Raw genomic sequence first — 57,671 nt, forward strand, 5'->3', positions numbered from 1 at the left:
CCGTCGTTGGCCCGTCCCTGTTTTCCCAGGATCCGCTGTTCTACCTTTTGATCGGATTGGCAATAGCAGCCTGGTTCTGGCTGATGAAATCCCACAAGGGTCTGGACCTGCGCGCCGTTGGCGAAAACCCGAAGGCTGCGGACTTGGCCGGAGTTCCTGTCTTTCGCATGCAATATCTCGCAATTGCAGTCAGCGGAGCCCTCGCGGCGCTGGCCGGGGTGCATCTGGTCTTGTCGCAAGTCTATGTGTTTGCGGAAGGCATGAGCGCGGGTAAAGGCTTCATAGCGCTTGCGGCAATCATCTTGGGACGTTGGTCGCCCATTGGCGCGATCTGCGCGGCGCTTTTCTTCGGCTTCTGTGATGCGGTGCAGTTCAAACTGCAATTCACCTCGCCAGAGATTCCCTATCAGCTCTTCCTGATCTTGCCTTACCTCGCATCGCTCATCGCACTCGTGGTCCTCGGCGCCAAGGCCAGCGCACCTGCATGCGTCGGACTGCCCTACGACCGGGAGCATCGATAAATCTCAGCCGTGACGTGAGAAACCATCGTTTTTCACGCCGCGATCCTCCCGTCACCCTGACAACACATATCCAATATGGGAGAACAACAATGCAATTGATTTCCAAACTATTGGCGGGGCTTGCGGCACTGATGTTGGCCGGGCCTGCGGCCGCTGACGGGATCGAACGCGCCGCGATCGTTATGCCCGGATCGATTTCTGATAATGGCTGGAACCAAGCCGGATTCGAAGGTCTCACCAAGGCAGGTGAAGCGCTCGGCTTTGAAGCCGCCTTTTCTGAAAGCGTGCATCAGCCGGAACAAATCGAAGTCCTGAGTGACTACGCACGCCGGGGATATGACCTCGTGATCGGTCACGGCGGAGAATTCCAGGACGCAGTGGAACGTGTCGCAGCCCGCTTCCCGGAAACCATGTTCATTGTGAACAACGGACTGGGCACCAAAGACAACATTGCCAACGCGGATTTCTATTTCAGCCAAATCGCTTATCTGATGGGCTACGTTGCTGGCTCCATGTCAGACACAGGCACCATCGGCATCATCGCGGCGCAGCAGTTCAAGTTCACGACCGACACGGTTGCTGGCTACGAAGCGGGCGCCAAAGCGGCCAATCCGGACGTCAGAGTTCTGGTTACCTGGACCGGCGACTGGGATGACATCGCCAAGGGCAAAGAAGCTGCCTTGAACCAAATTTCCCAAGGCGCTGATGTCGTCTGGCCGACAATGGACAGTGCGACGCTGGGCTCGATGCAAGCCGTTCAGGAAAAAGGCGTCTATGGCATCGGTATCTATCGTGATGCGATCAACGAATGGCCGGAAATCCTGCAGTCCGCTATTCTGGATGTCCGAGGCAACATGCGGTCCTACCTGGAACTGGCAGCTGCTGGAAAATTGGAAGGTGCACTCTACCGGGCGGATATGGGCAATGAACTGGCCATGCGGATCGGGTCGTTCCACCCAGATATCCCGGTGGACGTTGTGGATGAAGTCAACAAACTGATCGACGCCATGAAGTCCGGCAATTTGGTTGTAAGTCCACAATAATGCATCCCTGATAATCGCTCCTCCTTTTACTCTCGCCCCCAAGTCTGGGGGCTTTTTTATGGCTAGAGAAATCAATGATTGAAGCCTTTCGCTTGTACCGCGTGGGACTTTGTTACCCCCGATTTCGCCGGAGTCGCTAGACTTTCTATTGCTGGTTTTCAGTGGGACAATACCCGCCAATGAAAAAATCCAGGACTGCCTAAGATCCAACCATGCAAACGCTCAATGAACACCATCCGTGCAAAATTTTTCACCAGACATCCATGCACATTGCAGCATCTGTCAAACTGGGCTCGAAGCCCCATTTCGCCGCGCGCGGCACGAATGTCTGCTTCAGCCAGTGGAAAACCTAGGAGTCGCAAAAGGTAACTTTGCTGAGTCGGCTGAAAATATTTCGCTTTAAAATCAAGCAACCAAGCTCCCCAAAAAGGCAAAACCTTTCCTTTTTCGTGTCTCCAACATCCCCGATCGCGCCTCCTGTTCCGCCAGTGGCGAAGCCTTCCCTGATTTTCACTTCGGAAGACCTCGTGTCTTCCGGAGGGCAAAGCAGGGTGGGCGCAGCCCGGACTGCGGCCGGACGGTGATCTGACACACGGGGCCGGAGCGGTGAAATTGGGAGGGGCCCGCGCCTGGCGCGGGAGGAACCGGATTTCTCCGTGGAGGCTGACGCGCAGCGGCATCAGAACCCGTGTTCAGATTGCCGGCCGGATGGCAGGCGGACCAATCAAACGGAAGATGCCAGGCGCGCTAGAGCGGAGCGGAGGCGCGGCTGACTTCTGTGCAAGCGATCGCGGTCTCGTCCGCGATCACATTTTAACTTAGCCCGGAAGGTTAGGGGGAAGCAGCCGGGGAGATCTTTAGCTGTCCCTCGCCCCGCAGTTCACGAACTAACACACAGCCGGACGCAGCGGACTTTGGCCTTACTAGTGTTCGCAATGTCCGCCCACAGCCCGAAGCGGAAGCACAACTTGTGGTGCGAATCTGCGATAGCTGACCTTCACTACACTGGCAGTGAACTGGAAGATAGCGAAGTCGCGGCTGTCAGCAGTGGTTCAGTCAACGGGAGTTTCAGGGGAACGTAGCAACGGTTTCATAGCTTCTGGATTCGCTGTGGTATTCTGCCTAACCTGTTCTGAACTCATGGAGCTAGGAAAGTGGAACGCCGCCTCGCCGCGATACTTGCCGCCGATGTCGTTGGCTACAGCCGTCTCATCCGCGATAATGAAGCCGGTACTCTGGAGACAGTCAAAACGCATCGTGAACGTCTATTCGAGCCAATTGTATCGGCTAGGGGCGGACGCATTGTAAAACTGATGGGTGACGGGCTGCTAATTGAATTTGCCAGCGCCGTCGAGGCCGTTTGTTGTGCCGTCGAAATGCAGCATTTTATCGGAATCGAGAACAAGAACTTGCCGGAAGACGCTCAGGTCCGATATCGAATCGGGCTCAACGTCGGCGATATCGTAGTTGATCAGGGCGACATCCAAGGCGATGGCGTTAACATCGCCGCTCGGATGGAAAGCCTGGCCGATCCTGCGGGCATCTGCATGTCTGGCAGTGTCTTCGATCAGGTTAAGGACAAAATCGACCTCACATTTGAAGATGCGGGCATGCATCAGGTCAAGAACATGGCGGACCCGTTGCACGTATTCAGGCTGGCGCTTGATGCAAAGGCCACGGCCTTGGTATCGCCCGTTGTGCGAAGTGCAGCAAAGCCTGCAAAACGTAGGTTCGCAGTTGCCATCGTCGTCGTGCTCGCCTTGGCCCTGGGCGTGGCGGCATGGTGGCAGCCTTGGAGCCCTGCCGTGATATCGTCCGCCAATGGCGGCAAAAATCTGCCTGCGTCCGGCAAGCCGTCTATCGCGGTCATGGCTTTCGAAAATTTGAACAATGACCCGAGCCAGGATTACCTGAGTGATGGTCTGAGTGAGAACATCCTGACGGCGCTGTCGCGGTTCTCCGACTTCTTTGTAATCGCGCGCAATTCAACCTTTTCGTACAAGGATATGCCCGCAGAGCCGCAGCAGATCGCGCAGGAGCTCGGCGTGAGGTACATCGTCGACGGCAGTGTTCAGATCGCAGGTGAGCGCTTGCGCGCAAATGCGCAACTAATTGATGCCACGACCGGCAAGCATCTCTGGGCGGAACAATACGATCGTAATCTGCAGGACATTTTTCAGGTTCAGGATGAAATTACCCGCACCGTCGCTTCTACGTTGAGTACGAGCATCAACCTCGCCGAGTATGACCGGTTGAAGCATCAGCCCACTGAAAGCCTCGGGGCCTATGAACTCTCCACACGCGCTCAGGAACACTCGCTTAGATTCAACAAGACTGACAACATTCAAGCCCAGCAACTGAGCGAGCAGGCGATTGCGCTCGATCCAGACTTCGCGGGCGCATATGCCGAACTTGCCTGGGCTCATGCCTTTGGCTACCGCTTTGGCTGGAGCAAAGACCTTTCACGCGAAGAATCGCTCGGTCTTGCTCTTGAAATGGCCAGAAAGGCGATTGATCTCGAACCACTCAATTTTGCCGGCTACGCCGTTCTGGCTTATGTCACGATGTATAGCGGTGATCTCGACCGGGCTGTCACGCTCTATGACAAGGCTCTCTCGCTGAACCCGAATTCTGCAGGCACCCTCGTGGATTCAACCGACCCTCTGGTCTACAGCGGACTCGCCGAAGAAGCCGTTGAACGGATGCGGTCGGCCATTCGCCTCAACCCCCATCATCCGGATTGGTATCTGTGGAACCTGGGGTGGGCACAGTACTTTGCGGAAGATTATGCGGGCGCCCTTGCTTCGATAGAAAAGATGAACGAGGTTCCGGATCGCCTAAGACGCACGCTTGCGCCAATTCTCTTGCGGTTGGGGCGAGAAGGTGAAGCAAAATCGATGATCGACGAATTTTTGGAAGACAACCCCAGCTACAGCATCGAAGAGGCTAAGAAAGCGCCGTTTGAGAGCGAAGAGTACCTCAACCGATGGTTGGATGACTTGCGCAAATTGGGGGTTCCGGAAACCACGCGTTGAATGGTTGAGTCGGTATAGCTGTGGGCAGCAAGACTGCGAAGATCAGGCTGTGGCGGCAGTATGCAATTTCGCAGCTCTGAGCATCCGGCCTGCTGTCCGCTGCAATCAGCGTAAGATATCTGCAGGCGGGAAACCGTCAAAATGTATCCGGCGTCTGGAGGGCACCGGGTTTTCAACTTGACGGCTGGAAGTTCCAGGGGAGGAGTTCGTCGAGCCGACTGGCAGGGTGATCTGCAGCGATGGCTTCGAGCGTGGCCTGGAGGCAGGCGAAGGGCTCGGCGCCGTTGGTCTTCGCCGTGGCAATGAGCGAAGCGATGCGGTCCCAGGCCTTTGTCGACCTCCCGAAGCGCATCCCCTTGCATGAAGCCCTTTTTACCTTAACTCCTTGTCGATGAGCCCAAGAACTTCGTAATTGAGGAGAGCAAATTGACAGTTTCACGCTCTCCAGAGCAGTTGCTCAACCCTCGCCCGGAGGGGCTGTATTGCCCGGCAGGTGATTTCTTCATTGATCCGGTGCGGCCAGTGCCGCGCGCAATGATTACGCACGGCCATGCCGACCATGCGCGCGCAGGCCACGGCACTGTCTGGGCAAGCCCGCAAACGCTGGACATCATGGCGATCCGCTACGGCGAGGCGTTTTGCGAAACCCGCGTTCCGGTGGAAGACAGAATAGAGATGGACGGCATCCGCGTGGCGTTTACGCCAGCCGGGCACGTTCTTGGGTCCTGTCAGATCACAGTGGAGGATGGCAGCACAGCTATCACCGTCTCCGGCGATTATGCCCGGGCCGGCAACCCGGCCTGTGCGCCATTCCAGCTGGCTCCCTGCGATATCTTCGTGACCGAGGCAACCTTTGGCCTGCCAGTGTTCAATCATCCCGCGCCCCTTTCCGAGATCGAAAAACTGCTGCGGTCAGTGACCGCGCAGCCAGACCGCTGCCATCTCGTCGGGGCCTACGCGTTGGGCAAGGCACAGCGGATCATAGCGCTCCTGAGACAGGCAGGCTGGGAGCAGCCAATCTATATTCACGGAGCGTTGCAGCGGCTGTGCGACTACCACATCGAGCAGGGCGTTGATCTGGGTGATCTGCGGCCTGCGACAACCGATGAGGGCAAGGCAGCTTTCAAAGGGCAGATCATCCTTGGCCCGCCGTCGGCGTTTGCTGCGACCTGGGCGCAGCGCTTTCCTGATCCGGTAATCTGTTTCGCGAGCGGCTGGATGCAGGTGCGCGCCCGGGCCCGCCAGCGCGGTGTTGAGCTTCCGCTGATCCTCAGCGATCACGCAGATTGGCAGGACCTGACCCGGACTATCCTGGAATTGGCCCCGCAACAGGTCTGGGTCACGCATGGCAGGGAGGATGCGCTGGTGCGCTGGTGTCAACTGAACCAGATCGCCGCCCGCCCGCTGCGGCTGGTCGGTTATGAAGAGGAAGCGGACTGATGCAGTCTTTCGCCACCCTTCTGGAGCAGCTCGCCTTTACGCCGTCGCGAAATGGCAAGATCGCTCATCTGGTGTCCGCTTTCCGCACGATGCCGGATCCGGAACGCGGCTACGCGCTGGCAGCAATTACCGGAGACCTTGCGCTCCGCAATGTGACGCCATCGCTTTTGCGGGGGCTGGTTGCAGAGGAAACCGATGCCGAACTGTTCCGCTTGTCTTATGATTTTGTCGGCGATCTGGCAGAAACCGTAGCTTTGATCTGGCCCCATTCCGGCACGGTGACAGACATGCCCCTGGCCGATGCGGTCGAGGAGCTGGCCGTCACCACCAAGGCAGAGCTGCCTGCCCTGATTGCCCGCCGTTTAACGCATATGACGCCTTCGCAGCGCTATGCCTATCTGAAGCTTGCCACAGGAGGTTTGCGGGTTGGTGTGTCGGCGCAGCTTGCCAGGAGCGCGCTGGCGCAATTTGGCGGTGTGGAGGTCACTGAGATCGAAGAGCTTTGGCACGGGCTGACCCCGCCCTACCTGCCACTGTTTGCCTGGCTCGAAGGCGGTGAGAAGCCGGTAAGCCTCGCGGCCGCCCCATTTCGGCCGGTGATGCTCTCGACGGCCATCAATCTGGAGGATCTGGCAGAGTTCGCACCAGCCGATTTCACGGCGGAATGGAAATGGGACGGCATTCGCGTTCAGGCGGTGAATGATGGCGGCACGAGGCGTCTTTATTCGCGGACGGGAGAAGATATTTCGCGATCGTTCCCCGATGTAATCAGCACCCTGAACTTCGATGGCACGCTGGACGGCGAGTTACTGGTAAAGCGGGCCGGTGAAGTCGCACCCTTTGGCGACCTGCAAAAACGTCTGGGCCGCAAGAAGCCAGGCAAGGCCATATTGGCGAGCCATCCCGCAGCGCTTCGGGTCTACGATCTGCTGTTTCTGAATGGCGAAGACTGGCGCAGGCGGCCGCTGGATCAGCGTCAGGCCGGCCTGCGTGAGATCGTGGCTGACCTCAGCGATCCGCGTATCGACCTTTCGCCCCCCCTTGCCTTTAACCGCTGGGAAGATCTGGCAGAGCTGCGCGCGAACCCGCCCGAAAGTGTGGTCGAGGGCGTCATGATCAAGCGCCTAGACAGTGCCTATATCGCTGGCCGCAAACGCGGGCACTGGTTCAAATGGAAGCGCGACCCGATGCTGGTGGACGCCGTCATGCTTTACGCGCAGCGCGGACACGGCAAACGCTCAGGCTATTATTCTGATTTCACATTCGGTGTGTGGCAGGGCGATCAGCTGGTGCCCGTGGGCAAGGCGTACTTTGGCTTTACCGATGCGGAACTGAAGGAACTGGACCGATTCGTGCGCGGCAACACCATCGACCGGTTCGGGCCGGTGCGTGCAGTCAAGCCTGAGCTGGTGCTGGAGGTGGCCTTTGAGGGTTTGAGTGAGTCCACCCGCCATAAAAGCGGCCTGGCAATGCGGTTTCCAAGAATCAACCGGATCAGGACCGACAAGCCGGCATCAGAAGCGGGGACGGTGGAGGAGCTGAGACAGCTACTTTGAGGCTTTGTTCTGGGTTGAGGCGGCTTCCGTCCTTCGAGCTGTGCCGCCTTGTCTGGCAGGGGTTCCGGCCCGGATCAGTGGACAATATCAGGTCGATCAGTCATCCATGTGCCGCACCAGCAGGCGGGAAACATAAATGTAACCGCCGACAGTGAACACACTCAAAACACTCGCACCCGCGGGACGGTCTTCCCTTCAGCAAATTCGCGCATTTGGGTTTGCCACCCCATGGAGCAAAAGTGAGCCCGCCCACACATACTGTCGTCAAAGAGAGCTACCCTATCCGGCGTGAGCCGGCCCTGTCGCCGCAACCTGCCTTGGGCTCTGATAGGCTGCAAAACGGCATAATTGCGGATGTGCTGAGTGTTTCAATCCTTTGCAGCCGTTGCCGGGACGTAAAATTGCGCAAAGCTGTCGCAATAAGCAACCCTTAAGATTCTCTATCTACCCTGCTTGCATCAACACTCGCAGGAGCAGAATAACAATGAAGACCCGTTTTGCCGCGCTTCTCTGCGCGGCTGCAGCCCTCATGTCAACACAAGCAATCGCCGCAGAGGTGGAAGTCCTTGTCGGGGACCTGCCGCCAATGGTCAACAAAGATGGCTCTGGCCGGGAGGCGGAGATCATCTCAACCACACTGGAACGTTGCGGCCATACTGCCAAGTTCACCATTCAGCCGTTCACGCGCCACTGGCAGTCGTTCGAGTCAGGAAAAGGAGACGCAGTCGCCACCGTGCCTGTCGGCATGCCAACCGCCGGCACGCAGACTGAACCCTACGTGTCCTATCAGAACGGGATCTCGTTTCTCAAATCCTCGGGTGCGCAGGTCAGCACGCTTGGAGATCTGAACGGTATGAAGATTGTCGCCTTCGAAGGCGCCGCCAGCATCATCCCCGGGCTTTCGGACGCGACCGGCGGCTTCAAGTCCTACCGCGAGATGGCCGATCAGGAAACACAGAGCAAGCTGCTGTATGGCAAGCGCGTGGATGGGATCGTCGGCGATGGCATGCTGTTTGCCGAATTCGCCCGCCACCTGCAGGAAGCCGGCGCCGCGTCGGGGGTGGATGCCAGTCAGCCGATTGAATTCCGTGCAATCTTCGAACCGACACCCTATGGCATGAGTTTCCGCGATCCAGCCATCGCCGAGGAGTTCAACCGCTGTTTTGCCGAGCTCGAAGAAGAAGGCAAAATCGCTGAGATCAATACCCGTTGGGCCGACAAATACCGCGACGCGCTGTCGGACAACTACATGTCCTATTGATCCCGGATTCAAGAACACAGCACCAGGAGGCAGAGGCGAAACCGGCTTTGCACAGCCTGTAAACGCAGGCTGTGCAATAGCAGGCCGTCATTGCCTGAATTTCGCGTTCGGCACCGGTAATGGCCTGGTGCCGGACGCCGCACGGGATCGTGCTCTTCAACTAAGTGGAGTGTCGGATGAGACGCCTGAAGAAACAAATTTTTGCGATGTCGATCAAGAAGCGGCTGCTGTTGCCGATCCTCGCATGCATCGTCCTTTCGAACGCTGCATACACAGCGTTTTGGGCGTCGAAACACTCCAGTGCGCTGCTTGAAGCCTTTGATAGCGAAGTTAACTTGGCGCAGACTTTTATGGCACCACCGGTGGCGGCTGCGGTTTGGGATTTCAACAGCGACGCGGCGCTTGGAGCGGTCCAAGGCGTGACGGAGATGCAGGATGCGCTGTTTGCCCAGGTCCTGGTGGACGGCGACCCGTTTGCCGAAATTTTCGTGGATGAAAGCCGCCGGGAAGACTGGACTGCCGCGGTGCCTGATCTTTTGGCCGCGACCGACGGCACGACGAGCCTGCAGGCGGGCGCGCTTGCCTACATCACCTTTCCTGTTATGCACCCCGAAGGCGGGCAGGTTGCCCAAATGGTTCTGGGCTTCAACAATGGCCGGGTGCAGGCGACGATCCAGCAGCTCTATCTGCAATCGGCTGTCATCAGCCTTGCGGTCTGCCTGATTGTCGGCCTTATCGTGTTCTTCTCGGCAGCCTCGGTGACCAAACCGCTGCATCGGATCATCAGTAGAATTACCGCTTTGAGAGAGGGCGATACTGTAAGCCCGGTGCCAGAGGAAGGGCGCAGCGACGAACTGGGGCACCTGGCCGGCGCCGTTGGCCAATTCATCGAAGCGATGCGGGCTAACGCAGAGCTTGAAGAGCAGTCGCACCGCGCCGCGGAGGAGCAGGCGGGCGTGGTGCGGGAACTGGCTGCCGGTTTGAACAATCTGGCCAAGGGATTGCTGTCGCACCGCATCACGCAGGAGATGAGCGGCGAATACACCACTCTTCGTGCGGACTTTAACCAGACGGCTGAGTCGCTGGACGGGCTGATTGGACGTGTGCTGCACACCATCACCGAAATCGAAGAGCAAACCAATCGCATGGCCCAAGGGTCCGACGACCTGTCGCGCCGCACTGAAACTCAGGCGGCGACCCTGGAACAAACAGCTGCAGCGCTGGACCAGATTACGACCAATGTGCGCGACGCTACCGAGCAGACAAGCTCGGTCGAGCATACGGTATCGGACACGCGCGCGGAAGCCTTGCGCTGCGGCGAGATAGTCCAGCGGGCCGTTGAAGCCATGCGCGAGATCGACGACTCAGCGGCCAAGATTTCCGAAATCAACGGTGTGATCGAAGGCATTTCTTTCCAGACGAACCTGCTGGCGCTCAATGCCGGGGTCGAGGCGGCCCGCGCGGGTGAAGCGGGCCGAGGTTTTGCTGTTGTCGCCTCTGAAGTGCGCGCCCTGGCGCAAGCTTCTTCCAATTCGGCGAACGAAATCAAAGACCTGATCGACGTCAGCTCGGAAAAGGTGAAAGCGGGTGTAGGGCTGGTCGATGAAGCGGGCCAAGCAATTACCCTGATCATCGAGAAAATTCAGAGAGTGTCAGAATTGGCGGTTCAAATAGCGGTATCCTCCCGTGACCAGGCAGCGACCATTAGCGAGATCAATTCGGGAGTGACTGAGCTGGATCGCGTTACCCAGGAAAATGCCAGCATGGTCGAGAGATCCAGCGAGCAAGGGCAGATGTTGAAGCAGGCTGCCGCCGAACTTGCGGAGCTTGCGGCGAGCTTTAAGCCCTCGCAGGAAATCTCCATCTCGGCGGTACAGAGCACAGCAACCGGAGCGTGGGACAACCAGGGTTTCAGTCAAACGCGAATGGCAAGTTGAACTGGGCTGCAACAATCTGGAACGGCGGGGCGTTCGCGCCCCTGAACCGCGCCGGGTTTGCCGGAGGCTGATTTCAGCTAGTAACGCGGCTTGATGCCAAGATTGCCTAGGTCTCTGCTAGCGCAACTGCAGCGAAAGGCTCCTTCGGCGGGTCACGGCGCAGCATCCTATAAGCACGGCAAAGGGCGCTTGCGTAAATCCGGCGTGTGCACTTCAATGGACGGAAAGGGCGGGTTCCTCGACAGCAACTTCTTGAAACGTCGCTGGCGGAGCCTGAAATACGAGCGCATCTACTTGCATGCTTGGGAAACTCGGTCGCAAGCGAAGCAAGGCGCCGACGAAAGGGGGGCTATACCCGCAAACGCCCGTATTCCGAATTTGGCGGCGGACCGCCCGCCGTTCGCTATCGGCTGAGGCAATATGAAACCCAACCCGGGCAGCAGGAGCGGCGATGAACTGCCGCCCGGTAGCTGGGCGACTTAGCTGGGGCTGATTACAACCCCAGTCGTGAACGGGCTTGCTTAACATTGGAATGAAACTTGTAGCCTTTTTTCATTCCAGAGTATTTCTTAATGCCAGAGTGCTTGCCAGCCAGCGGCCACCACTGCGGATCATTTGGCCAGCTGCGCCAAACTGTTCCCCAGCGGTCGACAACGTGGGCAATACAAGTTTCTTCGCCAAGACTCTTTCCTGCCCGGTTATCGCCGGGCCAGTACCAGGATAGCTGATGGCACACACGGCCTTGGGGGTCGATTTTCCATTCCCCGGCGCCCAGGCTGTCACTGTTTTCGCCGCACCAGGCACGAGCTTGCTGGTTGGGTGAGTAATAGATGCCGCCATTGCACCCTTCGGCCCAAATATCAGTATTCCCAGCATAGATACTCGCTATGAGTTGCGGGGGCGCGGGCTTGGCGCTGCGAGGTTTGGGGTCCGCGAGGACAAAAGTCGGGATGGTGCCCAAAAGAGCTGTGGCGACTAGTTTCGCAGCCAACTTCATGTGAAACCTCCTACGGTTAACAGCGGGCGGTCATTTAAGGCCGCCTCGGAATATTGCGTGGTCTTGCCTGAACCCGCATGACTTGCTTCCCCAAAGGCGTTGCCTTTCAAGCCAAGGCCGCTGCCGGGAAATCGTATCTTCAGAACAGGAAATTCGATCCGTCGTCGAGCTGTTCAACGGTCGTGTTTTGCACGGTTACTGTGACATTTCCGAAGTAGACGAACACGTCCTCGCCTTGCTGGTCAAAATCCACTCCACTCATGCCGGACGCTCCGCTTTTCACATGAATTTTGTCAATTCCGATTTCGAAGTCGGTAATAACGTCTGTGTGATCGTTCCGTCTGAACATGAAGACATCGGCGCCAGCCCCTCCGGTAAGCAGGTCATCGCTTTGCCCGCCAATCAGGGTGTCTTGCCCGCCGCCGCCCTGCAGGGTGTCGTTGCCGGACCCTCCAAACAGCTTGTCGCTTCCCTTGTTTCCGAACAGAGTGTCGTTTTCAGAACCGCCTGCAATCTTGTCGCGCCCGCCGCCGCCAATGAGTTCATCACTGCCGTCTTCGCCCCGCAACAGGTCCCGTCCGCGGCCGCCCAGCAGCCGGTCATCCCCTTCACTGCCTGTCAGTGTATCGTTGCCAGCTCCACCCCATGCGGTGTCGTTGCCAGTGCCGAGGCGGACAACATCATCTCCTGCCAGTGACCGGATTTCCAGACCGGTTCCTAGGTTCAAGGAAATGTCGTCATCTCCAGAGAAAAGGCTCTTCATGAGTTGCTTTCCACTCATGGCCTCATACTCCGCATAGGGAAGTGCGAAGCCCGAAATGGAGGCAAGCGACGTGTCACCGTCGGAGTAAGACAGCGAATAGATCTCCCAGTCGCTTTCGAGTATGCTGGTGAAGTTACCCGTCAGCGTCAGAACAGAGCCATCCAGGGCAGTCATCTCGATCGAGAAGCTGTCGTATACAGTACTCGCGGGCTCATCGAATTTCTCGAAGGCCAGGAGTCTGATCAGAGTAGGCGCGCCATTTAAGCCGCCGATAAATGCGTTAGCCATGGCATGTGTCTTTCTGCTGTGTAAACTTCATCGTGGTTATACCGGTAGAACAGGCCTGGGAAAAAACAATGAATTTTCAATAAATCCGTCCTGAGCGCCGCATTTAAAATGATTTTTGAGGTTAAAGCGGCCTGAGGGCGGAAACTGTTTCCAAGTTCTGAACTGTGCTGTGTGCAGGTGGTCAGCCTGCGGCCAGAGAATCGCACCGCCTTGTGCCTGGCTGGAAATCTGCAGAGGCGCCGGCAGTTAGATTGCTATGCATCTTGACCGCAAATTGCGCCAGATTTCCTTGGCCGCCAGGTTCTTAAGCAGCCGTTTAGCAGTCGCGTTCATTTGAGCTTTCTGGTGCGCGGCTGCGCCCACAGCAAATCTTTGTTTCAAATTTGCTCAACAATTCCCCGCGTGGCGCGGGATTGTCAGCCCATTTGCGGCGCCACCAAGTGAATTTCAGAGAAAATTTGAGGAAATTTTGACAAAAGCGGTTTCAGGCAGGAAGTTGTCTGCCATGTAGCCTGATCTGCTTGTCTTGTGCGGAATCACTGTGGGGACGGTCTCCGCGCACAATAGACAGCAGTGTTGGCCTGCTTGGGGGTCGGGGGACCGTGGCTAACAGTAGTGATGTTTTCCGCTTTGCAGGTGTGTGCCTGCCAGCTCTCGAGATGCAGCGCGCCTGCATTCGGAGGGGGCTATATTGAAACGGTTTTCCTTTCATCAGGACAGGCTGGAGACCGTCATGTCGTCACGCAAAGTGTTCGACGACCCAAAACGAGTCCGGGCCCGCCGGGTTAGGGCTATGGTGATCGCCTTCGTTACGGCGGTCCTGTGCTGGGCGATCCTTTTTCTTGACGGCTCGTTTTCGTTGCAGTCTGCGCTGCGAGAGCTGAATCCCTTTTATCGGGACAACCGCAGCCATGTTCATTCAGCCCTGGACAGCAACGGCCAACACGACCTGACCCACTTGGCGTCTGCGTCAACGCTGCCTCAGGCAGGGTCCGACTGCGAAGCAGGGCGCAAACAGCCCGTGTTTTCGGCGATGGCGGACACAGGGGTTCCGCGGGTCTTCGGCCATGTGCCCGTATCGTCAGAAGGGGCGTTTTTGTCGCTGGAAGACAGTTGCGGCCAAATGGGCGTCGTTGTGCCGGAATGGATCAGCATCGTCGAGCAACAGGACCGCCTTGCAGTTTCGGTAATCAGCAAGGACACTCGGATTTCTGTTGAAGAGTACATGTCCGGCACCTCTGTGCGACCGCAACTCCTGCCGGCCGTTTTGCTAGGCGCGAACAGGACAGAAGAAGCTTTTCTGGAAAGTATCGCTGATGCTGCACAAGCGTCGGAGCTCGCTGAAGGTATGGCCACCGCTGTGGCAGCCTTGAACGCCCAAGGGGCGTGCCTGGATTTCACTGGAATGGCCCCTGAAGCGTTCCAGCGTCTCAGACCGCTGATGACGAGCTTTTCTGATACATTCCGCGCACGCGGGCTGACAGCCTGCACCATCCTTGCGGGCAGCCAGCCTGAGTGGAAAAACGCGGATCTGACCGATCTGTTTGACCAGATTATCCTGAAGCTCTTTCAGGAACCTTGGGCGGAATCCGTGCCGGGGCCGCTTGCACCGTACGGCTGGATTGAGGATGTGACAGCTGAGGCGGTCCAAGCCGTAGGTGCAAAAAAGTTGGTCGTCGCGATCGGGAATTTCGCCGTTGAATGGACCTCTGGTTCATCAAAGCCGGAGGTTCTTTCTTACTCGGAAGCGATGCAGAGACTGAGCACCGCCGGAGCGGAGCTCCGCTTCAGCGCAAAATCCTCAAACAGCTTCAGCCGCTACCGGGACGCACAGGGGCGGCAGCGCAAAATCTGGATGCTCGACGCCGCATCCGCGCACAACCAGCTGCTCCGCCTGAAAGAGCTTGGTATTGCCAATGTCGCTGTCTGGTCGCTTGGCCAGGAAGACCCCGGCATCTGGAAAGTCCTGCAGCATCAGAATGCTGCCAAGGATGTTCTTGCAGCTGAACTGACCGTTGCGGAGCTCAACAACTTTGTCGATTACAAGGGGCAGGGCGCCTTCATTCGAATAGACCAGCGCGCATCGGCTGGTGTCCGTCAGCTATCCTTTGACGCCGAAACCGGGCTGGTCACGAACCAGACCTACAGCCGGTTGCCAAAGCCGTATTCGATTGAGCTTTACGGCAGGCCTGACCGGCGCAAGCTTGTGTTGACCTTCGATGACGGCCCGCACGAGAAGTTCACCAAGGAAATCCTGGACATCTTGCAGGAAGAACAGGTGCCCGGTTCCTTCTTCGTTGTTGGCACCAGTGTCATGAACTCTCCCGATCTGGTCGCCCGGATGATTGATGAAGGGCACGAGGTTGGCGCGCACAGCTTCTCCCATCCGAGAATGGACCAGATCTCCCAGACCCGTGTCGACCTGGAATTTGCGCTTTTGGACAAGATCCTGGCTGGATCAGCCGGCCGGAAAACCATGCTCTACCGCGAGCCGTTTCAGCGCCGCGGCGGACCGATCAGCGCCGAACGTGCAGCCTCGCTGGAGGCTGCCGAAGCCCGCGGGTACACTATTGCCGGTATGGAAATCGTCCCGAAAGACTGGGAAGGCTGGGACAGCGGACAGATTGCAAACTATGTGATCAGCGAGGTGGAGCAGGGGAGCGGCAACGTCATTCTTTTGCACGATGGCGGACAGGACCGCGCGGCGACTGTGGAAGCCGTCCGCCCGATTATCCGGTCACTGCGGGCAAAAGGCTATGAGTTCACGACGCTCGCGGATCTTCTGGGCACCAACCGCGCGGCCCTGATGCCTGTTGCCGAAGGCGGCTCTCCGGTTTTTGACCGGGTTTCGTTCTCCATGGTCTGGATGGCGCAACAGGCGGTCGTGGTTGTTTTCTGGGTGGTGCTTGCAATTGGCCTTCTCCGCTCGGCCGGCATTCTGATCCTGGCGCTTTTGAACCGCCGCGAACGGTTTACGCCCTTGCAGAGGCAGCCGAAGGTCGCCGTGGTGATCCCTGCCCACAACGAAGCAAAGGTGATTGCCCAAAGCGTCGAAAGCGTCCGTTCGAGCGGTTACAAAAACCTGGAAATCATCGTTGTGGACGATGGCTCGACCGATGACACGCTGATCGAGGTCCTGAAGTTCGGCCACAAAAGCGAGGTGCGCCTCATCTCGCAGCCGAACCAGGGCAAATGGAGCGCGCTGAACAGAGCCATCCAAAGCACCGACGCAGAATTTGCTGTTTGTATCGATGCGGACACGCAAGTCTGCAAAAACGCGATCACGCATCTCGTCAGGCATTTTGCAGACCCGAAAACCGGCGCCGTGGCAGGCAAAATCATCGCAGGTAACCGCGTGAACCTGCTGACCCGCCTGCAAGCGTTTGAGTATGCGACCTCCCAGAATGTCGAGAGGAAGGCATTCGACCTGATCAACGGCATCCTGGTGGTTCCCGGGGCCATTGGCGCGTGGCGGATTGATGCTTTGAAAAAGGCGGGGTTGTTCAGTGAGGAAACCCTGACTGAGGACACCGACCTCACAATTCAGGTGAACCGGGCGGGCTACAATGTCGTCTTTGAGCCTAAGGCCAAGGCATACACCGAAGTGCCGGAGAAAGTGGGCCAGCTCCTGAAGCAACGGCTCCGCTGGTCGCTGGGCATGTTCCAAAGCGCCTGGAAGCATAAACGGGCGATCATCGAGGGGCGGTCTATCGGCCTGGTGTCCATTTCGGACATGTTCGTGTTCGGCTATGTTTTCCCGCTGCTGGCCCCCATCGCAGACCTGTTCGTGATCGTTATGCTGTACCACCTTATGGCAGGCGGCTGGACAGGCGATATCGGCAGCACGCAGCAAGTGCAAACGGCGCAATACCTTTGGGCCTTCTTGGCGCTGCCGGCCTTGGAACTGCTGATTGCCGCTATTGCGATCACCTCTGATGAAGACGAAAGCAACTGGTCCTTGCTGCTGTTCCCGCTGCAGCGGCTGGCTTACCGCCCGCTCCTGTATTTTTCGGTCATCCGCTCGATCCTGCGTGCCGTAACCGGGCGTTTAGCCAACTGGGGTACCGTCAAACGTCACGGGCGTGATTACGGTTTGGTGGCTGGCAACACATGAGACGCAGATCATTTCTGAAGTCGGCGGCGGCCAGTTTGGCCCTGTTACCGGAGAAGGGAGCCGCTTCCTCGCTGTGGAAGCTTCCGGCGCAAGCCTATCCGGTTGTTACGGACATCGGCGAGGACGTCTCGATCCCGCATCTCATTGCGGTAATAGATGCCTTCCTCGACCGGAACATTCCGCTTGCCTGCGTGGTCAATCCTTTTGACAAGCAGGGCCGGGCCTATACTGCGAAAAGCAAGCTGGCACAGGTGCTGAACGGGTATATGCTCGGCAGCAACGGTTTGGATGTTGTGCCCTACGTTCCGGATCTGGCGTCGCTTTCCGAGCATTTTCAGGCCCGGGCCGCCCATGAGGCTCTCTCTGCCATGAAAATCATGATGCGGCCGGCGGCGTCTGCCCGAAACTCTGCCCACCTTATGCAGACAATCGCATGTGCGGATCAGGATGCCCCTGCTGCTCCCCGGGGGGTGCGTTCCGCTGGCATCCTCAATCTCCTGTCGGTTCCGGCGCAGTCGGCTCCTGTGCGCTCTGAGACTTGGGAAAACGGTGTCGTGCGGCTTTTTGGCGGCACGGTGCAGTCCCTGAGGGATTTCAATGGAGACGTGGAAGCTCCCGGTTATTCCCCCAGCCAGAACATACTCTACCTATCGGCCCGGGACTTCTCCCAAATCGCTCTGAACCAGCTGGAAACAGCTGCGGAGCGTTTCGCCAGCGCGCTTTCGCACCGGGAGCTGGATGGGGATTTGTCTTTGTTGCCGGTGACAGACATCCAACTGCGCGACAGCTACGGGTTCAAGCGTGTGGTGTGCCTGCATGTACTGCAACCGCAGGAGAATGATCGCGATCAGTTGTCCGCGTACTCTGCCTTCACAAAGTTTTTGCAGTCGGCGGGCATTCCCCACTCCACCGGGGGCAAATCTGGCGTGCGGTCCGGCAGCGCTTTTTGGGTTCGAACCGAATTATCGCATGGAGACGCTGTAGCTGGCGCTGGGCGGCCTGGCATGTTCCCCATCTTTATCGAAGACCGCAGTGCCGTTAAAATCCGGACAGTCCGGCCGCTGGGACCGGGCATCGGTGTGGCCTTTTCTGCCGAAGACGCTGGAACTCAAGGGGTAGGGCGCGCTGGTTTCCTGCAGTTCCAGAGACGCGTTGTCAGCGGCAGCGGCGTGATGGAGGCTTTCCAATCCGCGACGGCCGGAACCGCAGATGCAGTGGTTTTCATAAAGCCCGAGGCAATAGCATTCCCGCCGGAGCGGCGGGCACTGGAAGGCTTTCTGAAGGACATGCTGACTGACGAGGGGACGAAGTTTCTCCGTCTTGAGGAGTTCGCACGGACCGTTGCGCCTTCAGGGCCTTTGCCCTCCCGGTACCGAAAAACGGCTGCAACGGCGCCAGAGCTGATAAAGACACGGCAGCGCCTCGGGGATGCCGGGCGGGAAGAGCTTCTTGAAGATGCCCGCGTGGCTTGGCGGTATTTCGAGAAATTCACCGACCCCAAGACGGGGCTGTGCCCTGCGACCGTGGACTTCGCTCCGGGCGGGCGGCATCACGAGGCCGTCACGATGTGGGATGTCGGCAGCCACATCAACGGGCTTTTGGGCGCCATGCAAATCGGCTTGATCAGCCAGGACGAATTCACGGCAGCAATTCGCAAGATCCTGCCCAATATTGCGGGCCGCACGTCGCAGGGCCGCCACTTGCCGCAAGGGTGGATACGAACCGATCGCCGCAAGTGGGGCAACAAGAACTTTGACGGCTCCGATGCGGGCCGGCTGCTCGCCGCCTTGGACAACCTGCGCCGGCACAGCAATTTCGGCGATCAGCTGGAGGAGCTTGTTGCCTCTTGGCATCTCCAGGAAGTGGTTATTAATGGCGAGATTCACTCGGTCACAAACGGCGAATTGAAGACCTCATACGTGTCACACAGCGCCCATTATTCGGCCTTGGCCTTCCGGCGGTGGGGGGTATCTGTAAAGTCCCCGTATGAGGTCTTTGCCAACCGGTCGGCGGCTGACGGGCAGATGGCGCTGCTTGAAGCTGCGGCCAGGATCGGGCCGATTGGCGCAGAGCCCCTGTTGCTTGAGGCTATGGAGTTGGGGATGTCCCAGGAGAGCGCCTATCTGGCTGACGTGCTGTTTGGCGCGCAACTGGAGGATTTCCGCGAAACAGGCCGGCTCATCTGCGTCTCGGAAGGACCAATCGACAAGGCCCCCTGGTTTCTCTATCAGGGGCTGCAGCTGGATGCGCAGGAGCGCACTTGGGCGTTTGACACGGTCGGGCAGGAGCCCGAGTACAGAACGCCGGAGTTCCGCAAGGAAAACCTGGTTGTCAGCAGCAAAGCAGCCTTTCTCTGGTCGGCCTATCAGCCGCATGACTACTCCGAAAAACTTGTCGGGTTCGCCAGAAGTGTTGCCAAAACCAAAAACGGGTTTGCGTCGAGCATCTACCTGAAAACCGGGCGGCCAACCGAGGCCTATTCCGATTTGAACACTAACGGTGTAATTCTGCAGGCAATTGCCCATCGTCTTGCCGGTTCAGGCTGATTGGAATGAACAGGCAAGACGCGGAGTTGCAAAAGCCCGCACTGCGGCTTTGCGTTAAAAGGTGGTGCATCCGCTGGCCGCGATCTCTCCAGGCGACACCGGATAACCCGGCCGTGGGTTCAGGATAACCGGCTGAATGCCGGTGATGCGGTTCATGCAGCCGTCAACCCAGCTTTCACTGATGCCCTTACCGCCCACGTAGATATCCAGCCAGTCATGGCCTTGATAGCCACTGTGGCACGGTCCTGCCTGAGGTTTCGGCCCGTCACCGCACAGATCCTCGACAATTGCATACCGTTGCAGGTTCTTGATGTAGAACTTCGTGCCTGCCGGGTAGTCCATGTAGCTGCGGCCGTTTCGTTTCACATGGCCGACCGCAAGGGTCACCGGGTCCTCGTAGGTTCCGGTCCCGCCTGCCTTCCGGTGGATCACTGGACGGGCAATCTGTGCCGAGCCGCGAGGGGTATTGTCCCAATAGCTGTAGCCCGTCAAGAATGCGTTCATGGTTTGTTCCGTTTCATACGCTGCAGTTCCACCCATTCCCCCAGCCACGCTCTCGTCAACCAGGAGCCGCGTGCTGTGCATTCCATTCAGGGTGTCATTTGCTCTGTCCTGAACACTGCAGCCTGCTGCAGCAAGCAATGCCCCGGCTAAAAGCGCAATTCTGGAAACTTTGTGAGTCATACTGTCATCCTGTTTAACTAGGTACCCAGGAAGCTGCAGAGCAGTTTGAAATCGCAGCTGCCAACAGCGGCAATATGCACGTTAGAAGGTAATAAGGGATTAAAACAAAAGAGAAAATTTTAGTCATCCTGGAACTTTAGGTGCTCAGTCCCGGAATCTGGTGGACTAGTTCAGATGGGGCATTCCGATGAAAAGGCGATCATGATCGGCGCTATCTACCTGAAGGCACATCGCACGGCCTCAAGCCTGCGGCTGAAAAAGGGGGGCGGATGCCTGATTGGCGTGCCAAGGGCGGAATGAACCCCGAGCTGCACGCAGTCACTGATGCCAATGGCCGCCCCAAAAGATCCTTCATGACCGCCGGGCAGGTTCCCGTAATTGGCCGCCATCATGGATTGGCACTCGCGAAAGGTTCTTTACTGGCGCATTTCGAATACGCTGGAGGCTGGCTTTTGCGTCGAGGCGCTGAACGAGGCCATTCTCAACTTCGGCGCGCCAGTGATCACTTCTTGGCGATCCAGACGCCTGCAAGATGACTGCGGCAGAACTTTGTATCAGCATAGGAAGGCCCGATGCGTCTTTCGCCTAGAAAGGAAACAGCATGGCCGACCAAACCGTCAAAGTCCTGCTGGTCGAGGACAATCCGCTCCATATGAAACTTGTAGAGCGGCTGATCGACAGCGAGCCCCAATTGCAATGTTCAGTCGATCCTGCCGCGAACTTGGCAGATGGGCTTGCCCGCTTGGCCGCTGGCGGCATCGATCTGGTGCTGCTGGATCTGGTGCTGCCCGACAGCCAGGAGCTTGAAACGCTTTTCCGGGTCCGCGCGGCGGCGCCGGATACGCCGGTGGTGATCCTCACCGCCATGGATGACCTGAAACTCGCTGCAAACGCGGTGGAGGCCGGAGCCAGTGATTTCCTGGTCAAATCCAATCTCAACGCGGTCGCGCTGGGCCGCGCGATCCGCTACTCGCTGGCCCGCGCCCGGGCGCGCACCGCGGAATGGGATTCCCCGATGTTCCGTCTCGCGCAGCAGCAATTCCTGAAGGCGGCGCAGATCATGGAGCTGGATGACAACATCAGGCAGCGGCTGCTGTTCCCGCAGCGCACCCAGGTGGTGTCTTTCCCCTTCTTCCGCGATGACCGCAGCCAGGTGGAAACCGTGTTCGGCTACCGCGTGCAGCATGTTCTGACGATGGGGCCGACCAAGGGCGGTGTGCGCTACCACGAAGATGTGGACCTGGGGGAGGTCGCGGCCCTGGCCACCTGGATGACCTGGAAATGCGCCTTGATGAACCTGCCCTTCGGCGGCGCCAAGGGGGGCGTTCGGGTCGATCCCACCGGACTGTCGCGGCATGAGCTGCAGCGGCTGACCCGCCGCTATACCACCGAGATCATTGATATGATCGGTCCCGACAAGGACATTCCCGCCCCCGACATGGGCACCAATGAGCAAGTAATGGCCTGGATGATGGACACCTACAGCCAGCAGGCGGGCTACTCTGTGCCGACAGTGGTCACTGGCAAGCCGGTCGTGCTGGGCGGCTCGCTCGGCCGCCGGGAGGCCACCGGGCGCGGGCTGGTATACATGATCGAGGCCGCTGCCCGCCATAGCGGGCTTGACCTGCAGGGGGCGCCTGCCGTGGTGCAGGGCTTTGGCAATGTCGGCAGCTACACGGCGAAATTCCTGGAGGAAGCCGGGGCAAAGATCGTTGCCGTCAGCGATGTGTCGGCCGGCCTCTACAATCCCAAGGGGCTGCCGGTTCAGGCGCTGATGGATTATGTGGCCGAACACCGGGTGCTGAAGGGCTACCCCGAAGCCGACGCCATTACCAATGCCGAACTGCTGGAGACCAAATGCGATGTGCTGGCATTGGCGGCGCTGCAAAACCAGGTGACCGCCGAGAACGCTGACCGGGTCGACTGCAAGATCCTGGCCGAGGGCGCCAATGGCCCGACGACGCTGGAGGCTGATGAAATCCTCAACGAGAAAGGCACCATGATTGTGCCGGACGTGCTGGGTAACGCGGGCGGTGTCACGGTGTCCTATTTCGAGTGGGTGCAGGGCACCCAGAACCTGACTTGGAAGCTGGATGAAATCAACGGCCGGCTCCGCGAAATCATGCTCAGCGCCTTTGAGCGCACGGTGGCACGTGCTGCGCGCGATGGGCTCGATATGCGCACCGCGGCGCTGGTCGAAGGTGTTCAGCGGGTGACCGATGCCAAGCTTTTGCGCGGCCTGTTCCCATAGGCGGGCAGCAAAATAGCGGTATCATCAGCCGTACCGGCCTTTGGAGTCTGGCCAGATGACCAGTAGAGCAAAACCGTCCGGTCCCGCCCCTGGCGAACAGGCGTCGCTTGCGAGCCGCATTTTTGTCGGTGGCCGGGCCTGGGTGATCGGCACTGTAGGGCTGCTCAGCCTGGCGCTGACGCTGATCGTCTGGCAGGCGCTTCTGAAAGAGGAACGCGAAACCGCGGCGGCTGAGTTCGACCGCGCCGCCGCGCGCCGCGTGGAGGCCGTCAAGCGGCAGATGCTGCAGGGCGCATCGGTGATAGATGCGCTGCATGGGCTCTATGCCAGTTCACGCTCGGTGGAGCGCCGCGAGTTCCAGATTTTCGTGCGGCCCTTCCTGAATGATCAGCCGAACATTGAACTTGTGCTGTTCGCTCCCCGGGTTGAAAGCAATCTGCTGCCTTTTTGGGAGAACCTCGGCGCCGCGCAGCTGCGGGCTCCTTATGACATCTATCAGAGCGCACCGGATGGGTCGCGCCTCCCGCCTCAGCCGCGGGAGGCGCATTTCCCGGTGTTCTTCGTCGAATCCCGGCGCAGCGCGGCGCTGGGCACCCTTGGCTACGATTTGGCGTCCGACCCGGTGTTCCTCAAGGTGATTGAGCAGGCCCGTGACGGCGCCGGGGTGGTGGCCAGCCCGCATATCGCTATGCCTGGCCTGGCCGGCGGCCAGTCCCGCATCGCTATTGCTGCCCCGTATTTCACCCGCTCCGGCCCCGCGCTACGCCGCGAAGAGCTGCAGGGCGTCGTGGCTGTGGTTCTGCGGGTCAGCGATATCCTGAAGGACGCGCTGGATCACTTCCCGGGAGATGGTGTCGAGGTCCACCTGATCGACAGCGTAACCGGTGAGAGCTTCCTGTTGCCGAAACGCCATACGGACGGCATCAGGGAGAAACGGCAAACCGCCGATCTTGCCGCCCTGGCCGCCGCGGCCGACCTCAGTTATTCGGCCGGGTTTGATCTGCGAGGGCGGAACTGGGCGTTTCTGGCGCTCCCGGGGGAGGAGTTCCGGCCCAAAGCATGGCCGTCCGATGCGACAGTTGCCTTGACAGGCGGCTTGGCCGTAACGGCCATCCTGGTCGTTTTCCTGGCATCCCTCAGCCGCCAGATCGCCGAACGGACCCGCGCCGAGGCCTCCCTGCGGGAAAGCACGGCGCTGCTGAAATGCAACCAGACAATCACCCGGGCCGCCAATGAGGCGGAGAGCATCGGGGACGCCTTCCAGGTTGCGCTTGATGAGATCTGCACCCACACAGGCTGGCCGGTAGGGCATGTCTATTTATACGATGAGGAGGCGGGCGACCTGGCGCCGTCGGATATCTGGCACCTGGCGGACCCGGATGGTTTTGAAACCTTCCGTAAAGTGACCTGCGCAACCCGCTTTGCGCCTGGCACCGGCTTGCCCGGGCGGGTGTTCAGCAGCGGTGAACTGGCTTGGATCCCGGATGTGAACCGCGATCCCAATTTCCCCCGTGCCAAGCTGGCCGAGGAAATCGGAGTAAAGACCGGTGCGGGTTTCCCCGTAACGCACGGCGGGCGCGTTGTTGCGGTGCTGGAGTTCTTTTCGAGCCGCGTGGAAGAGAAAAACCCGGCGCTGCAGGACGTGATGGCGCAGGTTGGTGCGCAACTGGGTATTGTGGTAGCCCGGCAGCGCGCCGAAGCCGAAGTGCAGGAAGCCCGCGCCCGGGCCGAAAATGCCCGGACCCAGCTGGTGGATGCGATTGAGTCGGTCGAAGAGGGGTTTGTCCTTTATGACGCAGAGGACAGGCTGGTCTTGTTCAACTCGGTTTTCCGGGAAAAATTCTTTCCGCAGGTGGAGAAGCTGGAACCGGGGATGACCTTCGAGGATGTGCTGCACGCGGTGTTCAGGGCCGGGCTGGTTTCGACAGGGGGCGTGAGTGAAGAGGAATGGATCGCAAACCGCCTGGCCGCCCATCGCAAGCCCGGCAAACCGATTGCCGTCCATCACACGACCGGACGCTGGCTTTGGATCAGCGAACATAAGACCCGCGATGGCGGTACCGTCAGCGCTTATACGGATATCACCGAACTGCAAAAGCACCGCAGTCAGCTGGAAGAGCTGGTCGCCGCCCGCACTGCTGAACTGGAACAGCGCACTGGGGAGCTGCGCCGCTCGCATGCAGAACTGGAGACTGCCCGCGATGCGGCGCTGCAGGCAAGCGTAGCCAAAAGCCAGTTCCTGGCAAACATGAGCCACGAAATCCGGACGCCGCTCAATGGCGTGATCGGCATGGCCGAGCTGCTTTGCGGCACCGGCCTCACGCCGCAGCAGAGCGAGTACGCGCGGATCATCATGCGATCCGGGGACACACTGCTGAATCTCATCAATGATATTCTCGATTTCTCCAAGATCGAAGCAGGGCGGCTGGAGCTGGAAAAGGCCCCCTTCCGGCTGCGCGATTTGTTGGGCGATACCCTGCAGACGCTGGCCGTGCGTGCCGCTGAGAAGGGGCTGGAGCTGGCCCACCACATCCCGCCAGAGGTTCCCGACAGGGTGGTCGGCGACCCGACGCGCCTGCGCCAGATCATCGTCAATCTGGTTGGCAATGCCATTAAATTCACCGGCCAGGGTGAGGTGGTGGTGGATACCCGTCTGGCGGGCCTCAGCGAAACTGGGGTCAAGGTGGAATTCGAAGTGCGCGACACCGGCATCGGCATCCCCAAGGACCAGCAGAACAGAATTTTCGAGGCTTTCGGCCAGGCAGACGCCTCGACCACCCGGCAGTATGGCGGCACCGGTCTGGGCCTCGCAATCTCGGCTCAATTGGCCCGTAAGATGGGCGGGAAAATGACGCTGGAGAGTGCGCCGGGCAAGGGCAGCAGGTTTTGCTTTGCGGTGGAGATGGGCCTGGCCAGCGAGGACGACCTGCCGCGTGCGGCAGTGCCCAAGGAACTGCATGGCATGCCGGTGCTCGTCACCGACGACAACGCGACCAACCGCAGGATCCAAGCGGAGATACTGGAGAATTGGGGCATGACGCCGGTATTGGCCGACAGCGGGGCCGATGCGCTGTCCCGGCTTGATGCGATGATCTCCCGCGGCACCCAGCCGCGGCTGGCGCTGCTCGACCTGATGATGCCGGAAATGGACGGTATGGCGCTGGCCGCGAAGATCCGCGAGCGCCCGGCACTGGATGCAATGCGCATCCTGATCATGTCCTCCGCGGGCTACTCTGGCGGCGACGCACGCCTGCGCGAATTGAAGATCCACCGGATGCTGGTCAAGCCGGTGAAGCAATCCGACCTGCTGAACGCCATTCTCGCGGCAATTGGCACCTCTGAGCGCGAGGCTGCGCCCCAGCCGGTTCCGGCTGACGCCGGTGTCAAACCGCTGAAGATCCTGCTGGCCGAGGATGGCGTGGTCAATCAAAAGGTCGCGATCGATCTGCTGACCCGGCGCGGTCACAGTGTGGACCTGGCCGAAAACGGCCGGGAGGCAGTCGAAGCCACGGCGCGCAACAACTATGACCTGGTGCTTATGGACATGCACATGCCGGTCATGGACGGTGTCGCTGCCGCCGAAGCAATCCGCGCCCGTGAACCGGACGGGGGCCGGCGGCTGCCGATTATTGCCTGTACCGCCAGCGTGACGCCGGCAGACCGCGAGCGCTGCGCCAAAGCCGGGATGGACGATTTTGTCGGCAAGCCGTTCCGGGCCGGCGCCTTGCTGCGTGCCGTTGAACAGGCGGCCCCCGGCGCAGCGCCGCGGGAGCCGGAGCAAGCACCTGGGCTGACGGAGGCAGCGCCCGTCGATGCCGATCCGCTTCCTGGCGCCGCCAGTCCGGAGGTGGTCGATTGGCAAGACGCCTTGGCCAAACTGGGCGATGAAGGCTTGCTGCGGGAGATGGCGGAACTTTTCCTGTCGCAAGCGCCAGAGCTGGCAGCCGGCATAGAAACCGCGCGCCGGGATCAAGACGCGGAAGAGCTGCGGCGCGCGGCACATACACTCAAGGGCTCAGCCGCGGTCGTCAGTGCCTCAGCAGTGGCCGAGGCGGCGCGGCGGCTGGAGGATCTGGGCCGTGACGGTCGTTTTCAAGAGGTGCCGGAGGCGCAGCGTGATTTAGCTGCGGAACTGAAGCGCTGCGAGGCCGCGCTCCAGAAAATCCTAGCTCAGCCGGCATAGCCCGATGGTCCTCCAGGAAGCGCAGCCTATTTTGCCATCAGCCCGGGCAGCCAAGTGCCAATAGCGGGCTGCCAGACAATCAGCGCCAGAACTGCCAGCTTGATCACCAGGAAGGGCGTGACCGCGGCATAGATATGCTTCATCCCGATGCCCTCGGGGGCGACCCCCCGCATCACAAAGAGCAACAGGCCGAAAGGCGGGGTCAGCAGGCCGATCTCCATGGTCAGCAGATAGACCACGCCCAGCACCAGCTCGTTGATGCCCATCTGCGCAGCCAGCGGCACAAATACCGGTACGGTCACCATCAGCATCGAGACCTGGTCGACAAAACAGCCAAGCAGCAGCAGGATCACGATCATGCCGACCAGCACCATGATGGGGGTCGGGTTCACCGCGTTGATTGCCTTGATCAGCCCGTTGGTGGCGCCGCTGAAGGACAGCACCTGGGCAAAGGTCTGGCTGGCGGCCATGATGAACAGGATAATCACCGACAGCTTCACGGTTTCCATCAGCGCCTTGGCGACCTTGTCAAACGACAGCGACCGGTAGGCGGCGCCGGTGGCAAGTGCCGCCAGACAGCCAAGCGCTGCGGATTCCGTCGGGGTGGCGAACCCCAGCAGCAGGCTGCCGATTACCACAGCAAACAGCACCGACAGCGGGGCCACGTAGATCAGGAAGGGCCGCCAGCGTTCTCCCAGACTCATCTGCGGCAGATCGTCGGGCGGTGCCGCCGTGGGATCCAGCAGGCTGCGGGCCACGATGTAGACCACAAAAGCCCCTGCCAGCAGCAGCGCGGGCAAGACGCCTGCCACCAGCAGGCCGGCGATGGAAATCCCCGCCAGGCTGCCAACCAGCACCGCCAGCGCCGACGGCGGGATCAGCATGGCAATGGCGCCTGAGGCCATGATCGGCCCCATCGCCATGGTCGGATGATAGCCCCGTTTCAGCATGCCGGGCATCAGGGTTGACCCCAGCATGGCGGTATTTGCGATGGTTGATCCCGACAGCGCGGCAAAGATGGTGCCGCCGAACACGGTGACCACCGACAGCCGCCCGGGCACCCGCGTGACCACCCGCTCGATCGCGTCGATGGCGCGGTGGGCGATGCCGGTCTGGAACAGGATCTCCCCCATCAGGATGAACAGCGGGATCGGTGCCATCTGGAAATTGGCCACCGACTGGGTCGCGTTGCGCGCCAGCTGCAGCAGGCCGCGGTCGCCGCCCAGCACCTCGTAAGCGCCGATCATGGTGACCGTGATAAAGGCAAAGGCCACCGGCAGGCCGATCAGCAGCAGCGCAGCCAGGCCGCCCAGCATCAGCGACAGGGTGAGGATCCAATCCATCTGCAGTCCTTTCAGAGACCGGAAAGCGGCGCGTCTCCCGCCGCAGGGCGGAAGATCTTGCGCAGGAATTCGAGGGTGCACAGCGCCATCGACAGCGGCAGAACCGTGAGCGTCCACCATTCCGGGAAGGTAAAGGCGGTGCGTACCATGGAGCCGCGGGCATAGGATTGCATCAGCGCCTGCAACCCGGCCCAACCAAGGGCGGCGCAGGTCACGGCCCCCAGCAGGCAGGCCGCCAGGACAACTCTCCGGCGGGCGCGCGGCGGCAGGCCGTGGGTGACCAGGTCAACCTGCACATGGGCGTCCAGCCGCAGCACCCAGGGGGCCCCGAGGAAAGCCGCCGCCATCAGCCCGTATTCAATAGCGTCCAACGCGCCGTAGATCACCGGCAGCCCAAGGTTGCGCAACAGGACATTGAGCGGAATCACCAGGGTGATCGCGGCGAGGATGGCGGCGCTGAGCACGGCCAGGCCGGTGAGCAGGACGCCGAAACTGCGGTCTAAGCGGTTCATGAGTAAAGAGGCGAGGCGGCGCCAGGCCGCCCCGGTCCCATCACTTCAACAGGCAGGCCTGCAGCTTTTCCCCAAGCTGCGGGTCTGTCTTCATCACTTCGCCCCAGCCCTCGGTCTGCGCGGTTTCGCTCCATAGCTTCCCGTTCTCGCCTTCCAGGGTAATCGTCTTGATCCCCGCCTCGGCCTGGGCTTTGGCCTCGGCCTCGTTGCGGGCGATGTTCTCGGCGTTCTGCTCTTCGATCCAGGCGGCGCCCTTTTCCAGCAGGGCGCGCTGCTCATCGCTCAGCCCGTTCCAGCTGTCGAGGTTCACTAGGAAGTTCACGTCCACCTGATAGAACCCGGGATCGACGCGATAGGCAGTCTGCTCGTGCCAGCCAAGGTCCAGCACGCCCTGGCTGGGCCAGCCGTAACCGTCGATCGCCCCGCGCTCCAGCGCGGTATAGACCTCGCCCGGTGCCGTGCGCACAAGCGTGGCCCCCAGCTTTTCGAACATGGCGCGGTAAACCGGGGTGGTGCGGATGGTCAGTCCGGTCAGGTCCGGGCCGTCCAGCGGCTTAGTCAGATATAGATGATAATTCATGTGATCGCCCACACGGGCGAGGTATTTGACGTTCATCTGATCCTGGTGAACCTGGTCGATCAGCTCATAGCAGCCGTTGGCCCGCTGGTCCTGAACGGTGTTCTGCGCCAGGTGCAGCGCGTCGCCTGCGGGCAGCAGGTTCGGGTAGTAGGCGGTGGTGTTGTTGGCGATGTCGACGATGCCCGCTTGCACCGCGTTGCCCAGTTCAAACGGCGGCACGGCTTCGGGCCCGCCAAGCAGGTCGATCTGCACCACGCCCTCTCCGTTCTCATTGACCCAATCAACGAAAGCCTCGAAATCACGGGAAAAAGTTGTGCCGGTTGCAAAGGCGGTCACCGCCTTCAGCGTGACTTCTTCAGCCTGGGCAGAGGCGGCGGTCAGCGCGGCGGTTCCCAGAAGGGCTGCGGCAGCGAATGTGCGGAATGTCATGTTGGTCTCCCTGGATGTGTGGCAGCGCGCAGACCGGGCGGTTTGCAGTCCCTTGTTTTTCCGGGCGCCTTTGAAAAAGCCTAGGTCCAGGCTGTCTCACCTTCAAGCACGAAGTTTTAAGCTTCAAGTAAGTTTATATGCAAACGCATTAAAAAGTTTGAAAGTACAGCTGCCTCAGGCGGCTGGTGGTCCGGGTGATTCGGGTGTTCACGGCAGATGACCTCATTTGACCGGTGTAAAAGCCGCTTACCCGGGTCTTGAGCGTGCCGCCTCAAGTGCTCACGGCTTGAGGCGGACGCTGCGGGGAGCGGCAGACCCGCAACCTGCCGGCTGCCTTGACCCGGCTACGCAGCGAAGCTCCGGATGGTTCTAAGCGCACCGTCCAAGGCCTCTCCCTTTTCGTCCTGCAAAGCAGCCTCGCGCAGGCGGGCGACCCATTGCGGCCCATCATCACGGGCGGCCACCATGCGGGCGCCCTGCATCACCTTGTCGAATTTGGAAAGACCGCGGGCGTGCGTGTCCGAATACCCTTTGATCAGGCGGCGGCAGCGGATTATCTCGACTGCCATGCCATAGCTGCGCGGCAGGTGGTCAAGCGCGGCGGCCAGCCATTTGTCCAGATGCGCCTGCTCCTGCGCGTGTCGCAGGCTTAGGCGGCGCCAGCCGCGCAACCCGCCCAGAATATAGAGCATCACAAAACCGCGGAGGCTGTCCGTGCGGATGCGGCGGCCCTTATTGAACAGCCTGTCGAGTCTGGCCATCCACTTCGGGCTGTTTTCCACCTTGGTTCCCAGGCGTGCGGGGAGCAAGCCCGCAATCTCCTCGGCGCGGGGATGCAGGTAGTCGGTGAGTGTCATCAGTTTGCCTTGCGACCCCATCTGACCCTCGATGCGGTCAAAGCGGCTGCTGCGGGTCTTAAGGTCGGCAACCCGGATCACGTCGTCGTATGCCATTGCATTGGCGATATATTTCGCCGCCTCGCGGCCAAGCGCGTATCCCTGGTCCGCGCTGTCGCGGTCCAGCACGCCCTGCAGCCTGTCCAGGTATTCGGCGCCGTAATCCGTGTCCTGAAAGTCCACCACCTTGCGCAGCCCCGGCACAGCCGTTTCCTGCACGCCTGCCGGAAACCGGGAAACCCGCGCCATCAGCCCGTTCCAGGCGTCCAAGGCCTTGTGTGGACCCGCCGCCTTTGCTGGGGCTTCTTCCGCGGATGCGGCTTCCGGCTGCTCGCCGTGCTCCGCCAAGTCGAAACCGGCGGCAAAGGCCCGCAGGCTGGCCTCGACACCTTTGCCGCTGGCGCGGATTGCGTCCTCGAACGCGGCCCGGGGGAAGGGCAGGGCGCCTGAGCCGGCCAAGGCGCCGAACAGCGAGGCAGAGATCACCGATCCCACCCGCACCGCGGCGCTGTCCATGTCGGCCATCACCAGCTTTTGGGCCGCGGTTTCGGCGGCTGCGCGCACCTCATCGGCATCGGCGATACCGTCTCCGGGAACCATCTTTTCAGACACGGCCAGCGCGCGGTGGGTCGAGGCGACCAGCGTGGTGCGGTCCGGGGTCACAAAGCCGCGCATGATGGCACGGCCGGCCTCCATCATCTCGGCGGCGATCATCACGTCCACGTCGCCTGGCGCCGGCGCAAGCGAAAATACAGGATGCGGCACGCTGCCCGGCGCCATCTCGATATAGTAGATGGTCGCGCCGGTGCGCTGGGCGACGCCGGCAACGCTGGTGGCCTGGGCACTGTAGCCCTGGCTGCGGGCAAGCGACTCGATCCAGTTGGTCAGCACTCCGCCGCCCTGTCCGCCGACGGCAAGAATGGCCACCTTGATGACGCCCTGCAGGCGCGGATCGGCCGGTTGAGGGCGGACCGGTATTTCGATGGTCATGGTGCAATCCTCCCGGGAGCGGTGCCGGTGAATGTAAGGCGCCGCGCTGCGCGGCGGGTCTGAAGCCAGTAGATAACACGGCTGCGCAATTCAGCTGCCCAGCGTTCAAAGCCGCTGGGGTTATGCACCACGCGCGCCTCATAAAAAGAGGGGCAAAGGATCGCCGCATCGGCCACCTCGCCGCAGTTGCCGCAGCCGACGCAGGACTGGTCGATATGCGCCACGGGATCGTCGCGCAGCGGATCGTCCAGCGTTTTCAGCGACAGCGACGGGCAGCCGGACAGGCGGATGCAGGCGTGATCGCCGGTGCAGACGTCTTCATCCACGCCAAAGCGGGGGATCTCCACCCGCGCACCGTCTTTGATCGCCTTGTTGCGCTGCGGCTTTTCGCGGCGCTGCCGGTTCAGCATGCATTCGGAGGAGGCAACGATCACCTTGGGGCCGTCGTAATCGGTGGTCAGCGCCTCGCGGATGGTCTCACGCATCTTTGTGACGTCATAGGTCCGGTCGATCTGCCGGATCCATTTGACGCCCGCACCTTCCAGCGCCTTGGTGATCGGGTTGTTCGTCGCCTTGGTGGCATTCTTGGCGCGGCTCGACGGAATATCCTGGCCGCCGGTAGCGGCCGAATAGTAGTTGTCGACGATGATCGCCACACTGTCCGACTTGTTGAACACCATGTTGCCGATCGAAGTGCTGAGCCCGTTGTGCCAGAACCCGCCGTCGCCCAGGATCGAGATTGCGCGCTTGTCACCGCCGCCGTCGAACGCCGCGTTCGAGGCCGGTCCCAGACCGTACCCCATTGTCTGCCCGCCGATCTCAAACGGCGGCAGCGCTGCAAACAGGTGGCAGCCGATGTCTGCCGAAATCTGATGCTTGCCCAGTTCCTGCTCGACCAGCTTCATCGAAGCAAAGATCGGCCGCTCCGGGCAGCCGGTGCAGAACCCCGGCGGACGGATCGGCACGGTGGCGCTCAGGTCTGGAACCTCCGGCACCGGTTCGTTGGGGGCCAGCACCTGGCCGGGCAGCAAATGGGCGGCATGCTTGCGGAAGAAGTCGTCCAGCCCGTCCATCATCACTTGGCCGGTGTATTCGCCGGCCTTGGGGAAGATGCCCTTGCCCTCAAGCTTGGTCTGGCTGCCCGCCTTGAACAGCATGTTGCCTAGCTGCTGCTCGATGAACTCTGGCTGGCCTTCCTCGATCATCAGCACCGCGTCCTTGACCGCGCAGAAGTCCAAAAGGTCGCTCTGCACCAGCGGATAGGCCACGTTCATCACATAAAGCGGCACCTCGGTGTTGCCGCTGACATCTGCCAGCCCCAGGCGCTGCAGAGCGCGGATCACGCTGTTGTACATGCCGCCCAGGCAAATCAGCCCGGCCTTGCCGTCCTGCGGCCCGAACCGTTCGTTCAACCCGTTTTCCAGAATGAACTTCTCCGCCGCGGGCCATCGGTTTTCGATCTTGTCGTGCTCGTGCTGATAGGACATCGGCGGCAGCACCACACGCTTGAAATCGCGCTGCGGGCTGGACAGCGCCTCGCGCACGGTCAGCGGCGGCGGCTGGTTGTCGCGGCAGTCGAAAGTGCCGGTCACATGGCAGGAGCGGATCCGCACCATCAGCATGACCGGCGTGTTTGACGCCTCCGACAGCGCAAAGCTGTCACCCACTGCCTTCACAATCGACGGCAGGTTCGGCCGTGGATCCAGCAGCCAGAACTGCGATTTCATCGCAAAGGCATAAGAGCGCTCCTGCATGATCGAGGAGCCTTCGCCGTAATCCTCGCCGACGATGATGATCGCTCCGCCAGTGACGCCGGAGGAGGCGAGGTTGGCCAGCGCGTCAGAGGCCACGTTGACACCGACCGAGCCCTTGAAGGTCACCGCGCCGCGGATCGGGTAGTGGACCGAGGCCGCCAGCATCGCCGCGGCGGCCGCCTCCGAGGCGTTGGCCTCATACCGCACGCCCAGCTCGTCCAACAGGTCCTCGGCGTCGGCCAGCACATCCATCAGATGCGAAATCGGAGCGCCCTGGTAGCCGCCGACGTAACCCACGCCGTTTTCAAGAAGCGCCTTGGTGATGGCCAGAATGCCCTCGCCGGTGAAGCTGGTGCCTGCACCTTGGCGCAGGTGCTCGACCTCAGCCTTGAACGATCTTTCGGCCATTGGCGCCTCCTTGGATGGGGTCCGGGATTAGAATTGATTCACCCGCACGTTGTGCAGGATTTTCTGCAGCGTGGCGGTAAAGGCGCGCTGTTCTTCCGGGTCTATGCACTTGAACATCTGCGCACAGGCCTCCGCCACATGCGGCCAAAGCCCCTCGTGGGTTTCGCGGCCCTTCGGCGTCATGACAATGCGGGTGGCGCGGCTGTCATCGGGATCGGTTTTGCGCTGAACCAGCCCGTCGCGCTCCAGCGCATCCAGCGCACGGCTGAGGGTGGATTGCTCCACCACTGCGTAGACGGACAAGTCGCGGATCAGCAGCCCGTCCAGCACCGACAGAACCGCCAAGGCCCGCATTTTGGCGGTGGTCAGCCCATGCGCCGCCATTTCCTCGCGCAGAGCCGCGTTATAGCGGCCCATGATGCGGTTCATCAAATAAGGCGGGAAGTTCTCCAACCCGATCTCCCCCAGCCGCGGCAGCGGGGGGCTCTCTTCTGCAGCAACCTGCGGAGCTGCGGCTTCATTTGCAGTCATGCATCCTTCCTTTACGCCAATTGAGTGCCGGAGCCAGCGCCTGCATACAGGCACCGGCGCCGGGGCTGATGCGGGCGCGTTACCTGCCTCAGCCCCGCGGGACCAGAGCTAGGGCCCGGATCGGACTGCCGGTGCCGCGCTTGATCTTGAGCGGAGCTGCAATCAGCAGCGCGCCTTTGGGCGGCAGCTTGTCCAGATTGGCCAGCGAGGCCAAGCCAAAGCAGTTGTCCCGGTGCAGCAGGTTGTGGGCCGGGTAGGGCGGCTCCATCCCGCCGGCCTGGCCTGCATCCGTGCCGATGCACTGGCTGCCCCAGCCCACGATTTTCTTCGACAGCAGGTATTCTACCGCATCCGGGGTCGGCCCGGGGCTGTGCGGGCCTGTGTCATCCGCGTTCAAAAAGGCGTCTTCGTCATCTGCGCGCTTGTCCCAATCGGTGCGCATCACCACCCATTCCCCCGCGCCGATCTCACCGTGCTCCGCCTCCCAGGCCCTGATCAGGTCTGCCGTCAGCAGAAAGTCCGGGTTTTCGGCGCTTTCCTTGGAGCAGTCGATCACATTGACCGGCGCCACCAGGCGCTGCACATCCAGCGTATCGGTATAACCGTCGCTATAGTCCTTGCCGGTGATCCAGTGGTGCGGGGCGTCGAAATGGGTGCCGGAATGCTCCCCCAGAACCATCCAGTTCCAGGCAAAGAACGGGCCGTCCTCGTCATATTCACTGATCTTGTGGATTTCGACTTTGGGTGTGTTCTTGGCAAAATCCTCGGGCAGGCGCAGGATCGGCGTCTCGGGGCCCAAGGTGCCGGAACAGTCCACCACTTCGACCTGTCCGGACAGGATCATCGCGCCCAGGCCGTCCAATGCATTGGCTGCAGTCATACTATTTCTCCCGTTGTGCGCGGTCTGAATGCCGCTTTTGTGCGTCCGGTGAAGCACTGGTTTCAAAATATACATGAATTTGCAAATTTAAAAGCACTTTGAGAGCTCCCAATGAAGAAGGTGATGCAGCACTCACTGGCTACCTTAAAGTATGTATACGCATGTAAAAGGATGGGATGCACCCGCGGGCAGCCCCTTTGGGGGGAATCTTACCGGACCGGTCACCTGACAAGGTGCCATGCACAGTGCGCACAAAGAGAGAAGGCTCCGCCAGCAGCGGAGCCCTCCCTCAAGCGTGTTGCCGTGCGGTCAGCTCATGAACCGCTTGGCGGCCGGCAGGTGCTGCATCAGCAGGTAATAGGACAGACCAGCAGGCAGCAGGCTGGCGTACCATGAGATGCCGGAGAAGATCAGCGCTGCTGCAACCCCGATCCCCATGGCAATCACCGCGGCCCAGTTGACGCCTTGGTAGGGGCCGTTCTCATCATAGAGCTTATCCAGATCCAGTTCCTGCTTGCGCAGGACGAAATAGTCCACCACCAGGATCGCAAAGATCGGGCCCAGGAAGGCGGAATAGGTCTGGATAAACAGGCTGAGGCCAGCGGCGGATTCGTCCTTCACCAGCTCCCAGGGGAAGGTGGCAAAGGCCAGCAGGCCGACGATCACAGCCGAGGTCTTGAACTTGATCTTGAAAATATCCATCAGCGCATAGGCCGGCGGCACAACGTTGTTCAGGATATTGGTGGTGACCTGCGCAAAGGCGATGAACAGCAGGGTTATGACCAGGAGCGGCTTGTTGTCGACGGCGCTGGAGAACACCTTGATCGGGTCAACCTCGCCGGTGGCGCCGGAGACCATCAGGCCGATCAGCCCCATGAACAGCGTCGCAGGCAGGATCGAGTTGGCATAGATCGCCACTTGGCGGAACGGGCCGACGTTCTGGCGCAGCTCGCGCGAATAGTCCGAGACGTTCAGCATCATGGTGCTGTAGATGCCCAGGAAAAGCATGGTGGCTCCCCAGAAGGGCGCACCCCAGGTGCCTTCGACGTTGACCAGATTGGCGGAGATCTCCTCGCCGTATTTGCTGATCACGCTGAAGAACATGTAGACCAGCGAGCCGATGATGAAGACGGAGCCGATGTTCTCCAGCCATTTGATACCATGGAATCCCAGCACCGACAGGCCGATCTGCAACAGCTGGAAGCCGATAAAGAACACCACGATGTTATCATAGCCGAACATCGTATCGGAGACGAGGTTCAGCGCCCCGGCGCCGATCCAGCTTTGGAAGCCGAACCACACAATGGCGGGCACCGAGCGCACCAGCGCGGGCAGCCGGGTGCCGGCAAATCCGAAGGCAGAGCGCGCCTGTACCATGAAGGGAATGCCGTATTTGTGGCCCGCCTGGCCGTTGATCATCAGCGCGATGCCGATCACGGTGCAGCCGATGGCAATGGCGACAAAAGTCTGCAGCAGGTTCAGCGTGCCCACCAGGCCGGAGCCGATGGTGAATGTGCCGATCGACACACAGCCGCCGAGCCAGGCAAACAAATAGGACCACGGATCCATGATCCGCGTTTTCTGTGGTGCAAGGCTCTCCTCCCCGATCCCCTTGCCGCCGTGTTCCGCGATGCCGCCGCCTTCGACGACGGCTTCCAGTTCTGCATTCATGGTCATGTTGTCCTCCCTGACGATACCATTATTTCCGGTTGGGGCGCGCGTAGGCGTTGATCTTGCTGGTCCGCAGGCCGCAGCCTGCAAGCGCCTCGATCATCCGCGTTGCCGCGCTGACCCCGTCGATGACGGGAATGCCCGTCTCCTGGCTCAGACAGGCGGTGAGATCGGCCATGCCGGCACAGCCCAGCACAACCGCCTCGCAATGATCCTCCTCAATGGCGCGCAGGATCTCGGCGCGGATCTTCTCCCGCGCGTCTGAGCCTTCCTCCTCCAGCGCCAGCACCGGGATCGCGGCAGAGCGCACCCGGCGGCACTGATGCGACAGGCCGTATCCATGGATCAGATGTTCGATCACCGGCACCGCGCGGGGCAGGGTGGTGACCACGGTGAAGGAGGTCGCCAGCATGCTCGCCGCCTTCACCGCCGCTTCGCAAATGCCCAGAACCGGGCCGGTCGCCAGCTCGCGGCAGGCGCCGATGCCGGGGTCGTCGAAACAGGCGACGACGATCCCGTCCACGCCCTGTTCCTCGCCCGCCGCAACCTGCGCCAGCAGGCCAGGAAGCGACATCGCCTCGTCGAAATGGCCCTCGATGCTGGCGGGGGCGCCGGCCGCGGTTGCGCCCACGATGGTCACGCCGGGGCTGGCGGCGGCCTCAGCGGCCTCAACGATCTTCCGCGTCATCGACTCGGTCGAGTTGGGATTGACGACTAGGATTTTCATGCGCTCCTCCTTTGTTGTCATTTATTGTTAACAATATTTGATAACACGTCAAGACTGGCGACCCCGGGCTGCCATTGCCAAGCGCCCTGACGCTCCTTAAGTTGCGGCAATGCAGGAAAAACTTTTTGAGGCCCGATGAAGGATTCTCCCGAAGATCAGATCGTGAATGCGATTCTCGACGCGATTTCAGAGCAGCGCCTCCCGGCTGGAACCAAGCTGGGCGAACAGGCGCTGAGCGATCTGTTTTCCTGCAACCGCGCCAATGTGCGCCGGGCGCTGGCCTCGCTGGCCGCACAGCAGGTGGTGGAGTTGCGCCCCAACCGCGGCGCCTTTGTGATGACGCCCTCCCCGAAAGAGGCGCGCGACATCTTCCAGGCCCGCCGCGCGATCGAGCGCACCATTGCCCGGCATGCCTCCGGCCAGGCCTCAGCGGAGGACATCACATTCCTGCGCGGCAATATTCAGGAGGAAGCCGAGGCACGTAAGGCGGGTGATAAACCGGCCGAGCTGCGGGCCTCGCGGCAGTTTCACATGCGGATAGCGCAGATCGCCGGCAATTTGGTGCTGGAGCGATTCCTGTCAGAGCTGACCATGCGCAGCACGCTGATTTTGGGGCTTTATTCTCCCACCGGCAGCTCCTCCTGCGCGGAGGACGAACACGACCGGATCGTCGACGCGCTGGCGGCTGGCAGCACGGATGAGCTGGTCCGGCTTGCAGATGAGCATCTGCGCCATCTAGAGGAAGGCCTGAACTTTGATGAGCCGCCCGCCGCCCCGATGAGCCTCAGGGAGCAGCTGATTGCTCCGCGCAAGGCACCCACAGCAGAGTAGTCGGGCACATCACGGGTGCGCGCCCTCACACCGGAAAATACTGCGAGGGCGCGGCAGGTCAGAAGATTGCGGCGGGCAGCCAGGTCGCCAGGCCAGGGATCAGCCAGACAAGCAGAACCCCAACCGCCTGCAAGCCGATGAAGGGCACAACCCCCTGATAGATGTGGCGGGTGGTGACCTCTTCCGGCGCCGCGCCGCGCAAGTAGAACAGCGAAAAGCCGAACGGCGGGGTCAGAAAACTGGTCTGCAGGTTGATCGCGATCAGGATGCCCAGCCAAACCGGATCGTGCCCCATCAGGATCAGGGTCGGCGTGACCAGCGGCAGCACGATCACCGAGATCTCGACGAAGTCGAGGAAGAAGCCGAGCACGAAGATGAACAGCATGCAGAACAGCAGCGCCCCGGACGGGCCGCCCGGCATGTTGCCCAGAATGTGCGCCACCCGCTCCTCGCCGCCCAGCCCGATGAACACCAGCGAGAACATGCCCGCGGCCAGGATGGTGGCAAAGATCATCGCCGTCATCGTCGCGGTGGAGGTCACGGCCTCATGCAGAATGCGCTTTTTCAGCCCGCTGCGCAGGGCGGCGATCACCGCGATGGCCCCCACAGCTGTCAGCAGCGCATAGAACAGTCCCGCCGCAAAGTCGCCGCTGCTGAGGTCGCTGCGCTGCAGGCGGATGGGATGCACGCCAGACAGGATGCCCAGCAGGATCAGAGCGGCAGCGCCCAGCAGGATCAGCCGGACCGGACCGCCCGCGCGCAGCCCCGCCATCAGCAGCGCGCCGATGGCCCCGACAGAGGCTGCCTCGGTCGGGGTTGCGACGCCGCCGAGAATGGCACCCAGCACGGCAAAGATCAGCAGGATCGGCGGCACCACCGCGCGCACGACCTCGCCGCGGCCGGGGCGGGCCATTTCCGCCGGGGCTGAAGGCATGTCCTGCGGCCGCAAGACCCCCCGGACCAGGATATAGAGGAGGTACAGCACCACCAGCACCAGCCCCGGCACCAGCGCCGCGGCAAAGAATTGTCCCACCGACAATGCCTCAACCGAGAACTTGCCCTGTTCGTACTGCGCCTGCTGATAGGCGTTCGACATAACATCGGCGAGGATGATCAGCAGGGTCGAGGGCGGGATGATCTGCCCCAGCGTACCGGCCGTGCAGACAATGCCGGAGGCCACCCGCGGATCATAACCCGCGCGCAGCATGGCGGGCAGGGCGATCATGCCCATCGCCACCACTGTGGCGCCGACAATCCCGGTCGAGGCCGCCAAGAGCGCCCCCACCAGCACCACCGAGATGCCCAAGCCGCCTTTGAGCTGCCCGAACAGCCGCCCCATGGTGTCCAGCAGCTCTTCGGCGATGCGGCTTTTCTCCAGGATTGCGCCCATCAGCACAAACAGCGGAATTGCGATCAGCACCTGGTTGCTCAGCAGCCCGAATGCGCGCTGGCCCAACGCCCCCAGCAGCGAGATATCCATCACCCCCAGGGCCCAGCCAAGATAGGCGAACAGGATGGCGAGGCCCGCAATGGAGAAAGCAACCGGAAACCCCATGAGGATCGCTGCCATCAGGGCCGCGAACATGACCAGGTCGAGATATTCCGTCATTGGGGGGATCTTTCCGAAAACAGCCGGATCAGCAGGGCGATGGATTGCAGCATGACCAGCACGCAGAAGGCGGGGATCAGCGATTTCAGCAGGAACACGGCCTCAAGCCCGCCGACGGCAATCGGGCCTTCGAGGATGGCCCAGGAATTGCGCACCGAAGGCCAGGACCAATAAAGCAGCGCAGCCATTGACGGCAGCAGCAGGACCAGATGGCCGAATATGTCGATACCGCGCTGGGCCCGGGGGCTGAGGCCCGCATAAAACACATCGACGCGCACATGCTTGTCGACCAGCAGCGTGTAACCGGCCGCCAGCATGAACAGGGTCGCGTGCATGTACAGGACGCTCTCCTGCGCAGCGATGGAGTTCACCCCGAACACATAGCGTCCGACCACGATGGCAAATTGCGCCAGCACCATCAGCAGCGCCAGCCACCGCACCACCAGCGCCAGGCCCCGGTTGATACCGTCCAGCGCGTCCGCAACCCGTAGCATCCTGTGTCTCTCCCCATCAAAAAGCCGGCGCCCGGTCTCCCTGGGCGCCGGCAGCCGTTGCAGTGATCAGTAGCCCATCACTGACGCGCGGGCGTTCATCTGGCCGTTGTCGGCATAGGTCATATAGCCGCCGACACTCTCGCGGTAAGCCAGGAAGCTTTCGGTGATGCGGCGCACCAGTTCGTCTTCGTCTTCCTGCAGCTCGGCAATCACTTCTTTGGCGGCGGCGCCCATCGCGGTGATCACGTCCTCAGGGAACATCTTCACCTGCACGCCGTCCTCATCCACCATCTTCTTGAGCGCCAAGGCGTGTTTGGTGGTGTATTCGGTCCAGACCGGATTGTAGAGGCTTTCACACGCCAGCGACACAACCTGCTTCAGATCTTCCGGCAGTTCGGCAAAGGCATTGGCGTTGACACCGCATTCCTCGGCCGAGGACGGCTCGCCCACACCCGGCCAGTAGTAGTTCTTGGCCACCTGATAATAACCCAGCGCGCTGTCGGTCCAGGGGCCGATGAATTCGCCGGCATCCAGCGCACCGGTCTGCAGGCCCTGGAACATCGCCGGGCCGCTGGTGGCCTCCGCCGCCATGCCCAGTTTCGAGGCCATCTCCGACGCCAGCCCGGTGGTGCGGAACTTCAGCCCCTTCAGGTCCTCGGCAGAGTTGATCTCCGTCTTGAACCAGCCGCCCCACTGCGGGCCGGAGTTGCCGCACAGGAACGGTTTGATGCCGAAACGGCCGTACATCTCGTCATAAAGCGCCTGACCGCCGCCGTGGTACAGCCAGCCGAACTGCTCATCCGCGCGCAGGCCAAAGGGCTGCGAGCCGAACAGCAGGATGCCTTTGGACTTGGAGCCCCAGTAGGCCGGCACCGCGTGATACAGCTCGGCTGTGCCCTCAGACACGGCATCAAATACGCCGCGGCCCGGCACCAGCTCGCCTGCGGCGAACAGCTTGACCTCAATCCGGCCGCCCGAAAGCGTGGTGATCCGGTCGGCCAGCATCTGCGCCGCCACGCCGGGCCCGGGCAGGTTCTTCGGCCAGGCCGTCACCATCTTCCACTGCATCTTGCCTTGGGCGATGGCGGGGCTGGCCAGCGCCGTGGCCGCTGCGCCCATGGCACCGGCTTGCAGAAACTTCCGTCTTTGCATGTTTCCATTCCTCCGTCTGTCGGTGGATCTGCGGTGGCCGCGGGCCAGTGGCGCAGACTCAGTCTTGTTTTGTAAGTGCTTTACATTAATATGTAGCTACATATTATTGTCAATCACGGTTGCGCGGTTCACATTCGCCTTTCGGCGCAAGATGAAATATGGAGCGGCAGCAGACATTGTCCCGCGCGGCCTGGGAGAGGAATTTTGACGGAGAAGCGGCGCCACTCCTGGACGGAGATCCGGGACAGCATCCGGCAGATGATCCTGGATTCGACCTACGGACCCGGAGACAAGCTGCCGCGCGATGAAGAGTTTGCAGCCCGGTTCGGCTGCGCCCGCTCGACCGTGCACCGCGCCATGCGCGACTTGGCCGAAAGCGGCGTGGTGGAGCGGCGGCGCAAGGGCGGCACGATGGTGCGGCGCGATCCGGTCACCCGCGCGACGCTGAATATCCCGATCACACGGCTGGAAGTCGAACAGAAGGGCAGCGTCTACCAGTATCAGCTGATCCGCCAGTCGGTGCAGGCGACCACCCCGGCGATCATGGCCAACTTCGGCCTGCCAGAGCCCCGCCCGATGCTGCGCGTCGAGGCGCTGCATCTGGCCGACAGCCGGCCCTATATTTTTGAAGACCGCTGGATTTGCCTGGAAACCGTGCCCGAGATCGAAGCGGTCGACCTCACCCGCGAAAGCGCAAATGAATGGCTGGTCCGCAACCGCCCCTACAGCCGGTGCGATCTGCGGCTCTATGCCCGCCCCGGCACCGAAAGCGACAGCGAGGTGCTGCAGAGCAAGATCGGCGACGCCTTGTTTGTCATGGAGCGCACCACCTGGATCGGCGAGGATCCGATCACCAGTCTGCGCGCTGTGGCGCACCCGGGCTATCAGCTGGTTACCCAGGGCTGACCGCAGGTTGCGAACGCAACGCCACCAGGGAACCGATCCGGGGCTGCCGGCGTTTGCTTAAAAGCGGAGGGGTTTCTGAAACAGGTGGGGGATAGTGCAAGCCAGACACGCCATCGGCGCGGAAGGCGGCTGCACCGCTCAATCCTTTCAGGCCCGTCTGCTTGTACGCTAACCCGCTCCGCAGGCGCCCGCACCGGCATGATCCGGTCCGGCAGAATTTACGCGGCAGCTTGCGCGAACGGGGCCAGAAGGCCAATGTCACCAGGGAGGTCCTTAATGCCTAATGATCACACTGCAGCCGCCCTGCAGCGGCCAGAGGCTCGATTGCACGGACAACACATCTGCGCGGGGCAGTAGATTATGTGGCAAACAGTTATCGCCAAGCGCTCAGTCCGGATTATGCTGCTGATCATCACCCTGATCCTGCTGGGCGGAGCAATGTACCTCGCCAAGCCGGTTCTGGCGCCAGGTGTTTTTGCCCTGGTGGTCGGCGTTGTGGTGGCGCCGCTGGCTGACCGTCTGGAACGGTTCGGAGTCAGCCGGGTTGTGGTGGCCAGCAGCCTGCTGGTGCTGTCCACAGCGCTGCTGGCCTTGCTGATCCTGTCGCTGGACCCGCTGCTGACGTCGCTGGCCAGCCAGGTCCCCAAGATCAAATACGAAATCCGCGGCTGGCTCGATATGGTGTCTGGCCTGCTGCGCGGGATTGAAAGCATCAGCAGTGAAATCGAGGAAACAATCGGCGCAGCGGATGCGGAGACAGAGGAGGAAGGCGGCAGCCTGCCAACGCTGACGGATGCGCTCTGGCTGGCACCGAACTTCGGCGCGCAGATTTTCATCTTTGCCGGCACGCTGTTCTTCTTCGTGCTGACCCGGAATGAGCTGTACGAACAGGCCGGCAGCTATGCCGCCCGGTTTTTCCAGGCAGAGCGCGCGGTGGCGCGCTACTTTGCGGCGGTCACGATTGTCAACGGCGGCCTGGGCCTGCTCACAGCCGCCGGGCTGGCGCTCATCGGCCTGCCGGGAGCCTGGATCTGGGGGCTGGCGGCGGCCATCCTGAACTTTATCCTGTATCTCGGCCCGCTGATCATGCTGGCCGGGCTGACGGTGGCAGGCCTGACGCAGATCGGGGGTGCAGGCGCGCTACTGCCGCCTCTGGTGTTTCTCGGGCTGAACCTGGCCGAGGCACAATTTGTCACTCCAGCCTTTGTCGGCCGCCAGCTGGACCTCAACCCGCTTATCGTGTTCTGGGCGATTGTTTTCGGGTTGTGGATCTGGGGGCCGGTGGGTGCCATTGTGGCGCTGCCGATGCTGCTGTGGTGCGGCCGCATGCTGGTGCCGCCGCCGGATACGGCCGTGGCGGAAGCGCCCGAACACCGGTAACCGGCCAGGGCAGCCCGCATGGGCTGCCTTTGCCCCTTCCCCCCCCCTGCAGAGTGCGTGCAAGGGACCTGCCTTGCCCGGACGCTTCCCCGCCCGGAAACCCGTCCGCGCGCGGCGCCAGCAGCGTGCTGGGCATGCTCGGGCAACACTCCTGTCAGGCTGTAAGCGCCGGGATGAGCGGTAATTTGCCAGCACTTATCCGACCTCGCGGTTATTCTAAAAAAAGTTGCACGGCGCGGGAACCAAGACGGGCCGGAGCGGGTTGGGTGGCTGTAACTCAAGCGCGCAGATGAGTGAAACTGGACAGGAGACCAATCCGATGAAACATCTTATGCTTTCGACTTCGCTGATCGTCGCAACCGCCGTGCCCGCCTTTGCCGGCACCGAAACCGAAGCTTCCGGCAGCGCCGAGGCCGAAGTTCAGCTGGAAACCCCGGCAGCCGATGCTTCCGGCGAAGCAAATGTCTCCGGTGAGGCCCAGGCTGACACCGATACCATGGAGCAAGAGGCCGAAGAGCTGGCCAATGAGGCCGAAGCCGAGGCCGAAGAGCTGGCGAACGAAGCCGAAGCCGGCGCCGCTGAGCTGGCGGATGAAGCCGAAGCCGGCGCTGCAGAAGTGGAGCAGGAAGCCAGCGAGCTGGCCACCGAGACCGAGAACGCTGCTGAGAGCATGTCGGACGCCGTCAACCCTGACGCGGACGGCCCGGCCATGGAGGCGCTTGCTGAAGGCGAAATGACCACAGAGGCGCTGACCGGTGCCTGGACCTATGACTCCAATGACGAACACATCGGCGAAGTGTCGCAGGTAATCGTCAACACCAGCGGCAGCGTCGAAGCCGTGATCATTGATGTTGGCGGTTTCCTTGGCATCGGCGAGAAGCCGGTGGAGCTGACCATGGGTGATCTGGACATTGGCAAGATGGACGGCGACATCCGTGTGAAGACCCACCTGACCCGCGAAGAGCTGGAAGCTCTGCCGGAGTACCAGTCTGAATAACACACACCGTTTCAAGGGGGCCGGCAGGTCCCCTTGAGAGCCGCCCGTTTGCCCCCCGTCCCTTTGCCGGTTTCCTGCCTCGTACCGGTGTTTCGGGCAAACTCAACTGCCAGGCGGCCCTTCAAGGCCGGGTTCCGGATCGGAGCCCGGCCTTTTGGCTGTCTGAGGCAAGGTGCCGGGGTTAGATCAGCCCGGCCGCCAGCGCGGTTGCGGCGGCACCCAGCCCGGACAGGGTCAGCAAGGCAATCAGCCCGTCGCGTGTCAGCATTGCCACTGCCAGCAGGCTGACAGCCGCCCCCAGCAGCGAAGAGGAAAAAGGCACGATCTCCAGCAGCGGCATCAGCGCGCCGCAGAGCAGACAGACCAGCCGGATAATGGTCAGAAAGGGCTGGCGCACCAGCGCGGGCAGACGTTTCCCGGAATGCCGGTCCAGCCACTGCGCGGTCCGGCGCAGGGCCGCGGCCATCTTACGCACGGCCTTGCCCTTGATCTTGCGGCGGCCCAGCCATTGCGGCAGCCACAGATGCGTCCGCCCCAACAGCATCTGTCCCGACACCAGGCAGATCAGGATGCCGCAGGCGGATGAAAACAGCGGCACCCCGCTCAGCGGCGAGACCACTGCCAGCGCCGGCAGCGCCAGAACCGCCGAAAGCGAGCCGTGGCCAAGCTCTTCTGTCAGCCGGGCCACAGTGACCGGCCCGTCGTTTTCGCGGACAATGCGGCTGGTTTCCTGAAGGACCGCGGCAACGGGCTGTTTCGAAGAATTCATTATTTCCTGTCTCTGGCTGCTCTTTTGCGCAACATAAACGCCAGAACCGCCTGCAAAGTTCCGCCTGCAACCGCCCTGCCGTCAGCCGGATTTCGCGCGGAACGGTCATCAGCGGTACTTTGGTTTATATATCAGGAACCTTTCAGACAGCCCGCGCGTTTCTGTGGTGGATCCCCAAGAGGGACTGACATGGAAAGGACCATTGAAATGACTCATCTGATCCGCACCACCGCCCTTGTTGCCGCCATGGCCACCGCAGCTGCCGCAGGTTCCCAGGTCTCCGAGATCGACGTGACCGCCGACCTGAGCGCGATTGAGAATTACGAGGCTGCCAAAGCCTGGACCAGCCTGGAAACCGACCTGGAAACCGCACTGGCCAAAAACCTCGTGGGCCAGATCGCTGGTGAAGATGCCGGAGAGGCCGCCGAAATCCACATCGAAATCGACTCCGTTGCCCTGGCCAGCAACTTCAAGCAGGCGCTTGGCGTTGGCGAATGGATGCTGAAAGGCGACGTGGACATCGACATGCCCGATGCCTCCAAGGACATGCGCTATGACCTCACGGTCTCTGCGGATCAGGTTAATGCCTATTACCCCGAGGGCACCGACCCCGCCGCGGTGAGCGTTGACAGCGAAGTCTTTTACAATGCCATCATCGACGCCTTCGCCAGCAACGTCGCGTCGAAGCTGAAGTAAGGAGGCCGCTATGCGTATCATGATCGCTCTTTTGGCACTGGCCGGACTGGCCGCCTGCGAAACCACCGAAGGCTTTGGCCGGGACGTGTCGAACCTCGGCGATGAAATCACCGAGGAAGCCCAGGAAGCGCAATAACCCATCCGCTTCCTTCAGATTTTGCTGACCCGGCGGCCTGCCATGCCGCCGGGTTTTTTAACGGTTCAGCGGAACTATTTGCAGGGCTGGCGCGTTTCCTTTCCAGAAACCGGCCCGAAATCCTCCCCCAATCCGGTTTGATCCGGCAGTTTCGGGCCCCCTGTCAGGCACCTGGTCACACCCCAGGTGCCTTTTTTTGTGCGTGCTGCCGCAGACGGCCAGGGTATGCGGGATCAGACGATGTCCTCTGTGGCACCCGGCAGCTGCTGCTGAAGCTCCGCCATCTTATCCGGGTCATGCGGCACTAGCAGTCCGCGGCGGGACTCCGGCCGCCGCACCTGATTGCGGCGGGTTTCCTGCTGCCACCAGGCGGCGGCCCGGGCCGGGTCCAGTGCTTCAGGCGGCAGATCCTCCTGCCACCAATGCCGCGCCAGCTCCTTCCACAGCGTGGCGATCCGCGCCGGCTGGCTGATCCGCAACGCCGACTCGGTATCCCAGCGCATCGACCTTCCGTTCAGATTGGCTGATCCGACCATGGCAAAATCCATGTCGGTGATCAGCACCTTGCTGTGCAGATAGATGATCGGCGACCCCGACAGCACGGCAGGGGATTCACGGGCGGCCATGCGCCGCTGGACCGGGCTGGCAATGCAGGCGCGGGGGCCAAAGGCCTCGGTCACCTCTTGCAGGGCTTCCGCCTGCAGCGCCATGCCATAGCGTGCGTCTATATCGCGGTTGCCTTCAAATGCGACATCGTCGGGCAGGGCGGGCAGGATCAGGATCAGCGACAGCGCAGGGTTGCGGCGTGCAGCGGCGGCCAGGCCGCGGGCAATCTGGCTGGAACGCAGGAACTGGGATTCCAGATAAATCAGCTTCTGCGCCCGCTCGAAGGCCGCCAGATGGTCGTCCTCGATTTCCTTCAGCTGCGTGCGGGGCGACAGCGCCCAGAACCCAAGGCGGCGCGGTGCCGACATGGTGCGGCGGATCAGCTTGCCTTCCGGCGGCCGCTTGCGCAGGGCAATTTCATCCCGGAACCGCTCCAGGTGGCGGGCCGCTTCTTCGGCTTCCGGGCCGCGCAGCATCAGCTGGACATCAGCCCAGGTCTCATGCGCCGGCAGGTCATGCTTCCGGGTGTCATAGCGGCGCCGGTTCAGATCCAGCCCGCCGATGTACAGAACCTCCCGGTCGATCACCGCAAGCTTCTGGTGATGCGAAACCGGGTAGAGCTGCGGCAGCCCGGGACGGCTGGCCGCCGCCGGCCGCAGCCGCTTGGGCAGCTTGCGCAGTTTGCGCAGCACAAACGGCGAAAAAGCAAGCCGCGGCAGCAGCCCCGCCCGCGCCGGATGCAGCGACGCGGCAACCGACAGCAATGCAGCCTGCTCCGGGGGTAACCCCGCCATGATCTCCTGCGCCTGCGTCAGCGTCTTTTGCGCGGCGGCATGCAGCGGCGCCGCCATCACCGGGTCGAAATCGCTGACCACCAGGTGCACACGCACCCCGCGCCGCAGCGCATCGGCGATCAGCTCAGCCCAGGTGTCCCCGACCTCCTGCGCCTCAGGGCTGAGCAGGCGGGTGTTGAAATCGAACAGGCGGAAGCTGGCAAGAAGCTCGCGCTCTGCGTTCAGCACCGCGCGCTCGAACGCAGGCCAGGCCTGTTCGGCTGTAACCAGAACTGCGAAATCCCCGCAGCTCTGCTCAGGTGACGGTTTCTGCGGCATGTTGCTCCTTACCGGGCGACGGCACTTCAGGCGGCACAGCCCCGGCCTGGACGGGGAATCCCAGCCGGTAGGTATACCTGTCCTCAGTTTCGTGTGTCGCAGCCTCGCCTTCAAGCTGGGTGGCAAAGGCCATCATCAGCCGCGCGCCGATGCCCGTTCCGTCGCCGGCCTCCTCAGGAGGTATCACCGGCTGACCCTTGGTGTTGGTGATCTCAAGCTCCAGCCAGTTTTCGGCGGTTTCACGCAGGCTGACCAGGATTTCCGGCTTTCCGCCGTCGGGCACTCCGGCGTTCTTGACCGCATTGGTCATCGCCTCAGAGACCAGCATCGACAAGGTCACCCCTTGATCCTGGCTCAGCGGGACCTGCGCCAGGTCGGTGCTGATCGTCAGTTTCTGCCCGGCGCCGGGGATCATCGCACCGATTTCTGTAATCAGCGCGTCTATCAGGTCATGGCTGTCGACGGTGGTTATATCCGGATTGGTGTTCAGGCTGCGGTGGATGGTCGCCAGACCGCGCACGCGGCGCTGCAGCTGCGCCAGCATCCGCCGCGCCTCCGGCGTCTGCGCGTTGCGGCTCTGCATGTTCATGATCGAGGCGACAAGCTGCAGGTTGTTCTTGACCCGGTGGTGGACCTCACGCAGCAGGATGGTCTTTTCTTCCAGATCCAGTTCGCGCCGCCGCTCCGCTTCGCTGAGGATGGAAACCATCCGGTTGAAGGATTGCTGCGCTTCGGCAAACTCACGCGGCGGGGCGGCAAGGTCCAGGCTGGCGTTCTCGCGTTCGCCCAGAGCATAGCGGCGCATCGCCTTGCGCAGCGCGCTGAGGTGACGGATCACCATCCGCTGCAGCCCGAAAATCGCAACGGAAATCCCGGCCAGCCACATCAGCAGCGGAAACGCCACGGTCATCAGCGACGCCGGGTTTCTGGCCGCCGACATGGCGTTTTCGACCGGCCAGCTGCCGACCACGGACACCTGGCCGGGGAGGATCTCGCTCACCGCAAAAAACCGCTCGCGGCCGGAGCGGGAAGCCTCAAAAAACGTGTCGCCGGAACGGTTCACCAGATCGCGGCGGGGCAAGGACATCGGCAGGGCAAGCGGAGCTTGCTGCTCGGACACGCTCGCCGAGAGTATTTCCCCCTGCGCGTCGACTGTGACGTATTGAATGCCTGTGTCCGACCCCTCCATCCCAGGCTGCACAGCGCTGACTTTATGCGGAACCCCGATGCTCACATAGCCCTGCAGGATGCCGTCGCGCAGAACTGGGCTGGTCGCCAGCAGATAGCTGCCGTCTTCACCCAGCAGATCCCGGCCCAAGGCAAACGACAGCCGGGTGGTCTGCCGCGCCTTCAGATAAAACCATTTGCCGGACAGATCCCGCGCCTTGCCGTCGGACGCGCACTCCATGCTGCCGTCCAAAGACATGAAGCCCGCAAAGGTGAACGGGTTCGCCCCTTCGGTGAAGGCCTTAAGCAGCCGCGCGCAGCCGGCGCTGTCATCCGCCAGCGGCAGGATGGCGGCGGCCAGCCCTTCGGTGGCGCCGCCGGCCCGCTGCAGCAGCTCGCGCTCCCTTGCCGCAGCCTGTTCGGTGCGGTGCAGCAGCGATGCATGCGACAGCCTGGTGGCTTCATCCACCACCGCGTTAGTCTGGTACAGCGCAATCAGCCCGAGCGGCAGAAGAGCAAGCGTCATCAACGCCGCCAGCCGGACCAAAAGGCTGCCTGCTTGCAGCCGGGGCATTCTGATCACGCAGCGCCCTGCTGGGCGACGATCCCAGCTGTAACGGTGTCAGTCAGTTCCATTTTGCTGTCGTCGTCGATTTCCATCAGCTCGCCCAGCCGGGCGCGGGCGCGGTTCACCCGGCTTTTGATGGTGCCGGTCTTCACACCGCACATCTCTGCCGCTTCCTCGTAGGAAAATCCGCCCGCACCGACCAGCGTCAGCGCTTCGCGCTGTTCGTCGTTCAGCTGCGCAAAAGCTACCTGGAAATCGCGCATGTGCAGCCGCCCGTCGTGATCGGGCTTCTGCGCTAAAGCGCCAGACAGAACGCCGTCGCCATCCTCGACCTCGCGTTTGCGCTTGCGGCGCAGCGAGTAATACGTGTTGCGAAGAATGGTGAACAGCCACGCCCGCATATTAGACCCGTTCTCGAATTTATCGATATTCGTCCAGGCCTTGACCAGCGTGTCCTGCACCAGATCGTCGGCGGTGGCGCCGTTGCGGGTCAGGCTGATTGCAAAGGCGCGCAGGGCGCCCAGGTGGTTGACCAGGTCGTCTCTCGGGTCTTGTGCGGCTTCAGTCATCAGAGCGGTCCTTCTCGGAAGGTTCCGGGGCAGGGGGTGTTGCAGCCCCCTTTTCCTTCAGCTGCTTCAATAGATCGGTGAACCGGTCGGGGACCGGCTCATTAGCGATCTCTTCAAAAGCCCGCTTGAGGTTTTCATCTATGTCTCGGTCGGCCGTTTCAATACGCGGCCCGGGGGGGTGTACCTGTGTCATGCCATCCATCGGTTTTTTGCGCGGGGTTCTGGAACCAAACGCATGGTAGTGCGTATAGTTCCATGTATATTGTAAAAAAAGGACAACACAAAATGACCGCTCAATCGGGAGAACTGATCGCCAGTCAGATTGGTGCAAACTTGCCCTATCTCCGCCGCTATGCCCGCGCGCTTACTGGCAGCCAGACCAGCGGCGACCAGTATGCCCTGGCGTCGCTGGAGGCGATCCTGGCCGGTGACGCCGAATATGACAGCGTTTTGTCCCCAAAAGTGGCGCTTTTCCGTGTCTTCCATGCGATCTGGTCCTCCTCCGGCGCCCCGGCAGCAGAGGGGGAGAGCGATGCGGGGCTGGCAGCCAAGGCGCAGAAACACCTGCAGCGGCTGACACCGAACACCCGCGAGGCGCTGCTGCTGCACACCATTGAGGAATTCAGCGCAGCCGAAACCGCCACTATCATGGGGGTGAGCGAGAGCGAAGCCTCCGAGCTGATTTCGATCGCCTACGAGGAAATGGCGCGGGCCACCGCGGGCAAGATCATGATCATCGAGGACGAAGCGGTGATCGCAATGGACCTTGAGGCGATTGTCACCGAAATGGGCCACACGGTCACCGGTATCGCCCGCACTGAATCCAGCGCACTCGACCTGGCGGCCAAGGGCCCCGGCGATCTGATTCTGTCGGACATCCAGCTGGCGGACAATTCAAGCGGCGTCGACGCGGTGAACAAGATCCTGGCCAAGCACGGCGACTGCCCGGTGATTTTCATCACTGCCTTCCCGGAGCGCCTGCTGACCGGCGAGGGGCCCGAACCGGCGTTCCTGATCTCGAAACCTTACACCGAAGAGCAAGTGCGCTCGGCGGTGAGCCAGGCGATGTTCTTCTCCTCTACCGAAACCCTGAAAGGCTGATACTGCCCGGCCAGGGCCGCAGTCCCGAAGCCCGGGCCGCTCTCGCGGTCCGGGCTTTATTGTGCCAGGCCTGGCGGCAGCTGCTTTGTAAAGGCCCCGCCCCGGGGAGGAAGACGGGGCGGGGTTTGGTGCCTTCCTGCAGGACGGGAGGGAGGCAGGAAGGCGGCGTAAACCTTGTGATCAGGACTTGGCCAGCGCCCGCAGCATCCAGGCGGCCTGCTCATGGAACGCCGAGCGCGCGGTTGCGAGGTCTTCGGTCACGATATCGCGGCGGCCGCCGGCCAGCTCAGCAAGCGCGTGCAGCCGGTGGGCGATCCGCTCATGGCTGGCGGCGAGGTCTTGCGCCATCCCGCCCGCGGACAGCTCGCCGCTGGCATCCTCGATTTTCGAGCGGTTCAGAATCTCATCCATCCGCGACGGCGCCAGGTGCCCCAGCGCGCGGATGCGTTCGGCCAGCGTATCCGCGGCGGCGAACATATTCTCGTACTGCTCTTCGGTCAGCTTGTGCATCGAATAAAAGGCCGGGCCTTCAACGTTCCAGTGATAGGCGTGGGTCTTGAAAACAAGCCGGTAGGTATCGGCCAGCACATCCGCCAGGCCGCTTGCAATCGGGCCGGTGTCCCGGACGCCGGTTTCCACTTTGTCAGGGCTCGGGGTGGCTGATAGTGCGTCAGTCATGGGGTACTCCTATTCTTGGTAAAGGGTTGCAAAGAGTGAACGAAAGCCGGACGGCAATCATGGGCTCGCCCGGTCCGCGGGCTGGTGTGCTGGCGGCGGCCATCACCGGCCGCCGCCGGCCCCGGCCTTCAACGGGAGGAGCCGCGCAGCAGGCGGATGATCACAGCCACTGCAAACAGCACCAGGAATATAAAAAACAGGATCTGCGCGATCCCTGCAGAGGCCGAAGCGATGCCGCCAAACCCGAAGATGCCGGCGATGATTGCAACGGCCAGGAAAACGAGCGCCCAGTACAGCATGCCGTGTCCTTTCAGTTGCGATTTGTACCGGCCCAACCCGCAAGCCCGGCGAAAGGTTCCGGGACGATTGCTTAGAGTTTTCACCGCCGGTGCGCTGCGGTTCAGGCGGCAGCTTGGGGCCGCGGCGGGGCGAAGGGGGACTCAGGCTGGCATGGGGGCCGCGCGAAAGCCGGACAGGCCGGCTGCCCGCCTGCGGCCGGGACCGAGCTCCAAGTCAAGTTTCATAGGAGGGTGAAGATGTCCAGGCAGCGGCCCGGGCGGTGCTGCGCCGTGCCGTCAGATCAGCGGCCGCGGTTCGGGCGCGGCCAAGTCGATCATCGCCACGGTGGCCAGTGCGGGCAGGTTGCTGACCTTCAGCCTGCCGTTCTGCCATTGGGCAAGATTTTTGTCCCGCAGCATTTTCAGCATTTTGTTGGTATGCACCAGCGACAGGCCCAGGGCATCTGCCAGGTCCTGCTGCTTGAACGGCAGCGGCACTGATCCGTGCGCCTCCATCCCCACGGCCTTCAGCCGCTCATAGATTCGCACCAATGCCCAAGCGATCCGCTGCGCGGCGGACCGCTGCCCCAGCGAGGCGATGGTTTCCCCCAGGAAATGCTCCTCGACCGCGGCAATCCACGTCAGATCATAGGCCCGTTCCGGATGCAGCTCGTACAGCTGGAACAGTGCGGTGCGGCGGAACACGCACAGCGTCATCGGGGTGGTCGCCTCGATCGAGTGCTTCATCTCTCCCATCAGCCCGGCCTGCAATCCGGCGAAATCCCCCGGAAACAGAAAGTTGATCACCTGACGGCGGCCGTTTTCCAGGGTCGTGTACCGCGTGCCCATCCCTTTGAGAACGGTATACAGCTGCGGGCTGTTGGAGCCTTCCAGCAGGATGGTCGTGCCCGCATCCACCACCAGTTCCCCGGTTTTGAACTGCTGGGTGAAAACGATCTCTTCACGCGACATCGGCGTGAATATGGCCCGTTTTCGCAATGGGCATTCGCGGCAGGCAGTCGAAGACATGGCGCTCCCTTGGCAGCTATGTCGCAGTTTAATGCGCCCGGTGGGAAATCGTTACACACTCTAGGCCTATAGGGAGGCTGGTGCAATGGAAATGCTCTCTCCAGGCTGCTCGCATGTGTATCTGATCATGTCCAGGAACTATCTGGTAACATGTGATATTTGCGATGCGGTGATGGACTTCGACCCGACCGCCGAACTTAGCGTGCAAACGGCGCACGATACCGCGCTGACGGCGCTGTCGCGGTATCGCCGGATTGCTGTGGCTTTTATCGAAGCGGGCTCCGAGCTGGTGACCCGGCTCCACTTCGACAGGGCCGTTCAGGGCCGTGGCGGCCGCTTGGTTCTGTTGGGGGACACCGCCGAAAATGAGCTGGACGCGCACTCGCCGTGCCTGCGGTGGCCGGTGCTTGCCCGGCCTGTGTCCACCCAGATGATCCTGGCTCAGCTGGCGCCGCTGCAGACCGGTAAAAGGAACAATCGCAGCCTTGCCGGGTTGGTTTAGCGGCTGCTGTCTTTGGCAGCCCTGCTAAGAGGAGTAACAATATGCTTGGTTGGGCACTGACATTTCTGGTTGTCGCTTTGATCGCCGCCCTGCTTGGATTCGGCGGGATCGCCGGCGCTTCCGCCGGTATTGCAAAAATTCTTTTCTTCATCTTCCTGGTACTGTTCGTCATTGCGATGATCGCCCGCGCGATCAAGGGCAAACCACCGGTGTAAAGATGGGGATGCGGCATGCCCGCACGGTCAAAGCCCCGCCGCGGGCTTGCCGTGCCAGCCCTTGGGGGGGCTGCCTGCCGGACATAGGGTGTGCGTGCCGGGGGGGCCGTGCAGTCATGGATTGCGCCGCATGCAGGCGGCGAGGACTGCCCGACACCCTATGTCCGGATCAGGGGCAAGCGCTCCGGTGGCCGTCCGCAAGGTGCGGCCAGGCCCGGGAGACAGCGGCAAAATACAGCATAATCAGCGGTGCAGGCTGCCCGCGCGATGCGCGCCGTCACCCGCTTTTGCCCTTGGAGGCGGCTTTAGTCGCCGTCGCTTAGCCTTTGGATTTCGTGACTGCGGATCTCTGCTTTCTCTGGCAGCGTCACGGTAAAGGCGCTGCCGGCCCCTTTCTGTGATTCAACTTCGATACTACCGCCGTGGTTGGCCGCAATGCGGCGGCACAGTGTCAGGCCAATCCCGGACCCTTGATGGTCGCTGTGTCTGTGCAACCGTTTGAACAACCCGAAAATCCGGTCGTGGTACTCCGGTTCGATGCCGATCCCGTTGTCGCGCACAGTGAAGCTGACCCATCCCGCCGGGGCTGCCGGGCCGCGGCCGATCTGGATCATGCTGCCGCGCGCCGGGTCGCGGTATGCGACGGCGTTGGAAATCAACTGCCGGAACAGCGTCCTGAGCTGCTCCGGGTTGCCGTCCACGGCGGGCAGCGGAGCCGTTTTGATGACACTGCCGGCGGCGGCAATCTCAGCTGCGGCGTCTGCGGCTGCAGCTTCGGCTTCGCGGTTCAGATCGACGGGCACAGCGGGCCGCTTTTCATCGACAGAGCGGGCATAGACCCGAAGGTCCTCAACCAGCCGGGCCATACGCGCATTGGTCCTGTCCAGGTCGTCCAGAATCTCCTGCCCGTCGCCGTCCAGGCGGCGGCCGGACGTGGCGCGCAATTCCGCCAGCAGCGCGCGGATCGTCTGAGCAGGCGCCTTCAGGTCGTGCGACATCGCATAGGTGAATTCCGCAAGCTGCCGGCTCGTGGTCTCCAGCCGGTTCACCATCGCCGACAGCTGGCGGCCGTGGGTCTGCTCCATTTCCAGTTCCCGCGCCTGGCGCTCATACGCCTGCTGCCGCTGGCGCTGATGCTGCCAGACCAGGAAACCGGCCAGCGCCAGGATCACAACCCCTGCCGCTGCCGCAGCTGCAAGGCGGCGCGGGCGGGTCCAGAACGCCGGCGGGCCGAAATACTTCTCCCGCAGCCAGGCGAACTCGCTGGAGGCCAGGTATCCCGGGATGACCGCATTCAGCCGGTCGCGGACGGACCCAAGCCCGAACCGCAGCGCCGGGGCCCGCGCGACGCTGAGAACAGGCAGGCCGGCGGCCTCGATCCGGTCCTCGGCGCCCCGCTTCCGGGCCAAAGCCCGGGTTGCTGCGGCGGGCGCCAGGATGGCGTCGACGCGCCCTTGCAAAAGGCTGTCCAGCACGGCATCCGCAGTATCTTCTGCCAGCAGGAGCATGCCCTGGCGGTCTGCGGCAAACTCGTGGGCGGGGCTGCCGCGCAGGGCTGCCACCCGGCGCAACGACAGGCCTTCCAGTCCGGCAACATCTTCTGTTTCGCCTGTGCGGGTGAACAGCGAAACCGGCACCTGCTCCAGCGGCAGGGTAAAGTCCATCATGCCGCGCCGCTCTCCGGTGATCCTCAGCTCCGGCAGCAGGTCATAGCGGCCGGGCCCCGGGCCTGCCTGCCGCTCAGCCAGGGAAATCTGTTTGAATTCAAGCATCAGGCCCGCCCGGTCTGCCAGGCCGCGCAGCACCTCCACGGCAAAGCCTGAGAACCTGCCGCCTGGCTCCACGGTCTGGTAGGGCGGGTTGTGATAGACCCCCGCAGTCAGCACCCCAGGGGCGGGTTCGGGGATATCGAGAAAGTACTTCTGCCGCAGCGCCGGCAGGCGGCCATCTGCCTCCATCCGCGCCAAAGCGGCGTTGACCGCAGGCAGCAGGTCCGCGCGGCTTTTGTGCAGGGCGACATAGCGGCCGAACGCGCGGACCGGCGGATCCAGGAAACTGATCCGGGCGTCAACCTGCGCGTTCCTGGCAATCGAAAAGACGACGGGTTCAGGCATCAGCACCGCATCGACGCCGCCGGTCAGCAGGTTCATCACTGCGGCTTCGGGCGTTGCGAATTCCACAGGGCTGTTCGCAGCCAGAAGATCCTGGACGGCTGAGCCGGCCGCAGGCGGCACAATGCCGATCCGCAGGCCGCTGCGGCGGCCGGCCAGCGCTGCGGCCCGTCGGCTCAGCACCGTCAGGCGCAGGGTTTCGGATGCCACCGGCGAGGAGAATACGTTGCTGGCCTCCAGCGGCGGCAGCCGCGCAACACCGGCGATGATCTGGGTGCCGCCATCAATTTGCCGGCGGATGAACTCACGCGAGGTTTTCAGGTCCAGGTAGCGGATCGCAACGCCGGTTTCCGCGCCGATCAGCTCCGTCAATTCGATCAGAAAGCCGCTTCGGGCGCCATCCGGGCCTTGCTGCGCAAACGGCGGCACCGGCACAAAGGCCGCCGTCAGCGGGCCGCCGGTTTCCCGCGCCTGCGGCGGGGCGTGCCAGCTGAGAGCCAGGAGGCAGATCGTCCCAGCGAGCATCAAACGCGGCAGCTGATGCAAAAGGGTCATTCAATAGGCGTCCGTTTTTCAATCTCAGGGTGAATGGTCGGAATTTTAGGGGCGGGAAAGTAAACACTCTCTTTCTAGCCTCAGACGCTTCGGTGCGCGCTATAACGTATTTCCGGTCCCTCAGGAGGAATTGCGAGGCAATTTATTGTCATTATTTATTATACGTTTACAGGGTTCGCTGCGGAGTTCGTGCTTGCGGCGGGCAGGCGGGACAAGCCGCTTCGTCTCTGCCCGGCAGGGCGATTTTCTGGTGTTTTTTCGCAACCCTGGGGTGCGTACAGCTGGCTGTGCTCGGTTTTCTCCGCTCAGGCAGGGTCAAGCGCAAGGCGGCCGTGGCACGTCAGATGCGAAACCAGCGGCCTCCCGGCGATATAATTGACAGCGTCAATAAGATAGTTGACACTGTCAATTATCATGTCTGACCTTCCATTTCATCTTCACCGCTCCCTGGGCTACCAGGTGACCATGCTGGCCCGTGTGATCGAGCGCCGCTTTGAGCAGCGGATAGCGGAGTTCGGCCTGACCCGGGTGATGTGGTGTGTGCTGCTGGCCGCCGGGAAAGAGGGGCTGACCGCCCCGTCAGAGATCGCAGGCTTCATCGGCATCGACCGCACCGCCGCCTCGCGCACGCTCCGGCAGATGGAGGCGCGCGGCTTCATCACCCGCAGCAGCGGCGTCCGGGACGGCCGGTCGATCCAGGTCCGGCTGACCCCGGGCGGTCAGGCCGCCCTGGCAGAGGTGCTGCCAATCGCGCAGGAAAACGCGGCCTATTTCGAGGCCAAGCTCACGGGGCAGGAACTGGCCCATCTGCGCGCGGCCGCTGCCAAGCTGCTCGAGGACGAGCCGCGCATCGTCGCCAAGCTGTAATTC

General features: G+C 61.7%; 46 protein-coding genes and 1 pseudogene (1 of these 47 running past the window's edge). 22 read left to right on the plus strand and 25 right to left on the minus strand.

The window, feature by feature from the left end; genetic code table 11:
* From CAER_RS0115700 to CAER_RS28045, 3 genes are all read left to right on the plus strand, one after another.
* A protein-coding gene (locus CAER_RS0115700; RefSeq protein ID WP_027236262.1) for an ABC transporter permease crosses the window boundary here: on the plus strand, positions 1-521 show its 3' portion. Its footprint begins 412 nt before the window's first position; 521 of the gene's 933 nt are visible here — the last part of the coding sequence; its start codon lies off the left edge, out of view; its stop codon occupies positions 519-521.
* A gap of 89 nt (positions 522-610) precedes the next feature.
* A complete protein-coding gene (locus tag CAER_RS28040) occupies positions 611-1,564 on the plus strand; it encodes a BMP family protein (RefSeq protein WP_051357786.1) in 954 nt (317 codons plus the stop codon).
* 1,154 nt (positions 1,565-2,718) lie between these two features.
* Positions 2,719-4,599 (plus strand): adenylate/guanylate cyclase domain-containing protein, encoded by a 1,881-nt coding sequence (locus CAER_RS28045; protein ID WP_084299554.1) that lies wholly within the window; start codon positions 2,719-2,721, stop codon positions 4,597-4,599.
* A 172-nt stretch (positions 4,600-4,771) separates the two neighbouring features.
* Here CAER_RS28045 and CAER_RS0115725 read toward each other — a convergent pair whose 3' ends face one another.
* Positions 4,772-4,951, minus strand: a complete 180-nt coding sequence (locus CAER_RS0115725; protein ID WP_027236264.1) for a transposase domain-containing protein — start codon at positions 4,949-4,951, stop codon at positions 4,772-4,774.
* Positions 4,952-5,025: 74 nt separating this feature from the next.
* Between CAER_RS0115725 and CAER_RS0115730 the strand changes: the two genes are divergently transcribed.
* The 4 genes from CAER_RS0115730 (at position 5,026) to CAER_RS28050 (ending at position 10,793) form a co-directional block, all read left to right on the plus strand.
* Positions 5,026-6,039 (plus strand): ligase-associated DNA damage response exonuclease, encoded by a 1,014-nt coding sequence (locus CAER_RS0115730; RefSeq protein WP_027236265.1) that lies wholly within the window; start codon positions 5,026-5,028, stop codon positions 6,037-6,039.
* Positions 6,039-7,595: a cisplatin damage response ATP-dependent DNA ligase gene (locus CAER_RS0115735; protein WP_027236266.1), complete on the plus strand. Its 1,557-nt coding sequence runs from the start codon at positions 6,039-6,041 to the stop codon at positions 7,593-7,595. Before CAER_RS0115730 ends, CAER_RS0115735 begins: the two co-directional genes overlap by 1 nt.
* 484 nt (positions 7,596-8,079) lie before the next feature.
* The gene (locus CAER_RS0115740) at positions 8,080-8,856 is read left to right on the plus strand and encodes a transporter substrate-binding domain-containing protein (protein WP_027236267.1); all 777 of its coding nucleotides are present in this window, start codon (positions 8,080-8,082) and stop codon (positions 8,854-8,856) included.
* 176 nt (positions 8,857-9,032) lie between these two features.
* The gene (locus tag CAER_RS28050; RefSeq protein WP_084299556.1) at positions 9,033-10,793 is read left to right on the plus strand and encodes a methyl-accepting chemotaxis protein; all 1,761 of its coding nucleotides are present in this window, start codon (positions 9,033-9,035) and stop codon (positions 10,791-10,793) included.
* Between the two features lie 493 nt (positions 10,794-11,286).
* Here CAER_RS28050 and CAER_RS29260 read toward each other — a convergent pair whose 3' ends face one another.
* The gene (locus CAER_RS29260) at positions 11,287-11,790 is read right to left on the minus strand and encodes a DUF995 domain-containing protein (RefSeq protein WP_084299558.1); all 504 of its coding nucleotides are present in this window, start codon (positions 11,788-11,790) and stop codon (positions 11,287-11,289) included.
* Positions 11,791-11,929: 139 nt separating this feature from the next.
* Positions 11,930-12,841 (minus strand): calcium-binding protein, encoded by a 912-nt coding sequence (locus CAER_RS0115755; protein ID WP_027236269.1) that lies wholly within the window; start codon positions 12,839-12,841, stop codon positions 11,930-11,932.
* Between the two features lie 691 nt (positions 12,842-13,532).
* Here CAER_RS0115755 and CAER_RS0115760 point away from each other — a divergent pair.
* Positions 13,533-16,955 (plus strand): glycosyltransferase, encoded by a 3,423-nt coding sequence (locus tag CAER_RS0115760; protein WP_027236270.1) that lies wholly within the window; start codon positions 13,533-13,535, stop codon positions 16,953-16,955.
* Positions 16,956-17,221: 266 nt separating this feature from the next.
* Complete coding sequence (locus CAER_RS0115765; protein ID WP_245597370.1) at positions 17,222-19,501, plus strand: DUF3131 domain-containing protein; 2,280 nt, start codon at positions 17,222-17,224, stop codon at positions 19,499-19,501.
* Between the two features lie 54 nt (positions 19,502-19,555).
* Here the strand turns inward: CAER_RS0115765 and CAER_RS0115770 are convergent, their stop codons facing one another.
* A complete protein-coding gene (locus CAER_RS0115770; protein WP_209320202.1) occupies positions 19,556-20,005 on the minus strand; it encodes a hypothetical protein in 450 nt (149 codons plus the stop codon).
* A 363-nt stretch (positions 20,006-20,368) separates the two neighbouring features.
* Between CAER_RS0115770 and CAER_RS29265 the strand changes: the two are divergent.
* The 3 genes and pseudogenes from CAER_RS29265 to CAER_RS28920 all read left to right on the plus strand — a co-directional run.
* Positions 20,369-20,556, plus strand: a pseudogene (locus tag CAER_RS29265) (IS5/IS1182 family transposase); the annotation flags it as partial.
* 230 nt (positions 20,557-20,786) lie between these two features.
* Positions 20,787-22,436, plus strand: coding sequence for a Glu/Leu/Phe/Val dehydrogenase dimerization domain-containing protein (locus CAER_RS0115780; protein WP_027236273.1), 1,650 nt, complete (start codon positions 20,787-20,789; stop codon positions 22,434-22,436).
* Between the two features lie 55 nt (positions 22,437-22,491).
* Positions 22,492-26,619, plus strand: coding sequence for a response regulator (locus tag CAER_RS28920; RefSeq protein ID WP_154667780.1), 4,128 nt, complete (start codon positions 22,492-22,494; stop codon positions 26,617-26,619).
* 26 nt (positions 26,620-26,645) lie between these two features.
* Here CAER_RS28920 and CAER_RS0115790 read toward each other — a convergent pair whose 3' ends face one another.
* The 9 genes from CAER_RS0115790 to CAER_RS0115830 form a co-directional block, all read right to left on the minus strand.
* Positions 26,646-27,962, minus strand: a complete 1,317-nt coding sequence (locus tag CAER_RS0115790) for a TRAP transporter large permease (RefSeq protein ID WP_027236274.1) — start codon at positions 27,960-27,962, stop codon at positions 26,646-26,648.
* An 11-nt stretch (positions 27,963-27,973) separates the two neighbouring features.
* On the minus strand, positions 27,974-28,474 hold the full coding sequence (locus CAER_RS0115795) for a TRAP transporter small permease (RefSeq protein WP_027236275.1): 501 nt from the start codon (positions 28,472-28,474) through the stop codon (positions 27,974-27,976).
* Positions 28,475-28,514: 40 nt separating this feature from the next.
* On the minus strand, positions 28,515-29,483 hold the full coding sequence (dctP, locus tag CAER_RS0115800; RefSeq protein WP_027236276.1) for a TRAP transporter substrate-binding protein DctP: 969 nt from the start codon (positions 29,481-29,483) through the stop codon (positions 28,515-28,517).
* 344 nt (positions 29,484-29,827) lie between these two features.
* A complete protein-coding gene (locus CAER_RS0115805) occupies positions 29,828-31,369 on the minus strand; it encodes an indolepyruvate oxidoreductase subunit beta family protein (protein ID WP_027236277.1) in 1,542 nt (513 codons plus the stop codon).
* A complete protein-coding gene (locus tag CAER_RS0115810; protein ID WP_027236278.1) occupies positions 31,366-33,531 on the minus strand; it encodes a thiamine pyrophosphate-dependent enzyme in 2,166 nt (721 codons plus the stop codon). Before CAER_RS0115810 ends, CAER_RS0115805 begins: the two co-directional genes overlap by 4 nt.
* 27 nt (positions 33,532-33,558) lie before the next feature.
* Positions 33,559-34,062, minus strand: a complete 504-nt coding sequence (locus CAER_RS0115815; RefSeq protein ID WP_027236279.1) for a MarR family winged helix-turn-helix transcriptional regulator — start codon at positions 34,060-34,062, stop codon at positions 33,559-33,561.
* 88 nt (positions 34,063-34,150) lie between these two features.
* A complete protein-coding gene (locus CAER_RS0115820) occupies positions 34,151-34,942 on the minus strand; it encodes a cyclase family protein (protein ID WP_027236280.1) in 792 nt (263 codons plus the stop codon).
* A gap of 309 nt (positions 34,943-35,251) precedes the next feature.
* Positions 35,252-36,619: an NCS1 family transporter gene (locus CAER_RS0115825; protein ID WP_209320203.1), complete on the minus strand. Its 1,368-nt coding sequence runs from the start codon at positions 36,617-36,619 to the stop codon at positions 35,252-35,254.
* A 22-nt stretch (positions 36,620-36,641) separates the two neighbouring features.
* Positions 36,642-37,340: an aspartate/glutamate racemase family protein gene (locus tag CAER_RS0115830; protein WP_027236282.1), complete on the minus strand. Its 699-nt coding sequence runs from the start codon at positions 37,338-37,340 to the stop codon at positions 36,642-36,644.
* A gap of 135 nt (positions 37,341-37,475) precedes the next feature.
* Here CAER_RS0115830 and CAER_RS0115835 point away from each other — a divergent pair, with 135 nt between their 5' ends.
* The gene (locus tag CAER_RS0115835) at positions 37,476-38,171 is read left to right on the plus strand and encodes a GntR family transcriptional regulator (RefSeq protein WP_027236283.1); all 696 of its coding nucleotides are present in this window, start codon (positions 37,476-37,478) and stop codon (positions 38,169-38,171) included.
* Between the two features lie 58 nt (positions 38,172-38,229).
* Here CAER_RS0115835 and CAER_RS0115840 read toward each other — a convergent pair whose 3' ends face one another.
* The 3 genes from CAER_RS0115840 to CAER_RS0115850 form a co-directional block, all read right to left on the minus strand.
* Complete coding sequence (locus CAER_RS0115840; protein WP_027236284.1) at positions 38,230-39,780, minus strand: TRAP transporter large permease; 1,551 nt, start codon at positions 39,778-39,780, stop codon at positions 38,230-38,232.
* Positions 39,777-40,274, minus strand: coding sequence for a TRAP transporter small permease subunit (locus CAER_RS0115845; RefSeq protein ID WP_027236285.1), 498 nt, complete (start codon positions 40,272-40,274; stop codon positions 39,777-39,779). Before CAER_RS0115845 ends, CAER_RS0115840 begins: the two co-directional genes overlap by 4 nt.
* A 66-nt stretch (positions 40,275-40,340) precedes the next feature.
* Complete coding sequence (locus tag CAER_RS0115850) at positions 40,341-41,426, minus strand: TRAP transporter substrate-binding protein (protein ID WP_027236286.1); 1,086 nt, start codon at positions 41,424-41,426, stop codon at positions 40,341-40,343.
* A 204-nt stretch (positions 41,427-41,630) separates the two neighbouring features.
* On the opposite strand from CAER_RS0115850, the gene CAER_RS0115855 reads away from it, so the two are divergent.
* From CAER_RS0115855 to CAER_RS28065, 3 genes are all read left to right on the plus strand, one after another.
* Entirely contained in the window at positions 41,631-42,332 is a 702-nt protein-coding gene (locus CAER_RS0115855; RefSeq protein ID WP_027236287.1) for a GntR family transcriptional regulator, read from the plus strand.
* Positions 42,333-42,692: 360 nt separating this feature from the next.
* Positions 42,693-43,712: an AI-2E family transporter gene (locus CAER_RS28060; RefSeq protein WP_036797347.1), complete on the plus strand. Its 1,020-nt coding sequence runs from the start codon at positions 42,693-42,695 to the stop codon at positions 43,710-43,712.
* Positions 43,713-44,031: 319 nt separating this feature from the next.
* Complete coding sequence (locus CAER_RS28065; RefSeq protein WP_084299559.1) at positions 44,032-44,709, plus strand: PRC-barrel domain-containing protein; 678 nt, start codon at positions 44,032-44,034, stop codon at positions 44,707-44,709.
* Positions 44,710-44,890: 181 nt separating this feature from the next.
* Here the strand turns inward: CAER_RS28065 and CAER_RS0115870 are convergent, their stop codons facing one another.
* Positions 44,891-45,478, minus strand: a complete 588-nt coding sequence (locus tag CAER_RS0115870; protein WP_027236289.1) for an exopolysaccharide biosynthesis protein — start codon at positions 45,476-45,478, stop codon at positions 44,891-44,893.
* Between the two features lie 207 nt (positions 45,479-45,685).
* Between CAER_RS0115870 and CAER_RS0115875 the strand changes: the two genes are divergently transcribed.
* Together CAER_RS0115875 and CAER_RS0115880 are read left to right on the plus strand one after the other, a co-directional pair.
* Positions 45,686-46,174: a hypothetical protein gene (locus tag CAER_RS0115875; protein WP_027236290.1), complete on the plus strand. Its 489-nt coding sequence runs from the start codon at positions 45,686-45,688 to the stop codon at positions 46,172-46,174.
* A 10-nt stretch (positions 46,175-46,184) separates the two neighbouring features.
* Positions 46,185-46,310, plus strand: a complete 126-nt coding sequence (locus CAER_RS0115880; RefSeq protein ID WP_027236291.1) for an entericidin A/B family lipoprotein — start codon at positions 46,185-46,187, stop codon at positions 46,308-46,310.
* Between the two features lie 233 nt (positions 46,311-46,543).
* Here CAER_RS0115880 and CAER_RS0115885 read toward each other — a convergent pair whose 3' ends face one another.
* From CAER_RS0115885 to CAER_RS28070, 4 genes are read right to left on the minus strand one after another with little or no spacing between them, the layout of a single operon-like run.
* On the minus strand, positions 46,544-48,028 hold the full coding sequence (locus tag CAER_RS0115885; RefSeq protein ID WP_027236292.1) for a phospholipase D family protein: 1,485 nt from the start codon (positions 48,026-48,028) through the stop codon (positions 46,544-46,546).
* Entirely contained in the window at positions 48,006-49,721 is a 1,716-nt protein-coding gene (locus CAER_RS0115890; protein ID WP_051357865.1) for a sensor histidine kinase, read from the minus strand. Before CAER_RS0115890 ends, CAER_RS0115885 begins: the two co-directional genes overlap by 23 nt.
* Before the next feature lie 53 nt (positions 49,722-49,774).
* Complete coding sequence (locus tag CAER_RS0115895; protein ID WP_027236294.1) at positions 49,775-50,332, minus strand: RNA polymerase sigma factor; 558 nt, start codon at positions 50,330-50,332, stop codon at positions 49,775-49,777.
* Positions 50,325-50,534 carry a NepR family anti-sigma factor gene (locus tag CAER_RS28070; RefSeq protein ID WP_311199205.1) on the minus strand — a complete coding sequence of 70 codons (210 nt, stop codon included), beginning with the start codon at positions 50,532-50,534 and terminating at the stop codon, positions 50,325-50,327. The genes CAER_RS0115895 and CAER_RS28070 overlap by 8 nt, the downstream gene beginning before the upstream one ends.
* Before the next feature lie 83 nt (positions 50,535-50,617).
* On the opposite strand from CAER_RS28070, the gene CAER_RS0115905 reads away from it, so the two are divergent.
* Positions 50,618-51,433: a response regulator gene (locus tag CAER_RS0115905; protein ID WP_027236295.1), complete on the plus strand. Its 816-nt coding sequence runs from the start codon at positions 50,618-50,620 to the stop codon at positions 51,431-51,433.
* A 180-nt stretch (positions 51,434-51,613) separates the two neighbouring features.
* On the opposite strand, the gene CAER_RS0115910 is transcribed toward CAER_RS0115905, so the two are convergent.
* The 3 genes from CAER_RS0115910 to CAER_RS0115920 form a co-directional block, all read right to left on the minus strand.
* A complete protein-coding gene (locus CAER_RS0115910) occupies positions 51,614-52,111 on the minus strand; it encodes a Dps family protein (protein ID WP_027236296.1) in 498 nt (165 codons plus the stop codon).
* A gap of 128 nt (positions 52,112-52,239) precedes the next feature.
* Positions 52,240-52,410, minus strand: coding sequence for a DUF1328 domain-containing protein (locus CAER_RS29270; protein WP_027236297.1), 171 nt, complete (start codon positions 52,408-52,410; stop codon positions 52,240-52,242).
* A 276-nt stretch (positions 52,411-52,686) separates the two neighbouring features.
* Positions 52,687-53,361 carry a Crp/Fnr family transcriptional regulator gene (locus CAER_RS0115920; protein ID WP_375544171.1) on the minus strand — a complete coding sequence of 225 codons (675 nt, stop codon included), beginning with the start codon at positions 53,359-53,361 and terminating at the stop codon, positions 52,687-52,689.
* A gap of 142 nt (positions 53,362-53,503) precedes the next feature.
* On the opposite strand from CAER_RS0115920, the gene CAER_RS0115925 reads away from it, so the two are divergent.
* Positions 53,504-53,920 (plus strand): hypothetical protein, encoded by a 417-nt coding sequence (locus tag CAER_RS0115925; RefSeq protein ID WP_027236299.1) that lies wholly within the window; start codon positions 53,504-53,506, stop codon positions 53,918-53,920.
* 41 nt (positions 53,921-53,961) lie between these two features.
* On the plus strand, positions 53,962-54,135 hold the full coding sequence (locus CAER_RS29275) for a DUF1328 domain-containing protein (protein ID WP_027236300.1): 174 nt from the start codon (positions 53,962-53,964) through the stop codon (positions 54,133-54,135).
* 305 nt (positions 54,136-54,440) lie between these two features.
* On the opposite strand, the gene CAER_RS28080 is transcribed toward CAER_RS29275, so the two are convergent.
* Positions 54,441-56,801: a transporter substrate-binding domain-containing protein gene (locus tag CAER_RS28080; RefSeq protein ID WP_027236301.1), complete on the minus strand. Its 2,361-nt coding sequence runs from the start codon at positions 56,799-56,801 to the stop codon at positions 54,441-54,443.
* A gap of 414 nt (positions 56,802-57,215) precedes the next feature.
* Here CAER_RS28080 and CAER_RS0115940 point away from each other — a divergent pair, with 414 nt between their 5' ends.
* Entirely contained in the window at positions 57,216-57,668 is a 453-nt protein-coding gene (locus tag CAER_RS0115940; protein WP_036797349.1) for a MarR family winged helix-turn-helix transcriptional regulator, read from the plus strand.
* The last annotated feature ends 3 nt before the right edge of the window (positions 57,669-57,671 follow it).

This window comes from Leisingera caerulea DSM 24564, from assembly GCF_000473325.1.
GTDB lineage: Bacteria > Pseudomonadota > Alphaproteobacteria > Rhodobacterales > Rhodobacteraceae > Leisingera > Leisingera caerulea.

Excerpts from the sequence above, each read along its gene's own strand:
- CAER_RS0115820 (WP_027236280.1), bottom strand. The coding sequence starts at position 34,942 with ATGACTGCAGCCAATGCATTGGACGGCCTGGGCGCGATGATCCTGTCC.
- CAER_RS0115735 (WP_027236266.1), top strand. The coding sequence starts at position 6,039 with ATGCAGTCTTTCGCCACCCTTCTGGAGCAGCTCGCCTTTACGCCGTCG.
- CAER_RS0115905 (WP_027236295.1), top strand. The coding sequence starts at position 50,618 with ATGACCGCTCAATCGGGAGAACTGATCGCCAGTCAGATTGGTGCAAAC.
- CAER_RS0115805 (WP_027236277.1), bottom strand. The coding sequence starts at position 31,369 with ATGACCATCGAAATACCGGTCCGCCCTCAACCGGCCGATCCGCGCCTG.
- CAER_RS0115910 (WP_027236296.1), bottom strand. The coding sequence starts at position 52,111 with ATGACTGACGCACTATCAGCCACCCCGAGCCCTGACAAAGTGGAAACC.
- CAER_RS0115795 (WP_027236275.1), bottom strand. The coding sequence starts at position 28,474 with ATGAACCGCTTAGACCGCAGTTTCGGCGTCCTGCTCACCGGCCTGGCC.
- CAER_RS0115830 (WP_027236282.1), bottom strand. The coding sequence starts at position 37,340 with ATGAAAATCCTAGTCGTCAATCCCAACTCGACCGAGTCGATGACGCGG.
- CAER_RS0115880 (WP_027236291.1), top strand. The coding sequence starts at position 46,185 with ATGCGTATCATGATCGCTCTTTTGGCACTGGCCGGACTGGCCGCCTGC.
- CAER_RS0115755 (WP_027236269.1), bottom strand. The coding sequence starts at position 12,841 with ATGGCTAACGCATTTATCGGCGGCTTAAATGGCGCGCCTACTCTGATC.
- CAER_RS0115815 (WP_027236279.1), bottom strand. The coding sequence starts at position 34,062 with ATGACTGCAAATGAAGCCGCAGCTCCGCAGGTTGCTGCAGAAGAGAGC.
- CAER_RS0115925 (WP_027236299.1), top strand. The coding sequence starts at position 53,504 with ATGGAAATGCTCTCTCCAGGCTGCTCGCATGTGTATCTGATCATGTCC.
- CAER_RS0115920 (WP_375544171.1), bottom strand. The coding sequence starts at position 53,361 with ATGTCGCGTGAAGAGATCGTTTTCACCCAGCAGTTCAAAACCGGGGAA.
- CAER_RS28040 (WP_051357786.1), top strand. The coding sequence starts at position 611 with ATGCAATTGATTTCCAAACTATTGGCGGGGCTTGCGGCACTGATGTTG.
- CAER_RS0115780 (WP_027236273.1), top strand. The coding sequence starts at position 20,787 with ATGGCCGACCAAACCGTCAAAGTCCTGCTGGTCGAGGACAATCCGCTC.
- CAER_RS28080 (WP_027236301.1), bottom strand. The coding sequence starts at position 56,801 with ATGACCCTTTTGCATCAGCTGCCGCGTTTGATGCTCGCTGGGACGATC.
- CAER_RS0115810 (WP_027236278.1), bottom strand. The coding sequence starts at position 33,531 with ATGGCCGAAAGATCGTTCAAGGCTGAGGTCGAGCACCTGCGCCAAGGT.
- CAER_RS0115725 (WP_027236264.1), bottom strand. The coding sequence starts at position 4,951 with ATGCGCTTCGGGAGGTCGACAAAGGCCTGGGACCGCATCGCTTCGCTC.
- CAER_RS0115825 (WP_209320203.1), bottom strand. The coding sequence starts at position 36,619 with ATGACCATGAATGCAGAACTGGAAGCCGTCGTCGAAGGCGGCGGCATC.
- CAER_RS0115840 (WP_027236284.1), bottom strand. The coding sequence starts at position 39,780 with ATGACGGAATATCTCGACCTGGTCATGTTCGCGGCCCTGATGGCAGCG.
- CAER_RS0115890 (WP_051357865.1), bottom strand. The coding sequence starts at position 49,721 with ATGACGCTTGCTCTTCTGCCGCTCGGGCTGATTGCGCTGTACCAGACT.
- CAER_RS0115790 (WP_027236274.1), bottom strand. The coding sequence starts at position 27,962 with ATGGATTGGATCCTCACCCTGTCGCTGATGCTGGGCGGCCTGGCTGCG.
- CAER_RS28070 (WP_311199205.1), bottom strand. The coding sequence starts at position 50,534 with ATGGATGGCATGACACAGGTACACCCCCCCGGGCCGCGTATTGAAACG.
- CAER_RS28920 (WP_154667780.1), top strand. The coding sequence starts at position 22,492 with ATGACCAGTAGAGCAAAACCGTCCGGTCCCGCCCCTGGCGAACAGGCG.
- CAER_RS0115835 (WP_027236283.1), top strand. The coding sequence starts at position 37,476 with ATGAAGGATTCTCCCGAAGATCAGATCGTGAATGCGATTCTCGACGCG.
- CAER_RS0115850 (WP_027236286.1), bottom strand. The coding sequence starts at position 41,426 with ATGCAAAGACGGAAGTTTCTGCAAGCCGGTGCCATGGGCGCAGCGGCC.
- CAER_RS29260 (WP_084299558.1), bottom strand. The coding sequence starts at position 11,790 with ATGAAGTTGGCTGCGAAACTAGTCGCCACAGCTCTTTTGGGCACCATC.
- CAER_RS28060 (WP_036797347.1), top strand. The coding sequence starts at position 42,693 with ATGTGGCAAACAGTTATCGCCAAGCGCTCAGTCCGGATTATGCTGCTG.
- CAER_RS0115895 (WP_027236294.1), bottom strand. The coding sequence starts at position 50,332 with ATGACTGAAGCCGCACAAGACCCGAGAGACGACCTGGTCAACCACCTG.
- CAER_RS28065 (WP_084299559.1), top strand. The coding sequence starts at position 44,032 with ATGAAACATCTTATGCTTTCGACTTCGCTGATCGTCGCAACCGCCGTG.
- CAER_RS0115870 (WP_027236289.1), bottom strand. The coding sequence starts at position 45,478 with ATGAATTCTTCGAAACAGCCCGTTGCCGCGGTCCTTCAGGAAACCAGC.
- CAER_RS0115765 (WP_245597370.1), top strand. The coding sequence starts at position 17,222 with ATGCTCGGCAGCAACGGTTTGGATGTTGTGCCCTACGTTCCGGATCTG.
- CAER_RS0115770 (WP_209320202.1), bottom strand. The coding sequence starts at position 20,005 with ATGAACGCATTCTTGACGGGCTACAGCTATTGGGACAATACCCCTCGC.
- CAER_RS0115875 (WP_027236290.1), top strand. The coding sequence starts at position 45,686 with ATGACTCATCTGATCCGCACCACCGCCCTTGTTGCCGCCATGGCCACC.
- CAER_RS28050 (WP_084299556.1), top strand. The coding sequence starts at position 9,033 with ATGAGACGCCTGAAGAAACAAATTTTTGCGATGTCGATCAAGAAGCGG.
- dctP (WP_027236276.1), bottom strand. The coding sequence starts at position 29,483 with ATGACATTCCGCACATTCGCTGCCGCAGCCCTTCTGGGAACCGCCGCG.
- CAER_RS29270 (WP_027236297.1), bottom strand. The coding sequence starts at position 52,410 with ATGCTGTACTGGGCGCTCGTTTTCCTGGCCGTTGCAATCATCGCCGGC.
- CAER_RS0115885 (WP_027236292.1), bottom strand. The coding sequence starts at position 48,028 with ATGCCGCAGAAACCGTCACCTGAGCAGAGCTGCGGGGATTTCGCAGTT.
- CAER_RS29275 (WP_027236300.1), top strand. The coding sequence starts at position 53,962 with ATGCTTGGTTGGGCACTGACATTTCTGGTTGTCGCTTTGATCGCCGCC.
- CAER_RS0115845 (WP_027236285.1), bottom strand. The coding sequence starts at position 40,274 with ATGCTACGGGTTGCGGACGCGCTGGACGGTATCAACCGGGGCCTGGCG.
- CAER_RS0115940 (WP_036797349.1), top strand. The coding sequence starts at position 57,216 with ATGTCTGACCTTCCATTTCATCTTCACCGCTCCCTGGGCTACCAGGTG.
- CAER_RS0115740 (WP_027236267.1), top strand. The coding sequence starts at position 8,080 with ATGAAGACCCGTTTTGCCGCGCTTCTCTGCGCGGCTGCAGCCCTCATG.